54 protein-coding genes and 1 pseudogene (1 of these 55 running past the window's edge) are annotated in these 55,643 nt (G+C 66.6%); 13 read left to right on the top strand and 42 right to left on the bottom strand.

Annotation, left to right across the window (positions count from 1 at the left end):
- On the bottom strand, positions 1-271 hold the 5' portion of the coding sequence (locus FFS09_RS19725; protein ID WP_171020105.1) for a CidA/LrgA family protein. Its footprint begins 92 nt before the window's first position; the window shows 271 of its 363 coding nt (coding positions 1-271); its start codon is at positions 269-271; its stop codon lies beyond the left edge, outside the window.
- 153 nt (positions 272-424) lie between these two features.
- Here FFS09_RS19725 and FFS09_RS19720 point away from each other — a divergent pair, with 153 nt between their 5' ends.
- The 4 genes from FFS09_RS19720 to FFS09_RS19705 are packed head-to-tail and all read left to right on the top strand — an operon-like array spanning position 425 to position 3,480.
- Positions 425-1,114, top strand: coding sequence for an acyl-CoA dehydrogenase family protein (locus FFS09_RS19720; protein WP_137920610.1), 690 nt, complete (start codon positions 425-427; stop codon positions 1,112-1,114).
- The gene (locus tag FFS09_RS19715; protein ID WP_137920609.1) at positions 1,111-1,854 is read left to right on the top strand and encodes a c-type cytochrome; all 744 of its coding nucleotides are present in this window, start codon (positions 1,111-1,113) and stop codon (positions 1,852-1,854) included. Before FFS09_RS19720 ends, FFS09_RS19715 begins: the two co-directional genes overlap by 4 nt.
- Positions 1,851-3,158 carry a cytochrome c gene (locus tag FFS09_RS19710; protein WP_137920608.1) on the top strand — a complete coding sequence of 436 codons (1,308 nt, stop codon included), beginning with the start codon at positions 1,851-1,853 and terminating at the stop codon, positions 3,156-3,158. Before FFS09_RS19715 ends, FFS09_RS19710 begins: the two co-directional genes overlap by 4 nt.
- A complete protein-coding gene (locus FFS09_RS19705; protein WP_252374438.1) occupies positions 3,148-3,480 on the top strand; it encodes a thioredoxin family protein in 333 nt (110 codons plus the stop codon). The genes FFS09_RS19710 and FFS09_RS19705 overlap by 11 nt, the downstream gene beginning before the upstream one ends.
- Here FFS09_RS19705 and FFS09_RS19700 read toward each other — a convergent pair.
- Positions 3,477-4,169 carry an ABC transporter ATP-binding protein gene (locus FFS09_RS19700; RefSeq protein ID WP_137920606.1) on the bottom strand — a complete coding sequence of 231 codons (693 nt, stop codon included), beginning with the start codon at positions 4,167-4,169 and terminating at the stop codon, positions 3,477-3,479. The genes FFS09_RS19705 and FFS09_RS19700 overlap by 4 nt on opposite strands.
- Positions 4,170-4,186: 17 nt before the next feature.
- Here FFS09_RS19700 and FFS09_RS19695 point away from each other — a divergent pair, with 17 nt between their 5' ends.
- Together FFS09_RS19695 and mnmH are read left to right on the top strand one after the other, a co-directional pair.
- Positions 4,187-4,846: an arylesterase gene (locus tag FFS09_RS19695; protein WP_137920605.1), complete on the top strand. Its 660-nt coding sequence runs from the start codon at positions 4,187-4,189 to the stop codon at positions 4,844-4,846.
- A gap of 7 nt (positions 4,847-4,853) precedes the next feature.
- Positions 4,854-5,930 carry a tRNA 2-selenouridine(34) synthase MnmH gene (gene mnmH / locus FFS09_RS19690; protein WP_137920604.1) on the top strand — a complete coding sequence of 359 codons (1,077 nt, stop codon included), beginning with the start codon at positions 4,854-4,856 and terminating at the stop codon, positions 5,928-5,930.
- Between the two features lie 29 nt (positions 5,931-5,959).
- On the opposite strand, the gene FFS09_RS19685 is transcribed toward mnmH, so the two are convergent.
- From FFS09_RS19685 to FFS09_RS19640, 10 genes are all read right to left on the bottom strand, one after another.
- Positions 5,960-6,154 carry a hypothetical protein gene (locus tag FFS09_RS19685; RefSeq protein WP_137920603.1) on the bottom strand — a complete coding sequence of 65 codons (195 nt, stop codon included), beginning with the start codon at positions 6,152-6,154 and terminating at the stop codon, positions 5,960-5,962.
- A 35-nt stretch (positions 6,155-6,189) separates the two neighbouring features.
- Complete coding sequence (locus tag FFS09_RS19680) at positions 6,190-7,389, bottom strand: PLP-dependent transferase (RefSeq protein ID WP_137920602.1); 1,200 nt, start codon at positions 7,387-7,389, stop codon at positions 6,190-6,192.
- Between the two features lie 5 nt (positions 7,390-7,394).
- Positions 7,395-7,919: a phosphoribosyltransferase gene (locus tag FFS09_RS19675; protein WP_137920601.1), complete on the bottom strand. Its 525-nt coding sequence runs from the start codon at positions 7,917-7,919 to the stop codon at positions 7,395-7,397.
- 72 nt (positions 7,920-7,991) lie between these two features.
- Positions 7,992-9,380 (bottom strand): adenylosuccinate synthase, encoded by a 1,389-nt coding sequence (locus FFS09_RS19670; protein ID WP_137920600.1) that lies wholly within the window; start codon positions 9,378-9,380, stop codon positions 7,992-7,994.
- A gap of 14 nt (positions 9,381-9,394) precedes the next feature.
- Positions 9,395-10,570: an ATP phosphoribosyltransferase regulatory subunit gene (locus FFS09_RS19665; protein ID WP_137920599.1), complete on the bottom strand. Its 1,176-nt coding sequence runs from the start codon at positions 10,568-10,570 to the stop codon at positions 9,395-9,397.
- Positions 10,571-10,677: 107 nt separating this feature from the next.
- The gene (locus FFS09_RS19660; protein WP_137920598.1) at positions 10,678-11,259 is read right to left on the bottom strand and encodes a malonic semialdehyde reductase; all 582 of its coding nucleotides are present in this window, start codon (positions 11,257-11,259) and stop codon (positions 10,678-10,680) included.
- A gap of 27 nt (positions 11,260-11,286) precedes the next feature.
- Complete coding sequence (locus tag FFS09_RS19655; protein WP_171020104.1) at positions 11,287-12,303, bottom strand: Bug family tripartite tricarboxylate transporter substrate binding protein; 1,017 nt, start codon at positions 12,301-12,303, stop codon at positions 11,287-11,289.
- Positions 12,304-12,368: 65 nt separating this feature from the next.
- Positions 12,369-13,004 (bottom strand): nuclear transport factor 2 family protein, encoded by a 636-nt coding sequence (locus FFS09_RS19650; RefSeq protein WP_137920596.1) that lies wholly within the window; start codon positions 13,002-13,004, stop codon positions 12,369-12,371.
- A 29-nt stretch (positions 13,005-13,033) separates the two neighbouring features.
- The gene (locus FFS09_RS19645; protein ID WP_137920595.1) at positions 13,034-13,336 is read right to left on the bottom strand and encodes a Dabb family protein; all 303 of its coding nucleotides are present in this window, start codon (positions 13,334-13,336) and stop codon (positions 13,034-13,036) included.
- Positions 13,333-14,184 (bottom strand): intradiol ring-cleavage dioxygenase, encoded by an 852-nt coding sequence (locus FFS09_RS19640; RefSeq protein WP_137920594.1) that lies wholly within the window; start codon positions 14,182-14,184, stop codon positions 13,333-13,335. The genes FFS09_RS19645 and FFS09_RS19640 overlap by 4 nt, the downstream gene beginning before the upstream one ends.
- Before the next feature lie 114 nt (positions 14,185-14,298).
- On the opposite strand from FFS09_RS19640, the gene FFS09_RS19635 reads away from it, so the two are divergent.
- Together FFS09_RS19635 and FFS09_RS19630 are read left to right on the top strand one after the other, a co-directional pair.
- Complete coding sequence (locus tag FFS09_RS19635; protein WP_137920593.1) at positions 14,299-15,228, top strand: LysR family transcriptional regulator; 930 nt, start codon at positions 14,299-14,301, stop codon at positions 15,226-15,228.
- Between the two features lie 19 nt (positions 15,229-15,247).
- On the top strand, positions 15,248-15,727 hold the full coding sequence (locus FFS09_RS19630) for a GNAT family N-acetyltransferase (RefSeq protein WP_137920592.1): 480 nt from the start codon (positions 15,248-15,250) through the stop codon (positions 15,725-15,727).
- 34 nt (positions 15,728-15,761) lie between these two features.
- Here the strand turns inward: FFS09_RS19630 and FFS09_RS19625 are convergent, their stop codons facing one another.
- The 18 genes from FFS09_RS19625 to FFS09_RS19540 form a co-directional block, all read right to left on the bottom strand.
- Positions 15,762-16,820, bottom strand: a complete 1,059-nt coding sequence (locus FFS09_RS19625) for a maleylacetate reductase (protein ID WP_137920591.1) — start codon at positions 16,818-16,820, stop codon at positions 15,762-15,764.
- 132 nt (positions 16,821-16,952) lie between these two features.
- Entirely contained in the window at positions 16,953-17,141 is a 189-nt protein-coding gene (locus FFS09_RS19620) for a DUF2065 domain-containing protein (RefSeq protein ID WP_137920590.1), read from the bottom strand.
- 36 nt (positions 17,142-17,177) lie between these two features.
- On the bottom strand, positions 17,178-18,071 hold the full coding sequence (gene hflC / locus FFS09_RS19615) for a protease modulator HflC (RefSeq protein WP_137920589.1): 894 nt from the start codon (positions 18,069-18,071) through the stop codon (positions 17,178-17,180).
- Positions 18,072-18,097: 26 nt separating this feature from the next.
- Complete coding sequence (gene hflK / locus FFS09_RS19610; RefSeq protein WP_137920588.1) at positions 18,098-19,483, bottom strand: FtsH protease activity modulator HflK; 1,386 nt, start codon at positions 19,481-19,483, stop codon at positions 18,098-18,100.
- A gap of 46 nt (positions 19,484-19,529) precedes the next feature.
- Positions 19,530-20,714 carry a GTPase HflX gene (hflX, locus tag FFS09_RS19605; RefSeq protein WP_252374436.1) on the bottom strand — a complete coding sequence of 395 codons (1,185 nt, stop codon included), beginning with the start codon at positions 20,712-20,714 and terminating at the stop codon, positions 19,530-19,532.
- 79 nt (positions 20,715-20,793) lie between these two features.
- Positions 20,794-21,063, bottom strand: a complete 270-nt coding sequence (gene hfq / locus FFS09_RS19600; RefSeq protein WP_137920587.1) for an RNA chaperone Hfq — start codon at positions 21,061-21,063, stop codon at positions 20,794-20,796.
- A gap of 66 nt (positions 21,064-21,129) precedes the next feature.
- Positions 21,130-22,464, bottom strand: coding sequence for a ribosome biogenesis GTPase Der (der, locus tag FFS09_RS19595; protein ID WP_137920586.1), 1,335 nt, complete (start codon positions 22,462-22,464; stop codon positions 21,130-21,132).
- A 49-nt stretch (positions 22,465-22,513) separates the two neighbouring features.
- Positions 22,514-23,626, bottom strand: a complete 1,113-nt coding sequence (gene bamB, locus FFS09_RS19590) for an outer membrane protein assembly factor BamB (protein WP_252374435.1) — start codon at positions 23,624-23,626, stop codon at positions 22,514-22,516.
- A 31-nt stretch (positions 23,627-23,657) separates the two neighbouring features.
- The gene (locus tag FFS09_RS19585; protein ID WP_137920584.1) at positions 23,658-24,323 is read right to left on the bottom strand and encodes a YfgM family protein; all 666 of its coding nucleotides are present in this window, start codon (positions 24,321-24,323) and stop codon (positions 23,658-23,660) included.
- 106 nt (positions 24,324-24,429) lie between these two features.
- Positions 24,430-25,734, bottom strand: coding sequence for a histidine--tRNA ligase (hisS, locus tag FFS09_RS19580; protein WP_137920583.1), 1,305 nt, complete (start codon positions 25,732-25,734; stop codon positions 24,430-24,432).
- Positions 25,735-25,763: 29 nt separating this feature from the next.
- Positions 25,764-27,053, bottom strand: a complete 1,290-nt coding sequence (ispG, locus tag FFS09_RS19575; protein WP_137920582.1) for a flavodoxin-dependent (E)-4-hydroxy-3-methylbut-2-enyl-diphosphate synthase — start codon at positions 27,051-27,053, stop codon at positions 25,764-25,766.
- Between the two features lie 2 nt (positions 27,054-27,055).
- The gene (locus tag FFS09_RS19570; RefSeq protein WP_137920581.1) at positions 27,056-27,958 is read right to left on the bottom strand and encodes a helix-turn-helix domain-containing protein; all 903 of its coding nucleotides are present in this window, start codon (positions 27,956-27,958) and stop codon (positions 27,056-27,058) included.
- Positions 27,951-28,784 carry a type IV pilus biogenesis/stability protein PilW gene (gene pilW, locus FFS09_RS19565; protein ID WP_137920580.1) on the bottom strand — a complete coding sequence of 278 codons (834 nt, stop codon included), beginning with the start codon at positions 28,782-28,784 and terminating at the stop codon, positions 27,951-27,953. The genes FFS09_RS19570 and pilW overlap by 8 nt, the downstream gene beginning before the upstream one ends.
- Complete coding sequence (gene rlmN / locus FFS09_RS19560) at positions 28,781-29,926, bottom strand: dual-specificity RNA methyltransferase RlmN (protein ID WP_137920579.1); 1,146 nt, start codon at positions 29,924-29,926, stop codon at positions 28,781-28,783. Before rlmN ends, pilW begins: the two co-directional genes overlap by 4 nt.
- Positions 29,927-29,933: 7 nt before the next feature.
- Positions 29,934-30,359 carry a nucleoside-diphosphate kinase gene (gene ndk, locus FFS09_RS19555; RefSeq protein ID WP_066266130.1) on the bottom strand — a complete coding sequence of 142 codons (426 nt, stop codon included), beginning with the start codon at positions 30,357-30,359 and terminating at the stop codon, positions 29,934-29,936.
- A gap of 116 nt (positions 30,360-30,475) precedes the next feature.
- On the bottom strand, positions 30,476-31,837 hold the full coding sequence (locus tag FFS09_RS19550; RefSeq protein ID WP_137920578.1) for a pseudouridine synthase: 1,362 nt from the start codon (positions 31,835-31,837) through the stop codon (positions 30,476-30,478).
- Positions 31,803-32,588 carry an SMC-Scp complex subunit ScpB gene (gene scpB, locus FFS09_RS19545; RefSeq protein ID WP_137920577.1) on the bottom strand — a complete coding sequence of 262 codons (786 nt, stop codon included), beginning with the start codon at positions 32,586-32,588 and terminating at the stop codon, positions 31,803-31,805. The genes FFS09_RS19550 and scpB overlap by 35 nt, the downstream gene beginning before the upstream one ends.
- A gap of 198 nt (positions 32,589-32,786) precedes the next feature.
- Positions 32,787-33,893: an RluA family pseudouridine synthase gene (locus FFS09_RS19540; protein ID WP_502703746.1), complete on the bottom strand. Its 1,107-nt coding sequence runs from the start codon at positions 33,891-33,893 to the stop codon at positions 32,787-32,789.
- On the opposite strand from FFS09_RS19540, the gene FFS09_RS19535 reads away from it, so the two are divergent.
- Positions 33,878-34,678: an outer membrane protein assembly factor BamD gene (locus tag FFS09_RS19535; RefSeq protein WP_137920575.1), complete on the top strand. Its 801-nt coding sequence runs from the start codon at positions 33,878-33,880 to the stop codon at positions 34,676-34,678. The two genes, FFS09_RS19540 and FFS09_RS19535, sit on opposite strands and share 16 nt — an antisense overlap.
- Here FFS09_RS19535 and FFS09_RS19530 read toward each other — a convergent pair.
- Positions 34,644-36,689 carry an ATP-dependent DNA helicase gene (locus FFS09_RS19530; RefSeq protein ID WP_137920574.1) on the bottom strand — a complete coding sequence of 682 codons (2,046 nt, stop codon included), beginning with the start codon at positions 36,687-36,689 and terminating at the stop codon, positions 34,644-34,646. The two genes, FFS09_RS19535 and FFS09_RS19530, sit on opposite strands and share 35 nt — an antisense overlap.
- Positions 36,690-36,873: 184 nt before the next feature.
- On the opposite strand from FFS09_RS19530, the gene FFS09_RS19525 reads away from it, so the two are divergent.
- Positions 36,874-37,632, top strand: coding sequence for a PP2C family protein-serine/threonine phosphatase (locus tag FFS09_RS19525; protein WP_137920573.1), 759 nt, complete (start codon positions 36,874-36,876; stop codon positions 37,630-37,632).
- A gap of 8 nt (positions 37,633-37,640) precedes the next feature.
- Here the strand turns inward: FFS09_RS19525 and zapE are convergent, their stop codons facing one another.
- The 7 genes and pseudogenes from zapE to FFS09_RS19490 all read right to left on the bottom strand — a co-directional run bounded on the left by zapE (position 37,641) and on the right by FFS09_RS19490 (position 47,772).
- A complete protein-coding gene (gene zapE / locus FFS09_RS19520) occupies positions 37,641-38,738 on the bottom strand; it encodes a cell division protein ZapE (RefSeq protein ID WP_137920572.1) in 1,098 nt (365 codons plus the stop codon).
- 13 nt (positions 38,739-38,751) lie between these two features.
- The gene (lpdA, locus tag FFS09_RS19515) at positions 38,752-40,179 is read right to left on the bottom strand and encodes a dihydrolipoyl dehydrogenase (RefSeq protein ID WP_137920571.1); all 1,428 of its coding nucleotides are present in this window, start codon (positions 40,177-40,179) and stop codon (positions 38,752-38,754) included.
- A gap of 65 nt (positions 40,180-40,244) precedes the next feature.
- Positions 40,245-41,504 carry a 2-oxoglutarate dehydrogenase complex dihydrolipoyllysine-residue succinyltransferase gene (gene odhB / locus FFS09_RS19510; RefSeq protein ID WP_137920570.1) on the bottom strand — a complete coding sequence of 420 codons (1,260 nt, stop codon included), beginning with the start codon at positions 41,502-41,504 and terminating at the stop codon, positions 40,245-40,247.
- A gap of 88 nt (positions 41,505-41,592) precedes the next feature.
- Positions 41,593-44,484, bottom strand: coding sequence for a 2-oxoglutarate dehydrogenase E1 component (locus tag FFS09_RS19505; RefSeq protein ID WP_137920569.1), 2,892 nt, complete (start codon positions 44,482-44,484; stop codon positions 41,593-41,595).
- Positions 44,485-44,660: 176 nt separating this feature from the next.
- Positions 44,661-45,035, bottom strand: a complete 375-nt coding sequence (locus tag FFS09_RS19500; protein ID WP_137920568.1) for an ArsR/SmtB family transcription factor — start codon at positions 45,033-45,035, stop codon at positions 44,661-44,663.
- A 107-nt stretch (positions 45,036-45,142) separates the two neighbouring features.
- Positions 45,143-47,050, bottom strand: a pseudogene (locus tag FFS09_RS19495) (propionate--CoA ligase); the annotation flags it as partial.
- A 116-nt stretch (positions 47,051-47,166) separates the two neighbouring features.
- Entirely contained in the window at positions 47,167-47,772 is a 606-nt protein-coding gene (locus FFS09_RS19490; protein ID WP_137920566.1) for an isochorismatase family protein, read from the bottom strand.
- Between the two features lie 180 nt (positions 47,773-47,952).
- Between FFS09_RS19490 and FFS09_RS19485 the strand changes: the two genes are divergently transcribed.
- Together FFS09_RS19485 and FFS09_RS19480 are read left to right on the top strand one after the other, a co-directional pair.
- Positions 47,953-48,510 (top strand): C40 family peptidase, encoded by a 558-nt coding sequence (locus tag FFS09_RS19485; protein WP_137920565.1) that lies wholly within the window; start codon positions 47,953-47,955, stop codon positions 48,508-48,510.
- Positions 48,511-48,616: 106 nt separating this feature from the next.
- Positions 48,617-49,429 (top strand): methyltransferase, TIGR04325 family, encoded by an 813-nt coding sequence (locus FFS09_RS19480; RefSeq protein ID WP_252374434.1) that lies wholly within the window; start codon positions 48,617-48,619, stop codon positions 49,427-49,429.
- A 16-nt stretch (positions 49,430-49,445) separates the two neighbouring features.
- On the opposite strand, the gene FFS09_RS19475 is transcribed toward FFS09_RS19480, so the two are convergent.
- Together FFS09_RS19475 and FFS09_RS19470 are read right to left on the bottom strand one after the other, a co-directional pair.
- Positions 49,446-50,417 (bottom strand): Bug family tripartite tricarboxylate transporter substrate binding protein, encoded by a 972-nt coding sequence (locus FFS09_RS19475; protein ID WP_137920564.1) that lies wholly within the window; start codon positions 50,415-50,417, stop codon positions 49,446-49,448.
- Positions 50,414-51,340: a LysR family transcriptional regulator gene (locus tag FFS09_RS19470; protein ID WP_137920563.1), complete on the bottom strand. Its 927-nt coding sequence runs from the start codon at positions 51,338-51,340 to the stop codon at positions 50,414-50,416. Before FFS09_RS19470 ends, FFS09_RS19475 begins: the two co-directional genes overlap by 4 nt.
- A 97-nt stretch (positions 51,341-51,437) precedes the next feature.
- Here FFS09_RS19470 and FFS09_RS19465 point away from each other — a divergent pair, with 97 nt between their 5' ends.
- Entirely contained in the window at positions 51,438-52,799 is a 1,362-nt protein-coding gene (locus tag FFS09_RS19465; RefSeq protein WP_137920562.1) for a hypothetical protein, read from the top strand.
- A 50-nt stretch (positions 52,800-52,849) separates the two neighbouring features.
- Here the strand turns inward: FFS09_RS19465 and lpdA (FFS09_RS19460) are convergent, their stop codons facing one another.
- Both lpdA (FFS09_RS19460) and FFS09_RS19455 read right to left on the bottom strand, forming a co-directional pair.
- A complete protein-coding gene (gene lpdA, locus FFS09_RS19460; RefSeq protein ID WP_137920561.1) occupies positions 52,850-54,679 on the bottom strand; it encodes a dihydrolipoyl dehydrogenase in 1,830 nt (609 codons plus the stop codon).
- Positions 54,680-54,688: 9 nt separating this feature from the next.
- On the bottom strand, positions 54,689-55,643 hold a 955-nt coding region (locus FFS09_RS19455; protein WP_171020103.1), incomplete at its 5' end, for a 2-oxo acid dehydrogenase subunit E2.

The following is a 55,643-nucleotide window of genomic DNA, read 5'->3' as shown; positions in this document are numbered from 1 at the left end:
CCACAAGGTGCTGCGACAGCAGCCCACCGTAGAGCCCGACCGCCGCGACCGAGGGAATGAGGAACAGCATGAGGTGCCGCAGCAAGGGCGACGCCACCGCCTCCAGGCTCTGCGGCACGCCACCCCGCAGCGCGAGCGCGCCGAGCAGGAGCAGCAGGCCCACCAGGGAACCTGGCAAGGGCCAGCCCAGCAACGCCACGAGCGCGTCGCCCATCCACTGCAAGCCCGCCAAAGCCAGCGCCGCGACCATGTATTTGAACCACTTGAACATCGCGCCAGTATCCCCGCAGGCGGCCGATCTGCCACGGATCAGATCCACACCATTGCGGGCGGACCAGAGCAGATCAGTCAGGCCATCTGATCCGGTCATTTTTCAATAAAACTGTATCTTGCGCATCAGATTAAAGCAGGCCACGATCACGGCATGCTCCAAAGTCCCCCGATCACACCGACCGAAGCCGGCCTGCTCGCGCTGCGCGAGGTGGTCGACAGCGGCCTGCTGCGTTGCGGCGTGCCAGCCCATCTGGGTGGTTCGACCCAAGGGCTCGACGCGCTGGCCCACGGCGCGGCCGAACTCGCGCGGCAGCACCCCGCGGCGGCGCGGCTGCTGTGGGCGCAGCGCCTGGCCATCGAAGCGCTGCTGCAGTCGCCCAATGTCGCCCTGCGCGAACACTGGCTGGCCGACTTCCTCTCGGGCGAGCGCGCGGCCACGGTGTCGCCCTCGTTCGACGCACTGCGGGCGCGCGACACCGGCCGAGGCTGGTTGCTGCAGGGCGAACTCATCCTGACGCCCAACCTGCAGTGGGCGGGTTTCTCGGTGGTCGCGCCGGTCCGGTTCGATGACGCGAGGCCACAATGGGTGATGCTGCGCAACGAAGAAGATGGCCTGGGCCCCGTGCCGGACACGGGGGTCGGCACGCCCGCGGCCTCGCTCACCGCCACGCTCAAGCTGGAGCTGGTGTATTTCCGTGAAGACGAATGGCTGTGCGGCCCGGACCTGCCCGAACGCGTGGCCCCCGTGGCCGCGGCACTGACCGCCTGCTGGCCACACGCCACCGACTGGAACCGAACCGACCCACGACCGCTCACCACCACAACACCCCGAATCCCATGAGCTTCCTCTCCCGCTTGTCCCCGCGCCGACGTTGGCCGCAAGCCCTGTTGTTCGCGGCCGGCTGCCTGCTGCTGCCGGCCTCCGCGCAGACCGTCCACTTCGAAGACAGCATGGCCCAGCGCATGCTCGCCTGCACCGCCTGCCATGGCACCCAGGGGCGCGCCGCGCCCGACGGCTACTACCCGCGCCTGGCGGGCAAGCCCGCGGGCTATCTCTACAACCAGTTGCTGCACTTTCGCGATGGCCGGCGCGTCTACCCGCTGATGACGCACCTGATCGCCCCGCTGAACGAAACCTACCTGATGGAAATCGCCGAGCACTTCGCCGCGATGGAAGTGCCCTACCCCGCCCCGGCGCGCGTGAATGCGACGCCGCAAGACCTGCAGCGCGGCGAACAACTGGCCCTGCGTGGGGACGCCTCGCGCAACCTGCCAGCTTGCGTGGCTTGCCACGGCACCGCGCTCACCGGCGTGAAGCCCGCCACGCCCGGCCTGCTCGGCCTGCCGCGCGACTACCTCAACGCCCAGCTCGGCGCATGGCGCGCCGGCCTGCGCAAAGCCCACGCGCCCGACTGCATGGCCGACATCGCCAAGCGCCTGGCTCCGAGCGACATTTCCGCCGTGAGCGCCTGGCTCGCCACACAGCGCGTGCCCGCCGACGCGCACGCCGTGGCCCCGTCGAGCACGCCCTTGCCGCTGCAATGCGGCAGTGCGCCAGCCCCGGCAGGAGGTCGGCCATGAGCGCCCGCCGCAAACTCGCGCAAGGCGTTGGCCTGCTGGTGCTGGCTGGCGCGGGCGTGCTGGCGTGGCTGGCCTGGCCGGCGAAACCGATCGCGATCGACCCCGCGCCCACCGCCGTGCAACTGAACGACCCCCACACCATCGAGCGCGGGCGCTATCTCTCGGTGCTGGGCAACTGCCAGGCCTGCCACACCACGCGGGGCGGCGAGCCGTTCGCGGGCGGCGTGGGCATCGTCACCCCCTTTGGAACGGTATACGGCAGCAACCTCACGCCCAGTGCAGGTGGCTTGGGCGCCTGGAGCGCCGACGACTTCTGGCGCGCGCTGCACCACGGCCAGGGGCGCGACGGCCGCTGGCTCAACCCGGCCTTCCCGTACAACAACACCACGCACCTCTCGCGCGAAGACAGCGACGCGCTCTACGCCTTCTTCCGCAGCCTGCCGCCGAGCGACACGCCGGTGCCCGCGCACGACATGCGCTGGCCCTACAGCACGCAGTTCGCGCTCAAGGCGTGGCGCACGCTGTACTTCACGGCCGAGGCCTACAGCCCACCACCGGCGAACGGGTCGTCGTCGCCCGAACTGTTGCGCGGTGCGTACCTCGTCAATGGCCCCGGCCACTGCAGCGCCTGCCACGTGCCGCGCGACGCGCTGGGCGGCCAGAGCGACCTGCTCGGCCTGTCCGGCGGACTCATTCCCATGCAGCGCTGGTACGCGCCTTCGCTGCTGGACCCGAGCGAAGCCGGCGTGCAGGACTGGTCCGTCGACGAGATCGTGGCCCTGTTCAAGGATGGCCGCACGCGCGATGCGCTGGTGAGCGGCCCCATGGCCGAGGTGGTACAACACAGCACCCAACACTGGACCCCCGAAGACCTGCGCGCCATGGCGAGCTACCTGAAACAACTGCCCGTTCACACCACATCGCGCCGCACAGAGCCCGCCGCCGCGGACTCGCGCACGCTGAGTGCCGGCGCGAAGCAGTACGAGCAGAACTGCGCGCAGTGCCACGGTTTGAGCGGCGAAGGCGTCAAGAGCAACGGCGCGGTGGCCTACCCGGCGCTGGCGGGCAACCGCACGGTGACGATGGCCTCGCCCGCGAACCTCGCGCAGATCGTTCTCAACGGCGGCTTCTCGCCCACCACGGCCGGCCACCCACGCCCGTACGGCATGCCGCCGTTCGTGCTGCAACTCAGCGACAACGAACTGGCCGAGGTGCTGAGCTACGTGCGCACCCAGTGGGGCAACCAGGCATCCCCGGTGAGCGCGCTGGATGTGCAGCAGATGCGAGGGCCGCTTGGCCGCTGAGTTGCACGTCATCAGCCTGTGTGCCGAGTGGTGCGGCACCTGCCGCGACTGGAAACCGGTGATCGACGAGGTGGCGCGGGCGCACCCGCAGGTGCGCTGGCGCTGGCTGGACATCGAGGACGATGCCGATCTGCTGGGCGACCTGGATGTGGAAACCTTGCCCACGCTGCTCGTGGGCCGGGGCGACCAGGTGCTGTTCTTCGGGCCGGTGCTGCCCAAGGCGGAGTTGGTCGCGCGCCTGGTCGAATCGCTCGCCACGCAGCAACACGCCGCGGGTGTCGACGGCGACGTGGCCGCGCTCTGGCAGCGGCTGCGGTCCTAGACCGGCGCGGCTTCGGCGACCGCCGCCACCTGGCCGGCCTCGATGGTGATGCGGCGTTCGCAGCGTTCGGCAATCGCGCGGTCGTGCGTCACCAGCACGAGCGTGGTGCCCTGTTCGCGGTTCAGGTCGAACATCAATTCCATGATCTTGCCGCCGGTGGCGAAGTCCAGGCTGCCGGTGGGCTCGTCGGCCAGCAGCACGGCCGGCTGCACGACGAAGGCGCGCGCCAGCGCCACGCGCTGCTGTTCTCCTCCCGAGAGCACCTTGGGGTAGCTGGAGAGGCGCTCGCCCAGGCCCACGCGCTGCAGCATCTGCGTGGCGGTGGCCCGCGCATCGCGCCGACCGGCCAACTCCAGCGGCAGCATGACGTTCTCCAGCGCGGTCAGGTTGCCCAACAACTGGAAACTCTGGAACACGAAGCCCACCTTCTGCGCGCGCAGCGCGGCGCGCTGGTCCTCGTCCATGGCGAACAAATCGGCACCATCGATGTGAACTGTGCCGCTGCTGGGCGTATCCAAACCCGCAATGATCGACAGCAGCGTGCTCTTGCCCGAGCCGGAAGCGCCCACGATGGCGGCGGTTTCCCCCTTGTTCAGGGTGAAATCGATATCGCGCAGAATCGTCAGGGAACCGGTGGAGTCGGTCACGGACTTGAACACATGCTGGACCGCGATCATCACATCGGACATGGAAAGGACTTCTCAAGTTGAAACGCCGTCACTTTAACGCGCTGGCCACCGCGCTGTGCGCACTGGCCGCCGCAGGGTCTTCAGGCCTCACCCATGCGCAGTCCAACCCCGCCGATCCGCTCGTCCTCGTGGTGGGCGATTCGCTCAGCGCCGAATACGGCTTGAAGCGCGGCACCGGCTGGGTGGCCTTGTTGACAGAGCGTTTGCAAGGGGAAAAAGTTCGCGCCCGCGTGGTCAACGCCAGCATCAGCGGCGACACCACCTCGGGCGGCCGCTCGCGCATCCCGTCCCTTCTCAAACAACACAAGCCCGCGCTGGTGGTGATCGAACTCGGTGGCAACGATGCCCTGCGCGGCCTGCCGCTGAACATGACGCGCGACAACCTCGCCAACATGGCCCGCCTCTCGCGCGAAGCCGGCGCCAAGGTGCTGCTGGTGGGCATGGAGATGCCACCCAACTACGGCGCGAAATACGGCCAGGAATTCCGCGAGATGTACACCACGGTCGCCAAAGCCGAGAAGACCGCACTCGTGCCCTTCTTCCTCAAGGGCGTGGCCGACACCCGGGACCCGACTGCCTTGTTCCAGGCCGACCGCATCCACCCCAACGAATCGGCCCAGGCCACGATGCGCGACAACGTCTGGCCGGAACTGCGCAAGCTGCTCGCGGCTCGATAATCGGCGCATGTCCGTGCACACCTTGAGCGCCACCGAAGCGCTGGCCCGCCTCGCCGAGTTCCACACCATCATCGACGCCCGCAGCGAGGCCGAGCACGCGCTCGACCATGTGCCCGGCGCGCTGAACTGGCCCACGCTGGACAACCAGCAGCGCATCGAGATCGGCACGCTGTACAAGCAGGTCAACCCGTTCGAGGCGCGCAAGCGCGGCGCGGCGATCGCGGCGCGCAACATCGCGGCCCACGTCGAGCGCGAGGTGTTCGACAAACCCAAGGGCTGGCAACCGCTGGTCTATTGCTGGCGCGGTGGCCAGCGCAGCGGCGCGCTCGCCACCATCCTGGGCGCCATCGGTTTTCGGGTGACGCTGATCGAAGGCGGCTACAAGGCCTGGCGTGCCGCGCTGGTCAGCGCCCTGCCCGCGCAGTCACAGCGCCTGTCGTACCGCGTGGTCTGCGGCCCCACCGGCAGCGGCAAGACGCGGCTGCTGCACGCGCTGGCCGCGCAAGGCGCGCAAGTGCTCGACCTCGAAGCGCTGGCGAACCACCGCAGCTCGGTGCTGGGGCAGATTCCCGGCGTACCGCAACCCGGTCAAAAGCGTTTCGAGTCGCTGGTGTGGGACGCGCTGCGCGGCTTCGACCCGGCGCGCGTGGTCTACGTGGAAAGCGAAAGCCGCAAGGTGGGCAACCTGCGCGTGCCCGAGGCGCTGATGGAAAACATGCGCGCGAGCCCCTGCGTCGATCTGCAACTGGACGACGCCGAACGCGTGGCCCTGCTGCTGGAAGACTACGACTTTTTTGTGAAGGACCCGGCGGCCTTCTGCGAGCGCCTGGGCGCGTTGACCGAGCTGCGGGGCAAGGCGGTGGTGTCGGCCTGGATCCACAAGATCGAACAAGGCCGCACGCCCGAGGTGGTGCTGGAATTGCTCACGGGCCACTACGACCCGATGTACGCCCAATCGATCGGGCGCAACTTCACGCAGTTTGCGCAGGCCTTGCCGCTGGCCCTGCGCGACCGCTCGCCCTCGTCACTGGCCAGCGCTGCACAGGCGCTGATCGCCAGCGAGAGCCCGCCCCCACCGGCCTGAGCGAAGCTCGGTGGGGCCGGCGGTGGACGTCAGTCCGCCGCGCTGTCGTTGCCGGCCGGTGTGGCGCCGGGCTCTTGCGGTCCGCCGTCCTGCCCCTCGGCCGGCGCATCGCCGTCGTCGGTGTGCTGGCGCCCGGCCGCCTTGGCTTTGAGCTTCTCCTCTTTCTTCTTCTTTTTGGCGAGCTCGCGCTGGCGTTTTTCGTATCCGTAGTTGGGAGTGGCCAAAACAGTCTTTCAAGTCTGTGGGTAAAGGGAAAGGGTCAGTCGTGCAATGCGGTCAAGGCCTGCGCCAGATCGGCGCGCAGGTCGTCCACCGACTCCAGACCCACGGCAAAGCGTACCAGACCCCCGGCGTTTTTCCAGCCATGGCTGGTGCGAAGCGATGCCAGGTCGTAGGTCGCGCACAGGCTGATCGGGCCGGCCCAGCTCCAGCCCAGGCGGAACAGGCGCAGGCGGTTGCAGAAGGCGTCGATGCGCGCTTGCGAAATGGACGCATCGAACACGGCGCTGAACAGGCAGGCGGCGGCGGTGGCGTCCCGTTTCCAGGCTTCGTGGCCGGGCGAACCGGGCAGTGCCGGGTGCAGCACCCGCAGCACGCCGGGTTGCTGCTGCATCCAGATGGCGAGCGCGCGGGTGGCGGCGTCTTGCGCGTGGTAGCGCAGGGCCATGCTGGGCAAGCCGCGCAGCACGAGTTCGGCGTCGTTCGCGCCCACGCCGGTGCCCAGGCGCATGCGGGTCAGCAGGATCTTGCGGTGCAGCGCGAGATCGCGCGTCACCACCGACCCCATGAGCACGTCGGCGCCACCGCTGGGGTACTTGGTGAGGGCCTGCACCGACACGTCCACACCCTGTTCGAAGGCGTTGAAGGCGATGCCCGCGCCCCAGGTGTTGTCGAGCGCGGTGACGATGGCATGCTCGCCGCTGCGCTGGGCATTGGCCTCGCGCACGCGCGCCACCAGCGCGGGAATGTCGGGGTATTCGAGCGTGATCGAGCCCGCGGCTTCGAGCCAGACCAGGCGCGTGGCCGGGCCGATCTGGCGCGCCAGGTCGTCCGGGTCCTGGGCGTCGTAGAAGCGGTGGGTGATGCCCCAGGCCGCCAGCTCGACCTGCGCGAACACCGTGCCCGGCCCGTAGGCGTTGTCGGGCAGCAGCACTTCATCGCCCTGGCGCAGCAGGGCCATGTCGACCAGCGTGATCACCGCCAGGCCGCTGGGGGCGAGCATGCATTGCTCACCGCCTTCGATGGTGGCGATGCGTTCTTCGAGCGTGAAGGTGGTGGGTGTGCCGTGCAGGCCGTAGGTGTAGCCGCTCTTGTTTTTCCAGTCGTAGGTGCGCAGCGCCTCGACGTTGGGGAACAGCACGGTCGACGCCTTGTGCACACCCGGTGCGACCGCCTCGAAGCCCTCCGGGGGCTTGTAGGGGTGGTGGATCAGCCGGGTGGTCAGGTCGTCGTCTTTCATTCAGCTCAGAGCTTCCACTTTTCCAGCAGTTGCGCCGGGCGCATGCTGTCGTAGCCTTCGAAGGGCTGGTGAATCCATGGGTTGGTGGGCAGGAACTCCACCGAGTAGTCGGCCGCGAAGGTCGACAGTTGTTTGGTCCAGATCACGGCGCTGCGCATCTCGGTGATGGGCGCGTAGTTGTTCTTGAGCAGGTTGATCACCGCCTTGAGCGTGTGGCCCGAGTCGGCCAGATCGTCGACCAGCAGCACCTTGCCTGCGATTTCGCCCTTGGGCGTGGTGATGTAGCGCGCGATGTCCAGATTGCCTTGCTCGGTGCCGGCAGCGGCACGGTAGGAGCTGGTGGACATGATGGCCAGCGGCTTGTCGAAGATGCGCGAGAGGATGTCCCCCGGGCGCATGCCGCCGCGCGCCAGGCACAGGATGGTGTCGAACTCCCAGCCCGACTGGTAGACCTTGAGCGCCAGCTTCTCGATCAGGTTGTGGTACTCGTCGTAAGAGACGTAAAGGTGTTTGCCGTCTTCGGTCAGCATGCGGACTCCGGGTGGGGGTTCAATCTATCGATGGGGATTTTGCACAAACGGCTGCACTACGCCCTGGGGGTTTCACCCATGGTAGGGCTGTTGCAGCAGGATGGTGTGGTCCCGGTCCGGGCTGGTGGAGACGATGTGGATCGGCACCCCGGTGGTCTCTGCGATGCGGGTCAGGTACGCCTGGGCGTTCTTCGGCAGGTCTTCGTAGCGGGTCACGCCCACGGACGTCTCGCTCCAGCCTGGCAGGGTTTCGTAGATGGGCTTGCAGCGCGCGATGTCTTCGGCGCTCATGGGCAGGATGTCGATGACTTCGCCATCGAGCTCATAGCCGGTGCACAACAACAGCTCCTTGAGGCCGTCGAGCACGTCGAGTTTGGTGATGCACAGGCCCGAGAGGCCGTTGACCTGGGCCGAGCGCTTGAGCAGCGCGGCGTCGAACCAGCCGCAACGGCGGCTGCGACCGGTGGTCACGCCCTTCTCCGCGCCGACTGTGGCCATGTGCCAACCGGGCGTGCCTTCCTTTTCCCAGTCCAGCTCGGTGGGGAACGGCCCGCCGCCCACCCGGGTGCAGTAGGCCTTGGTGATGCCGAGCACGTAGTGCAGCAGTTGCGGGCCCACGCCCGCACCGGCGGCGGCGTTGCCGGCCACGCAGTTGCTGGAGGTGACGAAGGGATAGGTGCCGTGGTCGATGTCGAGCAGCGTGCCCTGCGCGCCTTCGAACAGCAGGTTGGCGCCGGCCTTGTGCGCTTCGTTGAGTTCGCGCGAGACGTCGGCGACCATGGGCTTGAGCAGCTCGGCCTGTTGCATGGCTTCGGCGTACACCGGCTCGAACTGGATCGCGCCGTCCTTCATGTACGGGGCCAGCTTGTCGTCCCAGGGGAAATCGGCCGAGTGCAGGTAGGTCGTCAGCACGTGGTTGTGCAGGTCCAGCAATTCGCGCAGCTTGGCGGCAAAGCGCTCGGGGTACTTCAGATCCTGCACGCGCAGCGCGCGGCGCGCGATCTTGTCTTCGTAGGCCGGGCCGATGCCGCGGCCGGTGGTGCCGATCTTTTCGCTGCCGGCCTTCACCTTGGCGGCTTCGCGCGCGATGTCGATCGCGGCGTGGAACGGCAGGATCAGCGGGCAGCCTTCGCTCACGCGCAGGCGCGAGCGCACTTCCACGCCGGCCTTCTCCAGCCCGGCAATTTCCTCGAACAGCTTGCCCACCGACAGCACCACGCCGTTGCCGATGTAGCACTTCACGCCGGCGCGCATGATGCCGCTGGGGATGAGGTGCAGCGCGGTCTTCACGCCGTTGATGACGAGCGTGTGGCCCGCGTTGTGGCCGCCCTGGAAGCGCACCACGCCGGTGGCGGTTTCCGTCAGCCAGTCCACCAGCTTGCCCTTGCCTTCGTCACCCCACTGGGTGCCGACCACTACCACGTTGCGCCCCGGTGTCACGGTGCTCTTGCTGTTCGTCATTTGCTGGTATCCGTTTAAAAAGATTGCACTGTCCAGGCGCCGCGACGGGCCGCGTCGGGCACCAGTTCGCGGTCGCAATGGAATTCGTCGACCTGGTGTTCGTGGCCCGGCAGCACGCAGACCACGGTGTGGCCCTGCGCGCGCAGGCCGGCAATGGCTTCGCGCAAGCCCGCGTCCATGCCCCAGGGCGCGCGAATGGCCGCGACCAGGGGACGCGGCGGCACGGTGGCCACCAGTTCCTTGAGGTCGAGGCTGAAGCCCACGGCGGGCCGGTTGCGGCCAAACACCGCGCCCACCTCGTCGTAGCGACCGCCGCGCGCGAGTTCCATCGAGGGTGCGGCGCTGCCCTCGGGGGCGTGCGCGAAGAGCGCGAACCGCATGCCGGTGTAGTAGGCGTAGCCGCGCAGATCGGCCAGGTCGATCGACACGTCCACGCCTTGCACATGCGCGGCGAGCCACCGCAGACCGTCGAGCGCGGCATGCAGCGCGGGCGACGGCTGCAGCGTGCGTTGGGCTTCGTCCAGGACCGCCGCGCCGCCAAAAAGGCGCGGCAAGGCGCACAGGTCGCGCCGCACGGCTTCGGGCAGATCGCGCGCCAGGACCTCCAGCTCGGCCACGTCCTTCGCGTTGAGCGCGGCGTGGATGCGGGCCTCCTGGGCGGCGGTGAGCGTGACGGGTGCGAGCACGGCGTCGATCACGCGCACGTCGGCCATGTCGAGTTGCAGGCCATTGACGCCCGCACCGCGCAGGCAGGCCTGCGCCAATTCGATGATTTCGAGATCGGCTTCCTGCCCGGCATGGCCGTAGATTTCGGCGCCGAACTGCAGGGGTTCGCGGCTGGCCAGGGGGCGGTCGACGCGGGTGTGCACCACCGGCCCGCAGTAACTCAGGCGCGCCACGCCCTGCCGGTTGAGCAAATGCGCGTCGATGCGCGCCACCTGCGGCGTGCTGTCCGCGCGCAGGCCGAGCGTGCGCCCGGAGAGCTGGTCGACGAGTTTGAAGGTCTGAAGGCCGAGGGCTTCACCGGTGCCGGTGAGCAGCGATTCGAGGTGCTCCAGCAGCGGTGGCATGACCAGCTCGTAGCCATAGCCCCGAGCCGTGTCCAACAACACCCTGCGAAGTTCTTCGATGTGCCGGGCCTCGGAAGGCAGAACATCGGCAATGTGATCCGGGAGGACCCAGGCAGACATGGCAATTTTCAGGCGCTGTTAAAAACGCGATTCTACCGGTCCGCGCAACGGGCCCTTTTCGCGCGCGGCCCGCCCCGCTCCCGGGCGGACCGCCGCGGACAGGCCGCTCAGAGCACCTGGCAGGCCTGCTCGAAATCCAGGCGGCGGTTGCGGTCGAAGACCTTGTTGTCGCTGTAGCCCAGGTTGATGAGGAAGTTGGCGCGCCAGCGGCCGTCGGGGAAGAACTCGGCGTTGACCTTGGCCAGGTCCACGCCGCTCATGGGTCCGCAGTCGAGTCCGAGGGCGCGCGCCGCGATGATGAAGTAGGCACCGCCCAGCGTGCTGTTGCGTGTGGCGGTGGCTTCCGACAGCGCCGGGTTGCCCTCGAAGTTCTCCTTCGCGCCTTCGCGGTGCCACACCTGCGGCATGAATTCGTGGAAGCGGTTGTCGGCGCACACGATCACCGTCACTGGCGCCGTGCGCGTCTTGTCCAGGTTGCCCGGCGAGAGCGCGGGCAGCAGCCGCGCCCTGGCCTCGGGCGTTTTCAGGAACACGTAGCGCGCGGGCTGGGTGTTCATCGATGTCGGGCCCATGCGCGCCACCTCGTACACCTGCCGCAGCAACGCGTCGGGCACGGGTTTGTCGAGGAAGGTGTTGGCGGTGCGTGCCTTGAGGAAGATCTGGTCGAGGGCTTGCGAATCGAGGGTCATGGGCGGAAACAGGTTGAAGAAAAAAGGTCAGTCCAGGCTGATGTTGGCCGCCCGGATGAGGCCGGTCCAGCGCTGCACATCACGTGCCAGCATGGTCTTGGTGTCGGCCACGCTGATGTTCATGGGCGACCCACCCGCCTTGCGGAAGGTTTCCTGCAGTTCGGGTGTAGCGATGATTTTCGCCAATTCGGCGCGCAGGCGCTTGAGCACGTCGGGCGGCGTCTTGCTCGGCGCGAAATAACCGAACCACGACTCCAATTCGAGCTTGACCGTGCCGGACTCGTTGATCGTCTGCACGTTGGGCTGCATGGGGTTGCGCGCGGCGCTGGAGACCACGATGGCCTTGAGCTTGCCGGTATCGACGTGCGCGCGCGTGGTGGGCGTGAGATCGAAGAACAGGTCCACCCGGTCGCCCAGCAGGTCGGCGTAGGCCGGCTGTGCGCCCCGATAAGGCACGTGCACGATGTCCACGCCGGCCAGGCTCCACAGCGCGGCCGCCAGCACGTGCTGGCCGGAACCGTTGCCCGCCGAGGCGTAGGTGAGCTTGCCGGGGTGGGCCTTGGCGTGGGCCACCAGCTCGGCCAGGTTGTTGAACGGCAGGCCGTTGCGCGCCAGCAGCGTGTAGCTGTAGCTCACGGCCAGGCCCACGGGCTCGAAGTCCTTCAAGCTGTCGTACGAGAGGCTCTTGTACAGGCCCATGTTCAGGACCATGTTCGACACCGAGCCGGTGAGCAGCGTGTAGCCATCGGGCGTGGCCTTGGCGGCCGCGTCGGTGCCCACCACCGTGCCCGAGCCGGTGCGGTTCTCCACCACCACGGCCTGGCCCAGCGGCTGGGCCAGTCGGTCGGCCAGCGCGCGGCCCACGAAATCGAAACCGCCACCGGGTGGCTGCGGCACGATCACGCGCAGGGGCCGGCTCGGGAAATCGGCCTGCGCCCAGGCCACCGGGGCCATGGAGGCGAGCGCGGCGGCCGGCACGGCGACGAGCAGTTGGCGGCGAAACGGCGAAGCCGGTCCCCCGCATGTCGGATCGAATGCGTTCATGTCTTGTCTCCTTGTTGTGGTGTCTGGCGCGGTGGTGACAGCGGCCCGCGCCCGCCGCATGAAACTCAGACCGGGTTCACGTCGCGCTCCAATGCGCCACCGGCGAGCCAGCGCGCACCGCGCCGGTAGAGCTCGTCGACCTCCGCCCCCTTGAGCATGGGCATGTCCATCTTCACCGTGTAGCCGATGCGGGTCTGGATGTAGGCGAGGTGGCGATAGCCCTCGGGCATCTTGGCCAGGGCCTGCTGGTCCAGCGCGAGCACCGCCGTGGAGTCGACCGGGTCGATGCGGTCTTTTTCGTAGATGGGCTGGCGGTGCAGCAACTTCCATTCGCCTGCTTCGCGCACCACGAAGTCGTAGAAGCGGCCGGTGCAGACCACGTCGCACAGCACCGGGCCGTTCTCGCCCTCGACCATGCCGCGCTGCGAGATGGTCATCTTGGTCTGCGCGATGGCGCGGTCGCCCGCGACTTCCACCGCCGAGCCGCCCAGAAAGTGCAGGATGCTCACGCCCTTGGCCCAGCCTTCCTGTGTGACGCGGATGAACTCGGCGAACGGGCCCTGGAACCAGGTGGCCATCATCACGCCCTGCGGGTGCCACACGGTGGCAAAGCGCGCCCAGTCACCGGCGTCGCGCCACACGGCCCAGCGCTCCACCATCTGGCGGATCTGCAGTTCGTCTTTCAGTTGTTGTTCGATCATTCGTCGTCTCCTCGGGTGGTAGCGGTCATTCAAAGGGTTTCGAAATCGACCTGGTGGCGCGCGGTGCGCACGCCCTCCAGTTCATGGCGCACGCGGGTGTGCGCGGGGTGGTCGGCGTAGTCGGCCAGGGCCTGGCGCGACTCGAACTCGGCGTAGAGCACGGCATCGCAGGCGTAATTCACGCCGCTCTCGTCCAGGCCGATCTCCAGCCGCAGCAGCCCGGGGATCTGCTCGCGCAGTCCTTCGAACGCGCGCTTGAGCCGTTGTGCGTTGTGCGCCTTGGCCAATGCGGTCTCGCCCTGCACGTTCCACATGACGATGTGCTTGATCATGCGGCGCGCGCGGTGGTGGGCTTGGCCCGGTTGAGCACGAAGTGAAAGTCCAGCGTGCAGGTGCCATCGGGCTGCCGCACCCAGTCGGCCACCAGCGACTGGCGCACGCCGAACACGGCGTCGGAGTCGAGGTACTCGCCGCCCTCGCGGAACACGTGCGTCACCAGCGTTTCGTAACCGGGCGCCTGGATCATGAAATGCAGGTGCGCGGGGCGCCATGGGTGGCGGCCGGTGGCGCGCAGCATATCGCCCACGGGGCCATCGTCGGGAATCGGGTACGGCTCGGCCACCACGCTGCGGAAATGAAAACGGCCATCGGCGCCGCTGCGCAGAACGCCACGGCCCTGGGCTTGCGGCAGGTCGCTGCGCTGCACGTCGTACAGGCCTTCGGCATCGGCTTGCCACACGTCGATCACCGCATCGGCCACCGGTTCACCATCGAGCCCGCGCACGCTGCCGCGCACCAGGCAAGGTGTGCCCGCCGCGCCGTTGGCCACGTCCGCGCCGTGCTCGTAGTGCGGTGCGCCTTCCACGTGGAAGGGACCGAACACCGTGGCCTCGGTGCAGCCCGCGGGCTTGTCGTTGTTCATCGCCACGGTGAGCATGGACAGGCCCAGCGTGTCCGACAGCAGGATGAACTCCTGGCGCTGCTCGGTGCACATGTGGCCGGTGGCGGTGAGGAAGTCGATGCCGGCTTTCCATTCGGCCTCGGTCAGCTTCACCTCGCGCGCGAAGGCGTGCAGGTGCTGCACCAGGCTGGTCATGATCTGCTTCAGGCGCGGGTCCGGCGTGTTCGCCATGCGCGCGAGCACTGCCTGGGTGATGTTGTACTGGTCGAGGTTTTTCAAGTGGGGTCTCCGGGAGTGCCGGCACAATGTACGGCGACGAGCGACCGAGAAAAAGACCTGAGGCAAAAATGACTTTTTCGCCAGGCGCAATAGAGAAGAGGAGACGATAGACCGATGGACCGCTGGACCGAGATCGAACTGTTCGTGCACGTGGCCGAGACGGGCAGCCTGAGCCGCGCGGCCGAACTGCTCAATTTGTCCAACGCGAGCGCGAGCCGCCACCTGGCCGCGCTGGAGACACGCCTGGGCGTGCGGCTGGTGGAGCGCAACACGCGCCGCCTGTACCTCACGGAAACGGGCCAGGAGTTCTTCCAGCGCTCGCGCGCCATCCTGAGCGACCTGCGCGACGCCGAGTCCACCGTGAACGCGGCCGCGCTCAACCCCACCGGGGTGCTGCGCATCACGGCGTCGCTCTCGTTCTCCATGCACCACATCGCGCCGCTGCTGCGCGAATACACCGACCGCTACCCCAACGTGTCGGTGCACGTGGAAGCGGCCAACCGCTACCTGGACATCATCGACAACAACATCGACGTCGCCATCCGCAACCGCGAAGTCGAGCCCGACAGCAACATCACCATCCGCCGCCTCGCGGGCACGCGGCGCATCCTGGTGGCCTCGCCGGCCTACCTGTCGCGCCATGGCGTGCCGCGCGAGATCGACGACCTGCACCGGCACAAGCTGCTGATCTACACCCACGCCAACAACCCCAACGAGCTGCGCTTCACGCGCGAAGGCGAACAGCAGGCCATCCACGTGAAAGGCCTGCTGGAAAGCAACGACGGCCAGATCCTGCGCGCCGCCGCGCTCGACGGCATGGGCATCCTGATCCAGCCCAGCTACATCGTCTACGACGACATCGTCGCCGGCCGCCTGGTGCCCATGCTCGACGACTGGGACCTGCCCCGCCTCACCGTCAACCTCGCCTACCCCAGCCGCAAACACCTCAGCGCCAAGGTGCGCACCTTCATCGACTTCATGGCCGCGCACTTCGAGAAGATGGACTACGAGCGCAAGTGGACGGGGCGGTTCCCGGTGTATTGATCGCAGCGCAGGCTCTCGCATGAACATCCGCCCTTTTCAGACCGGCGACGAAGCCGCTCTTTACCGCGTGCACCACGAGGCCATCCACCGCATCGCCTCGCGCGACTACACGCCCGAACAGATCCACGCCTGGGCGCCCCTGCGGCACGATCCCGGGCCATGGGCCATCAAGATGCGCCACCTTCGGCCCTTCGTGGCCGAGGTCGATGGCGTGATCGCGGGCTACGCCGATGTGCAACCCGGCGGCTACATCGATCACTTCTTCGTGTCCGCCGACTTCCCGCGCCAGGGCGTGGGCCGTCTGCTCATGGAGCGGATTCATGAAGAGGCAGCGTACCTGGGCATCACCGAACTCACGGCGGACGTCAGCAAGACCGCACAACCCTTCTTCGCCCGCTTCGGGTTCGACATCGTGGAATTGCGCTTTCCCGTGCGCTCGGGTGTGACCATACCGAACGCGTTGATGCGCAAGCTCCTTCTGTCGCGGGTTGCGGTCTGAGCACCTCGCTATTGCAACGGGTGACTCGCCGCATTCAGCTCGGCCTCACACCCTCGAACGCATCCTGCAACAACCGCCGAATCGCCGCCCGCTCCAGCGGCCTCGGGTTCGGGTACTGGTGGCTCATCGCGATGTCGCAGGCCTTGTCCAGGTCTTGCGCCTTCATGCCGATGTCCCTCAGCGCCACCGGCGCGCCATGGGCCTTCGCAAGGTCGTGCACCGCCTGCGCCGCGCTCGCGCCGCCGAGGGCCCGGCGGATTCGCGCCATGGCCTGCGGTGCTGACGCCGCGTTGTAGGCCAGTGCGTGCGGCAGCACGATGGTGTGCGTCTCGGCGTGCAGCAGGTTGAAGCTGCCACCCAGCGTGTGGCAGAGCTTGTGGTGCAAGCCCATGCCCACCGCGCCCAGCACGGTGCCGCAGAGCCAGGCGCCGTAGAGCGCGTCCGACCTCGCCTCGGCATCCGTCGGCTGCGCGTGGATGCGCGGCAGCGCGCGACCCAGCGCGGCGATGCCCTCTTCGGCCATCAGGTCGGTGATGGGGTTGCTGTCCGCCGCGTACAGGCCCTCGGCCGCGTGCGCGATCGCGTTGATGCCGCTGGTCACGCTCAAAGCCACGGGCAAGCCCAGGGACAGCTCGGGGTCATAGAGCACCGTGCGCGGCAGCACGCGCGGGTCCTTCCCGGTTTTCTTCAGGCCGGCTTCGGTGATGCCGTAGATGGGTGTCATCTCCGAGCCCGCGTAGGTGGTGGGAATGGCCACGATGGGCAGACCCGAGTCGAGCGCGATGGCCTTGCCCAGGCCGGTGGTGGAGCCGCCGCCGATGGCGACCGCGCAGTCGGCGCCCAACTGGCGTGCCACCTCGCGGGCTTCCCGCGCGGTCTCGATCGGCACGTGCATCACGGCGCGGTCGAAGATGCCGGCGGCACGCTCGCCCAGCAGGCCCGCCACTCGTTCGGCCAGGGCGCGCTGCCCAGGCGTGCTGAGCACCAGCGCGCGCGCAGCGCCCAGCGCGTCCATCTCGCGCGGCAGTTGGGCCAGCGAGCCGGCACCAAAGACCACGCGCGCCGGCAGGTTCTGGTAGACAAAGGATTTCATGGCTCTCACCCCGTTCGTGATGCGTCGTGCATCGGGATGATGGCAGCGTCTGCGGCCATGAGCGCGTGCTGGAAGGCGCTGAAAATCAGTTTTCCGTCAGCGGGAAAGCGGCGCAACGCACGCGGAGCCGGATCAGGCCAACAACCACCAGAGCAGCAACCCGCTGCCCACGCTGATCAGCCCAAAGAAGCGCAACTGCCCGTCACGCAGCCGCATCATGTCGGTGAAAACGCGGCGCCACAGGGTCGGCGCCAGCAAAGGCAGCAGGCCTTCGAAGACCAGCACCAAGGCCAGCGCGAGCCACAACGGATCGGACGACATGGATGGGAAGAAGCTCGCGCCTTCAGCGCAGCGGCCTCATCGTGCCGGCGCGAGGTTGCTGCTGCGCATGCCCTTGAAAAAGTCGGACGACGGATCGACCACCAGCACGTCGGACTTGCTGGCAAAGCTGGCCTTGTACGCGTCCAGGCTGCGGTAGAACTGCGCGAAGGCCGGGTCGCGCCCGAAGGCATCGCCGAACAGGCCTGCGGCCTTGGCATCGCCCGCACCCTTGATCAGCTGCGCATCGCGGTAGGCCTGCGAGACGATCACCTCGCGCTGGCGGTCGGCGTCGGCGCGGATCTTTTCGCCTTCGGCAAAACCGGTGGAGCGAAGCTCGTTGGCCACGCGCTTGCGCTCGGCTTCCATGCGCTGGTAGACCGATGCGGTGATGCTCTCGGCGTAGTCGACGCGCGTGATTCGCACATCCACCACGTCCATGCCCCAGGGCTTGTCCGCACCGCGCACGGCGGCCAGCACCTCGCGCTTGACGTCGGCCATGAGTTCTTCACGGCGCGTGGACAGCAGTTCGTTCACAGTGCGCTTGTTGACTTCCTGCTGGAAGGAGTTGCGCACCACGCGGTTGAGTTGCAAAGCGCCCGCACGTTCGTTGACACCCACGTTGCGGATGTATTCCTGCGGCTCGCTGATGCGCCAGCGCACGTACCAGTCGATCACCACGCGCTGCTTTTCGGCGGTGAGCGTGGGTTCGGTGTCGGTGCTCTCCAGCGTCAGCAGGCGCTTGTCGATGTAGGACACGTTCTGGAATGGCGGCGGCATCTTGAAGTTCAGGCCGGGTTCGGTGACGACCCGCTTGATCTGCCCCAACTGGAAGACCACGCCGAACTGGCGCTGGTCCACCACGAACAGCGTGGAGCTGGCGATGGCCAGGACCACGATGAGAGATGTGATGATGAAACCGAGTTTGTTCATGTTGCTTCTCTGATCGCTGGCGCCGTTCAGCGGCTTTCACGCTCGCGCGAACGCGCGGCGTTGTCCGGGATGCGGCTGGACGGCGCGGGGACGGTGCTGGGGCTCGGTGTGGGAGCGCTGGACGAGGAAGCCGCCGGCGCGGTCTGCCCTGTCACCTGCATGAGCTTGTCCAGCGGCAGGTACAGCAGGTTGGAGCCCGACCTGGAGTCCACCAGGATCTTGGTCACGTTGCTGTAGATCTCCTGCATGGCATCGGTGTACATGCGCTCGCGGGTGACCTGGGGTGCCTTCTGGTACTCGGCCAACACCGAGCGGAAGCGCTGCGAATCACCTTCGGCCTGCGCCACGATGCGGGCGCGGTAGCCTTCGGCTTCTTCGGTCAGGCGCGAGGCCGCACCGCGTGCGCGCGGCACCACGTCGTTGGCATAGGCCTGGGCTTCGTTCTTGGCGCGCTCGCGCTCCTGGCCGGCCTTGAGCACGTCGTCGAACGCCGATTGCACCTGTTCGGGCGGGCGCACACCGCCCTGCTGCATGTTGATGCCCACCACCTCGATACCGACCTTGTAGCGGTCGAGGATGGCTTGCATCAGGGTGCGCACGCGTGGCGCGATCTGGTCGCGCTCTTCGGCGAGCGCCGCATCCATCTTCATCTTGCCGACCACTTCGCGCACCGCCGTTTCGGCGACCTTCACGACCGCGGCATCGGGGTCGCGGCTTTCGAACAGGAAGGCGCGCGCGTCGTTCAGGCGGTACTGCACCGCGAACTTGATTTCGACGATGTTCTCGTCTTCGGTCAGCATGGCCGATTCGCGCAAGCCGGTGGCCGGCACGACGTTGTCGCGGCCCACGTCCACCGAGCGGATCTGCGTGACGAAGACGGTCTCGTGGCGCTGGATGGGGTACGGCAAACGCCAGTTGAAACCGGCGCCCACCGAGCTGTGGTACTTGCCGAACTGGGTGATGACCGCCTGCTGGCCTTCCTGCACGATGAAGAAGCCGGTGCCCAACCAGATCAACACCGCCACGGCGCCGATGAGGCCCGCGCCGATGCCCGTGGTCTTGGGATTCGGGTTGAAACCGGGCATGCCGCCACCGCCGTTGCCGTTGGAGCCATTGCCACCGCCTCGGCCCTTGTTGCCGAGCAGGCCGCCGAGCTTTCGGTTGAGATCGCGCCAGAGTTCGTCCAGATCGGGTGGGCCGTCGTTCGGGCCCTGCCCGCGCGGTGGGGGACGCTGTGCATTGCGCTCGTCGTCGCGACCGGGCTCCTGCCCGTCCTTCGACCCCTCTTCGCCACGGCCCCAGCGCGGATCGTTCAGATTGAACATGCCCCACAGTCGGCGCCAGCCAGCGCGGCGAACAGGGCGAGACGCTGATTCAGCGCCGCGGGCAGGGTTGTGCAGATTCACGTCCATGTCGTAGCAACTCGTTGTCGATTCAAAACCATCACATTGTGCCCAATCAAGACACCGGTTCGCCGTTTTCCGGCAGCGGCTCCGAGCCTTGCGGGTCAACCCCCATCTTCTGCGCCAGCACGCGCGCGGACAGCATCGCTCGCAACTCGGGCAAACCGGCGCCCGTCTGCGCGCTCACGAAGATACGAGGCACGGACTGGCCTTCCAGTTCCATCGCATCGGTCAACAAACGCGGCACGTTGGCGGGGTCCATGGCGTCGAGCTTGTTGAAGAGCAGGATCTGCGGCACGTGATCCGCCCCGATGTCGCGCAACACACCGAGCACCGAGGCGATCTGCTCGGGGTGCGAAGGGTTGGACGCATCGACCACGTGGAGCAGCAAATCGGCATCGGCCGCTTCCTGCAGCGTGGCGGCGAAGGCGTCGACCAGGCCGTGCGGCAGGTCGCGGATAAACCCTACGGTGTCCGACAGGGATACCGAGCGCCCTGCCTCACCGAGGTAGAGCTGGCGCGTGGTGGTGTCCAGGGTGGCGAACAGTTGATCGGCCGCGTAGGCGCGGGCCTTCACCAGCGCATTGAACAGCGAGGACTTGCCCGCGTTGGTGTAGCCCACCAGCGAAATCGAGAAGGTGTCGCGGCGCTCGCGCTGGCGGCGCTGGGTGGAGCGCTGCTTCTTGACCTTCTCCAGCCGCTCCTTGGTGCGCTTGATGGCGTCGCCGATCATGCGGCGGTCCAGTTCGATCTGGGTTTCACCAGGCCCGCCGCGCATGCCGATGCCACCGCTCTGGCGCTCCAGGTGCGACCAGCGCCGCACCAGGCGCGTGGAGAGGTACTGCAGACGCGCCAGCTCGACCTGCAACTTGCCCTCGTGGCTGCGCGCGCGCTGCGCGAAGATTTCCAGGATGAGCAGCGTGCGGTCGTTCACCGGCACGCCCAGGTGGCGCTCCAGGTTGCGCTGTTGCGCGGGGCTCAGCGATTGATCGAACAGCACCTCGGTGGCGCCGGTCGATTGGCTGAGCATCTTGATTTCATCGGCCTTGCCGGAGCCGACGAACAAGGCCGGATCGGGCGCGCGCCGCTTGCAGCTGACGCGCTCGGCCACGGTGTAGCCGGCGGTCTGCGCCAACAAGCCCAGCTCTTCGAGGCCGGCATCGAAATGAGGCTCACCGAAATCCACGCCCACCAGAATGACCGAGGGCGCGGAGGACAGAGCAGTGGCAGGAGAATTCAAATCGTTTCAACAGCGACGCGCGCGGCGTTGCTGCCCCGGCAGCACGGCTGCACGGGCCGAATGGGATTCAGATGCGGGCTCAGGAGCCAGCCGGCTCGTCCGTGCCGACGGCCGAGAATTGCACCGGGCGGCCCGGCACGATGGTGGAAATCGCGTGCTTGTAGACCATTTGCGTGACGGTGTTGCGCAGCAACACGACGTACTGGTCGAAAGACTCGATCTGACCCTGAAGCTTGATGCCGTTGACCAGATAGATCGAAACCGGCACATGCTCCCTGCGAAGCTGGTTCAGGAAGGGGTCTTGCAAGAGTTGGCCTTTGTTATTGCTCACGATATGCTCCGTGTTCAAAAGATTGTTAATGAGGAATGGACCATACCACAGCGTCGGTACGCACCCGCCGCTGAAGCCGAATTCCTACTCCTTAAAGGGATTGGCCGAGGTCTTGAACTCGATGCGCAGCGGCGTTCCCACCAGGTCGAAGGCCTTGCGAAAACGCCCTTCGAGGAAACGCGTGTAGGCGTCGGGCACCTTTTCGAGCGAATTGCCGTGGATCACGATCACGGGCGGGTTCATGCCACCCTGGTGGGCATAGCGCATCTTGGGCCGGAACATGCCCGTGCGGATGGGCGCCTGAAACGCCACCGCCTCCATCAGCAAACGCGTGAGCACCGGCGTGGACATCTTGCGCATGGCCGAGGCGTGCGCCTGCGTGATGGACTTCCAGACCGGCCCCAGGCCCTGGCGCTTCTGCGCCGAGATGAGGTGCAGCGAGGCGAATTTCAGAAACGCCAGGCGGGTTTCGATCTGGCGCTCGATCTGCTGGCGCTGGTAGGCGTCCACCGCGTCCCATTTGTTGATGGCGATCACCACGGCGCGGCCACTCTCCAGGATGTAGCCGGCAATGTGCGCGTCCTGGTCGGTCACGCCCTGCGTGGCGTCGAGCAACAGCAGGACGACGTGGGCATTCTCGATCGCTTGCAGGGTCTTCACCACCGAGAATTTCTCGATGGCCTCGAACACCTTGCCTTTTTTGCGGATGCCCGCCGTGTCGATCAACTCGAACTTCTGGCCCGAGCGCTCGAACGGCACGGCAATGGCATCGCGCGTGGTGCCGGGCAGGTCGAAGGCCACCAGGCGTTCTTCGCCCAGCCAGGCGTTGATCAGGGTGGACTTGCCGACGTTGGGTCGCCCTGCGACGGCCAGGCGGATCACGCCCGTCTCGAGTTCGGACTCCTCCTGGTCTTCCGGTGGCAGGCCGGGAATGCGCTCCATGGCGGTGTCGAGCATGGTGCGAATGCCCTGTCCATGCGCGCCGGACACGGGCATAACCTCACCCAAGCCGAGTTCAAAGAACTCCACCAGCTGCACGCCTTCGGTCATGCCCTCGGCCTTGTTGGCCACGAGCAGGGTGGGTTTCCCCAGACGGCGCAGGTAACCCGCGATTTCGTGATCCTGGGCATTGATGCCGGCGCGCGCATCGACGACAAAAATGACCACATCGGACTCGGCCACGGCCTGGCGGGTCTGCTTGGCCATCTCCTTGTAGATGCCCTCGCTCGCCTTGGGCTCGAAGCCACCGGTATCAATGACGATGTACTCGCGCTTGCCTTGGCGGCCGTTGCCGTAGTGGCGGTCGCGGGTGAGGCCGGCAAAGTCGGCCACGATGGCGTCGCGTGAACTCGTCAGGCGGTTGAACAGGGTGGATTTGCCCACATTGGGGCGGCCCACCAGGGCGATGACGGGTTTCACGGACAAGCTTTCGTTCAGAGGGTCACGAACACGGCGTCCGTGACATGCATTACTGGGGGCGCCAGGCGAACACGCCGCCGTTGCGCGTTTGCACCACCAGCGCATCGCCGGCGAGCGCCGGGGCGGCGAGGATGGCCGAGCCATCGGTGGTCAGGCGGGTCATTTCGCTGCCGTCTTCGCGCGAGATGAGGTGGACGATGCCACTGCCATCGCCCACGGCCACCACACGGCCCAGCGCCAGCGGCGCACTCAGGCTGCGGTACTTCAGGCGGTCAATGCTCCAGGCGGGCTCGCCATTGGCGCGCTGCCAGGCCAGGAAGCGGCCATCGGTTTCGCTGCCGAACACCAGCCGGTCGTCGCCATGCACACCGGTGGTGCCCTGCGCCGCGCGGGTCCAGACCGGGGTGCCGCGGCTGGCGTCCACGCAGCCGACAGCGGCCGAGTAGGCGCGCGCGCAGACGTTGTTGCCGATGCGGCTGACCGGGCCGACGACGTCCACGAGACGCTCCACCTCGTTGGTGCCACGCGACGTGGCCACCGGGGTTTCCCAGCGCACCGCACCGTTGTCGGGGTTCAGGCCCGTGAGCCGGCCTGCGAGGCCAGCCACCAGGGTGTCGCCAACGGCCAGCAGCGCGCCGGTCTGGCTCAGCACCAGCGGCTCGGCGGGGCGGCTCTGGGTCCACAACCGTGCGCCGGTCTTGCCGTCAAAGGCCAGGACCGCGCGGTCGGCCGACAGCACGAACACGCGCCCACCGGCCACCAGGGGCGCGGTGAAGGAGCGTGCCGGCATGCGCACACGCCAGCGTTCGCTGCCGTCGGCGATGGCCACCAACTGGTTGTTGCCCGTGATCACGGCCGCGGTTTGACCGTCGGAACCCACGCCCGCCGCGATCGGCGTGCCCAGATTCAGGCGCCAGACGTCCTTGCCCGTGGCCGCGTCCAGCGCAGCCACGACGCCGGCGTTGCCCGCCACGAAGACACGCCCGCCCGCCACATGGGGCACCAGCGACACGCCACTCTGCCCCACCTGGGCAGACCACGCGAGTTGCGTGCCCATGAGCGCGGCTGCCGGCGCCAGTGGCGTGGGCTGCGGCTTCTTGGGGCTCGACGAACAGGCAGCCACCACCAGAGCGGTGGCCAGCAGGGAAAGAGCGCGACTCATGGAATGGCGGTAGGTGCTATGGGACATGGATTCAAGGCACGGTAGGGGTCAGGCTGGAGACATCCACGCCGAGCGCGGCGAGCTTGACTTCGACGAGACGCCGGTATTCAGCGCGCTCGCCCAGAGCCTTCCAGGCATTGGTGTACTGGGTCTTGGCTTCGTCGGCTTTGCCTTGGGCCATGAACACGTCGCCGCGGCGATCGGCCACCAGGGGCTCGAACGATTTGGGCACGGGGGCTTCCAGCGTCTTGAGAGCCTGGTCAAAGGCCTTGGATTCGATGTCCAGCGCGGCCAGGCGCAAGCGCGCCAGGGCCTTGTAGGAATCTTCACCGGATTTGTCGGCGGCCCAGGTCAGCGCGGCGCGGGCCTTGTCCACCTGGCCGGCATCGAACAGCGTCTTGCTGGCCAGCAGCGCGGCCTGGCTGGCGTAGGTGGTGCCACCGAAGTTGGACTGCATGTCGGCGAGTGCGCGCTCCATGCGCTGGGCGTCGTTCGCGAGGGCGGCGCGGTCCACTTCGTCGTAGAGCGCAGCGGCCTTGACGCCTTGCGAGCGTTGCCAATAGTTCCAGCCGTTCCAGGCCGCGAACGAGCCGAAAACGACGATGAGCACCCAGCTGATGAGGTTGCCGTACTGCGCCCAGAAGTGTTTGATCTGGTCGAGCTGTTCCTGCTCTTCGAGGTCGAGGTGTTTGGCCATGTGGATGTTCTGCTTGGAGTCCGTGCGCAGTGCGCGCAACGGGGCATTGTAGGCGGGTGGCCCGGGCGCCCTGCCCTGGGGTCACCCGGTGCGAATCTGCGGATATTCAGGCTGCGCGCAGCCGTGCCGCCCAGTCGGCCACGGCTGCCAGCGGCAGCAGGCTCTGAGCGGCTTCGGTAGGCGTGTCGGTGCGGGGGCCGCGCAGCGGTTTGAGCGCCACCGATCCCTGCTGCATTTCCTGCTCGCCGAAGATCAACGCAAAGCGTGCGCCACTGGCATCGGCCTTCTTGAACTGCGACTTCATGCTGCCCATGCCATCGGCGCCACCCGCGTGCATCTGCACGTTCACGCCCCGTTGGCGCAACGCGCGCAGCACGGGCATGACCTGCGGCACATGCGCCGCATCGGGCACCACGGCATAGGCGTCGGGCGCGGGTTGCTCGGGCAGCAGGCCTTGCTCTTTCAGCAACTCGAGAATGCGCTCCATGCCCAGGGCCCAACCCACGGCCGGTGCGGCCTTGCCGCCGATCTGCTCGAACAGACCGTCGTAACGCCCACCCGCGCACACCGTGCCTTGCGAGCCGAGTTGCGTGGTGACGAATTCGAAGACCGAGAGGTTGTAGTAGTCCATGCCGCGCACCAGGCGCGGGTTGATGCGGTAGGCGATGCCGTGCGCGTCGAGCAGGCCGCGCAAGCGGTTGAAGTGGTCGAGGGACTCGGCGCCCAGGTGGTCCATCAGGCGCGGCGCGGCGTTCACCAGGTCCTGCATGGCAGGGTTCTTGGTGTCCAGGATGCGCAGCGGGTTGCTGTGCAGGCGGCGCTTTGCTTCCTCGTCGAGCTGGTCGATGTGGGCTTCGAGGTAGGCGATCAGCGCCTGCCGGTGCGCCAGGCGTTCGGGCGGCTGGCCCAGGCTGTTGATTTCGAGTTCGATACCCTTGAGACCCAGCTCGGCCCACAGGTCGCACGCCAGCACGATGAGCTCGGCATCCACGTCCGGCCCGGCAAAGCCCAGGGCTTCAGCGCCGAACTGGTGGAACTGCCGGTAGCGGCCGCGCTGCGGCCGCTCGTGGCGGAACATCGGGCCCATGTAGTAGAGGCGCTTGCCGCCGTCGTACAGCAGCGAGTGTTCGAGCGCGGCGCGCACCACGCCGGCGGTGTTCTCGGGCCGCAAGGTGAGTTGTTCACCGTTGAGCCGGTCTTCGAAGGAGTACATCTCCTTCTCGACGATGTCGGTCACCTCGCCCAGGCCGCGCACGAACAGCGCGGTGGGCTCGACGATGGGCGTGCGCAGGTTGCGGTAGCCGTAGCGGCGCATCAGCGTGCGCAGTTTTTCTTCAAGCCACTCCCAGTGCGCGGACGCGGGAGGGGCGATGTCGTTCATGCCTTTGACGGCGCTCAGTTTTTCTGCCATGGCGATCTCACTCTCGGCTGCACACAGGCTCAAGCCGTGGTGCCGAACTTTTTCTCGATGTAGTTTTCAACGATCTGCTGGAACTCTTGCGCGATGCCGGCACCCCGCAGCGTCATGGCCTTCTGCCCGTCGATGAAGATCGGCGCGGCCGGCGCTTCGCCGGTGCCCGGCAGGCTGATGCCGATGTCGGCGTGCTTGCTTTCGCCGGGGCCGTTAACGATGCAGCCCATCACCGCCACCTTGAGGTTTTCCACACCAGGGTAGCGCGCGCGCCAGACCGGCATGGAGCTGCGCAGGTAGTCGTCGATCTGCTTGGCCAGTTCCTGGAAGGTGGTGCTGGTGGTGCGGCCACAACCCGGACAGGCGGTGACCGACGGCACGAAGGCGCGCAGGCCCAGGGCCTGCAGGATTTCCGACGCGATCACCACTTCCTGCGTGCGCGCCTCGCCGGGTTGCGGCGTGAGGGACACGCGGATGGTGTCGCCAATGCCTTGCTGCAACAGCACCGACAGCGCCACGGCGGACGCCACCGCGCCCTTGGTGCCCATGCCGGCTTCGGTCAGCCCCAGGTGCAGCGCGTAGTTGCAGCGCTGCGCCAACGCCTGGTACACGGCGATCAGGTCCTGCACGCTGCTGACCTTGCACGACAGCATGACGTTGTTGCCGTTGAGCCCGATCTCTTCGGCCTTGCGCGCGGACTCGAGCGCTGAGGTGATCAGCGCTTCGTACATCACCTGTTTCGCATCCCACGGCTGGCTGCGGGCGGCGTTCTGATCCATCAGGCGCGCGAGCAGGTCCTGGTCCAGGCTGCCCCAGTTGACGCCGATGCGAATGGCCTTGTCGTGGCGCGCGGCGATCTCCACCATCTGCGCGAACTGGCGGTCGCCCTTGTCGCCGCGGCCCACGTTGCCGGGGTTGATGCGGTACTTGGAGAGCGCCTCGGCACAGGCCGGGTGGTCGGTCAGCAGGCGGTGGCCGTTGTAGTGGAAGTCGCCGATCAAGGGCACGTTCACGCCCATGCGGTCGAGCTGCTCGCGCACGTAAGGCACGGCCTTGGCGGCTTCGTCGTTGTTCACCGTGATGCGCACGAGCTCCGAGCCCGCCAAGGCCAGTTCCTTGACCTGGATCGCGGTGGCGATGGCGTCAGCGGTGTCGGTGTTGGTCATGGACTGCACCCGCACCGGTGCGTCGCCGCCTACGGTCACGCGATGGCTGCCCCAGACCACCACGCCCTGCCTCGAACGCCGGGCCTGCGGCTTCGACACGGGAATCGGCTCGCAAGAAGTGGCGGAGCCAGCCGGCTGTGCATTCACGTCCATGTTCATTTCACCTCGAAGCGGGCCACGTTGCTGCGCGACAGGCCCGTCACGTCGAACGGTTTGCCACGCACGGCGACCTGCGCCGCGTCGGCCCGTCCGATCACGACCTTGTAGGGTGGCGCGGTGGAGAAGTCCACCGTGTCGCCCGCCTTCAGCACGCGCTGCATCACCATGCTGCCCGCGCCATTGACCACTTCGATCCAGGTCTCGCCGGTGGCGGAGATGGTCAGCAGGCCGGTGGCCGTCGGCGCCGCGGCCTCCGTGGCGGGTGATACGGGCGCCGCTGTCGGGGCCGCAGGCACGGTGGTTGCCACGCCAGCAGCGGCGCCTGCAGGCGCATTGCCGTCGGCCATGGCGGGCGCGGCCGGCGCTTCGGGCTCCTGGGCCGGCACCGGCTCAGCAGGCTCCGCGGGTTCCGCAGGGGTCACCGTCTCGGCCACGCTCTCTTGTACGGACGCCGTCGTGTCTTCGACGCGCGGCAAAAACAGGATCACCAGCGCCCCCAACAACAGCACGATCGCCGCCAGCAGCGCAGGCCGCGACAGCCAGCTCACCGGGTTGATGGGCCCAGGGTCCTGGGCCGACTGGAAGGTCGCGTTGATCTTCTGGCGCGATCCACCCAGTTCGCGCACCACGCGGTTCGGAATCTGTTCGAGGACGGGCGCGGGATCGACCTTGAGGTGGCGGCACGCGCTGGACGCCAAGGCGCGCGCGAACGTGAGATCGGGCAGCTCTTCGTAGCGCCCGGCTTCGAGCGCCTCGAGCTTGCGCACCGGCACCTTCAGCGCCGCCGCCAACGCGGCAATGTGCAAACCGGCCGACTCACGCGCCGTGCGCAGCAGCACCGGGCGCGAAATGCCCTCGCCTGTCACCTGACCTCCATCGCTGGCAAACGCCTCATTCATCAAATGCTCTCCGTTGGTACGACGCCCACTCGCGCGAATCGGGATAACGCCGACCCAGTTGCTGCGCCAGCTGCGCCATCGCTTCCAGGTTGTTCATGCGTTGTTCCACCTTGATGCCCAACCACAAGGTTTCGGCGTTGGCCAGTTCGCTGTTGTTCAGACGTCGGATGATGAACTGGGCCTTGGCGTATTCGCCACGCCTGAGTTGCAGAGCCGCCAGGTTGTAAGCCGTGATCGGGTTGCCTGGATCCAGCTCGTACGAGCGCGCCAGGCTGCCCTCGGCCTCGGCGAACTGGGCCGCGCGCACCTGGCACACGCCCTTGGCCATCAAGGTCTTCGCCTGGCCGCCAAAGACGGGACTGGCCAAGGCCTGCTGGAACAGCTCCACGGCCTGCGCGTAGCGGCCTTGCTGGCAGACGAACAGCCCATAGTGGTGCAACACATCGGGGTCGCGCGGGCTGAGCTGCTGGGCGCGTTTGAAGCTGTCTTCGGCCAGGCGGAATTCGTTGAGCTGGGAATAGACCAGACCTCGCAGCGTGTAGGCCGGCGCATAGGTCGGATCGGCATTCAATGCCAGCTTGATCTCGTCAAGCGCCACCGTGGTTTGTCCCTGCGCGAAATAGTTCGAGGCCAGCTCCACGCGCAGGCGGGCGCGCTTGCGCACTTCAGGCTCATCGGACTCGGTGATGGGCTCGGTGCCGCTGGCCACGGCGGCTGCCACCGAGGCCGGCCCACCCGACGGGTGCGCGCAACCCGCCACCAGGACCAGCATGGCGCCCAGTCCCAGAAGAAAACGCAGAAAACCGATGCGGGTCGCGTGAGTCATGCCTGCTTGTCCTTGTGAACGAAACGGATCGGGCGCTCAGTCGACTGACGCCGCTGCGCCAACCGTTGTGCAGCGTTGGTGCGGTCCAGCACATCACCCGCGAGCTGACCGCAGGCGGCATCGATGTCGTCACCGCGCGTCTTGCGCACCGTGGTCACCAGGCCGCCTTCGTTGAGCATCTGGCCGAAGCGTTGCACCACGGCACGCGGCGAACAGGTCAGCCCGGAATCGGGGAAAGGATTGAACGGGATCAGGTTGATCTTGCAGGACACGCCACGTTCGCCATGCTGCTTGACCAGCGCCAGCAATTCGCGCGCATGTTCGGGTTGGTCGTTCACGCCGTCGAGCATGCAGTACTCGAAAGTGATGAAGTCGCGCGGCGCGGCCGGCAGGTAACGCAGACAGGCGTCCAACAACTCGGCCAACGGGTACTTGCGGTTCAGGGGCACCAGATCGTCGCGCAACGGATCGTTGGGCGCGTGCAGCGATACCGCGAGCGCCACCGGACAGTCTTGTGCGAGGCGGTCGATCATCGGCACCACGCCCGACGTGGAGACCGTGACACGCCGGCGCGAAAGTCCGTAGCCGTGATCGTCGAGCATGACGCGCAGCGCGGGCACCAGCGCGTTGTAGTTCTGCAAAGGCTCGCCCATGCCCATCATGACCACGTTGGTGATCACGCGCTCGCTGCGCTTGAGGTGGCGTCGCAGGAAATGTTCGGCATGCCAGAGCTGCGCCAGGATCTCACCCGTGGTGAGGTTGCGCGAAAAACCCTGATGACCCGTGGAGCAGAAGCGGCAGCCGACGGCGCAGCCCGCTTGGGAAGAAATGCACAGCGTGCCGCGGTCCTCTTCGGGAATGAACACGGTTTCCACCGCATTGCCATCGCCCACGTCGAAGAGCCACTTGATGGTGCCGTCGGCCGAGTCCTGGCGCGAGAGCACGGGAAGGTCGGTGACGGCGCATACGCCGGGGAGCTTGTCGCGCAGGCTGCGCGCGAGGTCGGTCATCTGTGCGAAGTCCGACGCCCCCTTCTGGTGAATCCAGCGGAACAGTTGGACGGCGCGAAAGCGCTTCTCGCCCAATTGCTCACAAAAGGCGGCCAAACCCTCGAGGTCGAAATCGAGCAGATTGGCCGTCATACCATGATCAACGCGAATAGACGTTGAGACCGGCGAAGAAGAATGCCACTTCGGCAGCGGCCGTTTCGGGTGCGTCCGAACCGTGCACGGCGTTGGCGTCGATGCTGTCGGCGAAGTCGGCGCGGATGGTGCCGGCGTCGGCCTTCTTGGGGTCGGTGGCGCCCATCAGGTCGCGGTTCTTGGCGATGGCGCCTTCGCCTTCGAGCGCCTGGATCATCACAGGGCCGGAGATCATGAAGTCGACCAGGTCCTTGAAGAAAGGACGTGCCTTGTGCACAGCGTAGAAGGCTTCGGCTTCACCGCGCGACAGGTGGGCCATGCGAGCGGCCACGACCTTCAGGCCAGCGGCTTCAAAGCGGGCGTAAATCTGGCCGATGACGTTCTTGGCGACGGCGTCGGGCTTGATGATCGAGAGGGTGCGTTCGATGGCCATAAAAATCCTGAAGTTTCTGGGTCAATCTGCCGAGGCCTGCATGGCCCCACAAAGCCCACGATTCTACATTGCCCAGGTGTCAGTGCTGCGCCGCATCAAAGGGCGACAGATGCCTGTCAGCGGCCACCCGAACGACCACCACCTCCACCGCCGCCCCGGCGGCGCGAACCACCCGTTGGACCACCCCGGCCCGCTTCCTGTTCCCGGCGGCGTTGCAGCGCATCCTGGCCGATGTAGCCAAAGGATGTCTTCATCGGATCGGGTTGTTGAGACCCTGGTGTGCCCGGACCTTTGCCAGGGGCGCCCTTGCCGCGGGGTTTGGGTCCGGGGGTTGCGCCGCCCATGCCATAGCCGCTGTTGGCCCCGCGGTTGAAATACCCCGGGCCTTCGGGTCGGCTGCCGGGCGGTTTGCCTTGCGTGCGGCCGCCCTTGGCGCCCTGCTTGCCGCGCTGGGCGGGGTGTCGACCGCCGGGGCGCGGCCCACGAGCCCCTTCGTCCTCCCCCACCAGGCCGGCAGCGGCGGTCAAGCGAGCAATGTCGCGCTCGTCCAGCTCCAGCCACACGCCGCGCTTGAGACCGCGCGGCAGCATCACCGCGCCGTAGCGGATGCGGATCAGGCGGCTGACCGCGTGGCCCACCGCTTCGAACATGCGACGCACCTCGCGGTTGCGGCCTTCACCGATGGTCACGCGGTACCAGCAATTGGCGCCCTCGCCGCCACCGTCTTCGATGGAGGCGAACTGGGCCATGCCGTCGTCAAGCCGCACGCCGTCGAGCAGGCGCTGCTTCTCTTCGTTGGACAAGGCACCGAGCACGCGCACCGCGTATTCGCGCTGCAGACCGAAGCGCGGGTGCATCAGGCGGTTGGCCAGCTCACCCGAGTTGGTCAGCAACAGCAGACCTTCGGTGTTCAGGTCGAGCCGACCGACCGACTGCCATTTGCCCTGCATCAGCTTGGGCAAACGGCGAAACACGGTGGGACGGTTCTGCGGATCGTCGTGCGACACCACCTCGCCCGCGGGCTTGTGGTACGCCAGCACGCGGGGCGGCGGCGGCGTCATGCGCACACGCACCGGCTTGCCGTTGACCTTGATGACGTCGCCGAACTGGATGCGCTGGCCAATGTGGGCGGGCTCGCCGTTGACGGAAATGCGCCCTTCCAGAATCAACTGCTCCATCTCCAGGCGCGAACCCATGCCGGCCTGCGCCAGCACCTTGTGCAGCTTGGGCGACTCGGCCTGCGGCGCCAGCACCCGCTTGGCGGGCAGCGGCAGGTCCTGCTCCTGGACTGCGTCGAAGGCGCCGCTGACCACGTCGTCAAACGCCAGGGCTTCTGGATCGCTGGCCTGCGCAGGCTGGGGCGTCGCGTCCGGCGAAACCGCCGTTGCGCCGGGCGCGGCTGTGGTGCCCTCGGGTGTGGGGGCCGCCGCGTCAGACGCGGGCTCAGTGGTCGATGGGGGGGTGTGCGCCGGGTTCATGGTCTTCCTGGGTGGACGGGGCCAACGGCTCGGTGCCGGTGTCGCTGGTGGCGACCTCGGAGGGAGCCTCGTCGGCGAGGGCTGGCGTCTCGGCCTCGGTGGTGGGGTCGGGTTCCTCGGCGTCTGCAGCGTCCGAGGACGCTGCTTCTGGCGGGATGTCGGGGGTTTCTGGGGGGTCGGCGATCAGGTTGGACGACAGGGACTCGAAGTCCAGCCGGTCCAGCGCCGACTCCTGGACCTCGTTGCCTTCGAGCGGTGGCAACTGGTCGAGCGACGACAGGCCCAGATCGTCGAGGAACTGGCGGGTGGTGGCGAACAGCGCGGGCCGGCCCACCGTCTCGCGGTGACCGATCACCTCGACCCAGCCGCGGTCTTCCAGTTGCTTGATGATCAGCGAGTTGATGGTCACGCCACGGATGTCTTCCATGTCGCCGCGCGTGACGGGCTGGCGGTAGGCAATGATGGCCAGGGTTTCCATCGTGGCGCGGCTGTAGCGCGGTGGCTTTTCGGGATGCAGGCGGTCCAGGTAGGGGCGCAGTTCGGGGCGGCTTTGAAAACGCCAGCCGCTGGCCACTTGCACCAGCTCCACACCGCGCCCGGTCCATTCCAGTTGCAGGTCACCCAGCAAGGTCTTGAGCGTGTCCGCCGAAACCTCGGCTTCAAACAGCGCACCCAAATCCCGCACGGACAGCGGCTGGGGTGCGCAGATCAGCGCCGTCTCGAGGACTCGCTTGGCATCCGTGGTGTTCATGGCGTCAGTCTGTCAAAAACCGGTCGTGACCGTACCGGCACAGGGGGTGGGCAAGGGCCCGTCGCGCGAACCGGCGAAGACGGGGACGGCCGTCGGCTCGGAACACCTCAACGCAATCCGTCGCGGGTCCGGCAAAAACAGGAGAGTGGGATCAACGCCCCGGCACTGCCTGGCAGCGCTCGGTAGCGGCGCGGCTTTTCATTCGAAAAAGCCACTGTCCACACGCGCTTCATTGTAGCGGAGCCCGCTTTCGGCCATCGCGTTCTGCATGTCCTGCGGCGGCGGCGAGCGAAACACCAGCTCGTCACCGGTGATGGGGTGGCTCAGTTGCAATCGCGCGGCGTGCAAGGCCTGGCGGGTCATGCCCCACAGCGGTCGGCCGCCGTACACCGTGTCCCCCACCAACGGATGGCTGAGCCAGGCCATGTGCACGCGGATCTGGTGGGTGCGCCCGGTGTGCAGCTTGCACGCCACCAGGCAGGCTTGCTGAGAGCCATCGAGCAGCCGCAGGCTGGTCTGGGCGGGTTTGCCTGTGGTGCCATCGGCGTTGCGCACCACGGCCATGCGCAGACGGTTGTGCACATCGCGCCCGATCGGCTGGTCCACGCCCTGCTCGACGAGCCCCTTCCAGGCGCCATGGGCCAGCGCGAGGTACTGCCGGTTGACCTCGCGCGCGGCAATGGCGCGCACCAGGGCATCGACCGCTGCGCGCGACTTGCCCACCAGCATCAGCCCCGAGGTGTCCTTGTCCAGGCGGTGCACGATGCCGGCACGCGGCAGACCCGCGGCACCGGCGTGATGGGCCAGCAGGCCGTTGAGCAGGGTGCCGGTCCAGTTGCCCGCCGCCGGGTGCACCACCAGGCCGGCGGGCTTGTTGATCACGAGGAGGTGCGCGTCCTCGAACACGATGTCCAGCGCCATCGCCTGAGGCACGAAGGCCTGGGCCTGCTGCGTGGGTCGCAACTCGACCACCAGGCGGTCCCCGACCGCGATATGGGCCGAGGCTTTGCGCAGCGGCGCACCGCGCAGCATGACCGCGCCGTCGGTGATGAGTTGTTTCAGGTACGAACGCGAGAACTCGGGAATCAGTTGCGCCAGCGCCTGGTCGGTGCGCCAGCCATGCATCTGCGGCGGCACCTCGCAGTGACGCATTTCGACGTCTTGCAACATCTCGTCACCCGGCGCAGCGCCATCGGATTCCCCGCCCTGCGCGTGGGCGGCCTCGCCACCCCCCGTCGATATAATTTGCGATGCCAATCCTATTGATCCCTTGTAAAGGTACGCCTGTGATGTTGACGTTGAGATTATCGGCTGTGCCCGTGTGCGTGCTGGCATCCGTGCTCGCGCTGAGCGCGTGCAGCACCACCAAGGTGGACGAGACCGCAGGCTGGAGCCCCAACCGCATCTACACCGAAGCGACCGAGGAGCGTGCTGCCGGCAACTACGAAAAATCGGTGACGCTGCTCGAAAAACTGGAAGGGCGCGCGGCCGGCACACCGCTGGCGCAGCAAGCCCAACTCGATAAGGCCTTCACCCACTACAAAGGTGGCGAGCAGGCGCAGGCCCTGGCGGCCATCGAGCGTTTTCAGAAGCTGCACCCCGCCAGCCCGGCAATGGATTACGCCCTGTACCTGAAGGGCCTGGTGAATTTCAACGACAACCTGGGCATCTTCGGTTCGCTGGCGCGCCAGGACCTGTCGGAGCGCGACCAGAAAGCCGCCAAAGAATCGTTCGAAGCGTTCCGCGAACTCGCCAACCGCTTCCCCGACTCGCGCTACACCCCCGACGCCCGCAACCGCATGACGTACATCGTCAACTCGCTGGCGCAGTACGAGGTGCATGTGGCGCGCTACTACCACAGCCGGGGTGCCTATGTGGCGGCCATCAACCGCGCGCAGACGGCTCTGGCCGACTATGCCGACGCGCCCGCCTCCGAAGAAGCGCTGTTCATCATGGTGCGCTCCTACGATGCGCTGGGGTTGCCGCAGCTGCGCGACGACGCGCGCCGTGTGATGCAGACCAACTACCCGCAGAGCGAGTACCTGGGCAAGGGCGTCAGGTCGTCTGACCCTTGGTGGAAGATCTGGTAATCACCAGCGCATCGAGCGCCGCGTCCATGTCGGCCTCGTCCAGCAGCCTGCGCATGTCCGGCAAGGCCGCCAGCAAGCGGTTGCCGTAGGAACGGGTCAGCAGGCGCCGATCCCCGATCACCAGCACGCCGCGGTCGGTCTCTGACCGTATCAACCGCCCCGCGCCCTGCTTCAGGGCCATGGCGGTTTCCGGCACCCACACGTCGTTGAACGCGTTCAGGCCCCGCGCTTCGACACGCTGGCCTCGCGCCTGCATGAGGGGATCGTCGGGCGGCGGAAATGGCAGCTTGTCGATGACCAGCAGTTGCAGTGCGTCGCCGACGAGATCCACACCCTCCCAGAACGCGGCCGAAGCAACCATCACGCGAGCGCCCGCCGCCTCGCTGCGGAACCGCTCCAGCAGTGCGCGCTTGGAAGCGCGCCCTTGCTCCAGCACCTGCAAGGGCTCACAACGGCGCTGCTCCACGCGTGTGCGCAGGTGTTGCGCCATCTGTGCGGCTGCGCGCAGGGTGGTGGTCAACACGAGCGTGCGCCCGCCCAGGCGCGAGGCCCAGCGCGCCACCGACTCGGCCAGCGCTGCGGTGTGGACTTCATCGCCCGGCTCGGGCAGGTGGTCTGGCACGTAGAGGGCCGCCTGCGCCGCATGATCGAACGGGCTCGGCACGCGCAGCGTGTGCAGGTGCGGCATGCCGTCCACGCCCAGGCCACGGGTGAACCAGCTCAGCGCATCGTCGCTGCCCAGCGTGGCGGAAGAGAACACCCAACTGCGCGGGCGCTGGGGCGAGGCGTCGTTGAGCAAATGCTGGAACAAGGCCGAGGCGTCCGCGGGTGCGCGCACCATGCGCCAGTGGCCACCGGCACCCCACTCCGCCCAGCGCACGGTGTCGGGCCCAGCGCCCATGTCCGCTCCCGACGCCAACACACGCCACAGCACCCACGTATCCTGCGCGCGCACCGCCAGGCGCTGCAATTCAGACGAGGCATCTGCCGTGGCCTTCAGCGCGGCAAGGCATTGCCGCAACGCCTGTTCGAGCGCAACGGCCGCCTGCGTCCAGGCGACCGCATCCACCCCTTCCGGTACCGCGCCGGGCCACCGGTGGCGCGCGCCCGCCGCGCTGGGCCGGGGCAGCGACCCGATGGTCTTCGTGGCTTGCTCGAGCGCCAAGGCCAGGTGCGCCCAGGGCCGTTGCCCACGCGCCCACTGCGGCCCGTGCAGGGCGATGTCGCGCGCGAGCTCGCGCAACGGCCCGGCGCCCACCGCGTGGCCCAGAAAGGGAATGCCGGTGTCGTTCAACTGGTGCGCCTCGTCAAACACCACGACCTCGGCCGAGGGCAACAGCGTGGCCACATCGGACTCCTGCAGCAACTGGTCGGCGAAGAACAGGTGGTGGTTGATCACCACCCATTCGGCCGACAGGGCTTCGCTGCGCGCGCGGTTGACGTGGCATTGCGCGTGGCGCGGACAGCTCGAGCCCAGGCAGTTCTCGCGCGTGGAGGTGATCAGTGGACGCAGCGGCGAGCGCTCGTCCAGCGCCGCGAGTTCGGCCAGGTCGCCATGGCGCGATGCCGATGCCCAGCGCAGCACCTGCGCCAGCCCCGCCGCGATCGCCGGGTCGCGCAGGGCGCTGGAGGCAGGCCCGTGCAACGCCTGCTCCACGCGCTGCAGGCAGACATAGCTCGATCGTCCCTTGAGAACGACCGCGCGCACGGGCAGCCCCAGGGCGCGCACCACGGCGGGGATGTCGCGCGTGAACAGCTGGTCCTGCAGGGCCTGGGTGGCGGTGGACAACAGCGCCCGTCGTCCGCTCAGAAGCACCGGCACCAGGTAGGCAAACGTCTTTCCCACACCCGTACCGGCCTCGACCGCCAAACTGCCGCCCGCTTCGATGGCGCGCGCGACGGCCGCTGCCATCGCCTGCTGCCCGGGCCGCTCGCGCAAGCCGTCACGCACGCGCCCCAGGGGCCCGCCAGCCGCAAACGCGGCCAGCACGGTGTGTTCCAGTTCGCTCAAACCTGTCCCGTCAATGGTTGAAATACGAGGCGCGCAGCCCTTGCGCCAGCAGGCGCGTGCATGCGCTGTGGCGCTGCGCGCACGGGTTCACGCTTTCGCACGCCGCATGGCCGTGCGCCGCGGAGAAATGGATACCATTGCACGCACCCGACGACCGATACAGAACAGAACGCGCACACCCTCCATGCCCAAAGGCTACCGCATCCACGCGTCCTCCGGTATTCACCGCGGTGACCGCGACTACCAGCAAGATCAGGTGGCCCTGTTGAACCACCCGCGCCAGGCCAGTTGCATGTTGGCGGTGCTGGCCGATGGCATGGGCGGGCGCAGTGGCGGGCGCAAGGCCTCCGATCAGGTGATGCTCACGGCGCGGCAACTGTTCGAACGCTACGACCCGGAGACGGACGACGCCACCGCCCTGCTGCGCCAGATCGTGGAGGAATCGCACCTGGTGATCAAGCTCACCGCGGTGTCGGCCGAGCAGGAGCCTCACAGCACCATCGCCGCGTTCCTCATCAACCCTGGCGGCGACAGCCACTGGGTGCACGCGGGCGACTCGCGCATCTACCACTTCCGCAACGGCAAGATGGTCTTCCGCACCATGGACCACTCGTACGTGCAGACGCTCGTGAGCCAGGGTGAAATCACCGAGGAAGAAGCGCTGGACCACCCGCACGCCAACATCCTCATGGGCTGCCTGGGCACGGAGAACGACCCGCCGGTGGACCTCCATGTGGTGCCGCAGCTGGGCGCGGGCGATGCGCTCATGTCGTGCAGCGACGGCATCTGGCACTACTTCACCCCGGAAGAACTCTCCAGCACCATTGCCATGCTCTCGCCGCGCGAGGCCTGCGAATTCCTGATCCAGAAGGCGCGCACGCGCGCCAAGGGCGCGGGCGACAACCTGTCGCTGGTGATCGTCAAGTTCGACCCGCTCGGCTGAAGCGGGTGTCAAGTCAGCCCGGTGTCCACCACCCGGTGTTCGAGCGACAAGAATTCCTGTGACTGCATCTCGGTCAAGCGCGAGACCGTGCGCGGGAACTCGTGCGACATCGGCCCTTCGAGATACAGCTCGTCGGGTGGCACGGCGGCCGACATCACCAGCTTGACCCGGCGGTCGTACAACACGTCCACCAGCCAGGTGAAGCGCCGCGCCTCGGAGGCCTGACGCACCGCCATCTGCGGCACGTTCGACAACATCAGTGTGTGGAACTGGCTCGCGATCTCGAGGTAGTCGTTCTGCGAACGTGGCCCGCCGCACAACGTGCGAAAGTCGAACCAGATCACGCCCCCTGCGCGCTTCACCGCCTGGATGTTCCGCGACTCGATGTGCATGACCGGATCCTGGTCGCCGACATCGGCCAAGGCGCCGAACGCGGCCTGCATCGCGGCATCGGCCTCAAGCCCCAGGGGGCAGTGGTAGAGCTGGATGTGGTTGAGCGTGCGTTGGCGGTAGTCGGTACCGTTGTCCACGCTGAGCACCTCCAGCCGCTGCTTGAGCAGCTCGATGGCGGGCAGGATGCGGTCTCGGTGCAAGCCGTCGGGGTACAGGCCGTCGGGGTGAAAGTTGGAGGTGGTGACGAAGCCCACACCGGCCTTGAACAAGGCATCGAGCAAACGGTGCAGGATCATGGCGTCGGTCACGTCGGCCACGTGAAACTCGTCGAAGCAGATCAGCTTGTAGCGCTTGGCGATGCGTGCGCCGAGTTCGTCCAACGGGTCGGCCGTGCCCTGCAGATCGCGCAACTCGCGGTGCACCTCGCGCATGAACTCGTGAAAATGCAGCCGCGTCTTGCGGCGCAGCGGCACCGCCTCGTAGAAGCACTCCATCAGGAAGCTCTTGCCCCGCCCCACGCCGCCGTACATGTACACGCCGCGCGGGATCTCGGGGTTGACGAAGAGCTTCTTCAGCGAGTTGGAGCGCTTTTGCTTGTACGCTGCCCACTCGGACGCGCAGCGCTCCAGCGCGTCGATGGCGCGTTCCTGGGCGGGGTCGGACGTGTAGCCGCGCTCCTTGAGCGCGGCTTCGTAGATGCGGCGAACGCTCAAGACCGGCGCCAACTCAGAAGTTCAGCGTGCGCTTGTCCACCGCGAGTGCGGCTTCCTTCGTCGCTTCGGACAGCGATGGGTGTGCATGGCAGATGCGCGCGATGTCTTCGGCGCTGGCCTTGAACTCCATCGCCACCACGGCCTCGGCGATCAGCTCGGAGGCCATCGGGCCCACGATGTGCACGCCCAGGATTTCGTCGGTGGTCGCGTCGGCCAGGAACTTCACCATGCCGGTGGTGTCGCCCAGCGCACGCGCACGGCCATTGGCCAGGAACGGGAAGGTGCCGGCCTTGTACTTCGCATCGCGCGCCTTCAGCTGCTGCTCGGTTTCGCCGACCCAGGCAATTTCCGGGCTGGTGTAGATCACCCAGGGAATGGTGTTGAAGTTGACATGCCCGTGCTGGCCGGCAATGCGCTCGGCCACGGCCACACCCTCTTCTTCCGCCTTGTGCGCCAGCATGGGGCCGCGCACCACGTCGCCCACGGCCCACACGCCCTTGAGGCTGGTGCGGCATTCGGCGTCCACCACGATGGCACCGCGCTCGTCGAGCTGCAAGCCCACGGCTTCGGCGTTGAGGCCGATGGTGTTGGGCACGCGGCCGATGGAGACGATCAGCTTGTCGCCATCGATGCTCAGCGCCTCACCCTTGGCGTTGGTGTAGGCCACGCTCACACCCTTCTTGCCGGTCTTGACCTCGCCAACCTTCACACCGAGTTCGATCTTCAAGCCTTGCTTGTCGAACGCCTTCTTGGCTTCCTTGGCGATCTGCTCGTCCACCGCACCCAGGAACGTGGGCAGGCCTTCGAGAATGGTCACGTCGGAACCGAGGCGACGCCACACCGAGCCCATTTCCAGGCCGATCACGCCGGAGCCGATCAGCACCAACTTCTTGGGCACGGCGCCGATGCGCAGCGCGCCGTCGTTGGACAACACGGTTTCTTCGTCGAACGGCACACCCGGCAACGCGCGCGCGTTGGAGCCGGTGGCCAGGATGACCTGCTGGCCCGTGATGGTCTCTTCCTTCGCACCCGCGACCTGGATTTCGTAACCGGCTTCAACGGCCTTCACGAACGAGCCGCGGCCGTGGAAGAACGTGACCTTGTTCTTCTTGAACAGGTACAGGATGCCGTCGTTGTTCTGCTTCACCACCGTGTCTTTGCGACCGACCATCTTGGTGATGTCGATCTTCACGTTGGTGGCGCTGATGCCGTGGTCGGCGAAGTGGTGGTTGGCGTGATCGAAGTGTTCCGACGACTGCAGCAGCGCCTTGCTGGGGATGCAGCCGACGTTGGTGCAGGTGCCACCCGGCGCCGGGCCGCCTGTCGCGTTTTTCCACTCGTCGATACAGGCCACCTTGAAGCCGAGTTGCGCCGCACGGATGGCGGCGATGTAGCCGCCGGGGCCGCCGCCGATCACGACGACATCAAAAGCTTGGGACATGTTGTTTTCCTGAATTCAAAGGGCCAACGCCCCTGGACGGGGGCGTTGGCAAGAGAGGTTGTCGATCAGATGTCGAACAGGATGCGGGCCGGGTCTTCCAGCGCTTCCTTCATCGCCACCAGGCCCAGCACGGCTTCGCGGCCGTCGATGATGCGGTGGTCGTACGACATGGCGAGGTAGTTCATCGGACGGATCACGATCTGACCGTTCTCCACCACCGCGCGGTCCTTGGTCGCGTGCACGCCCAGGATGGCCGACTGCGGCGGGTTGATGATGGGGGTCGACAGCATGGAGCCGAAGGTGCCACCGTTGGAGATGGAGAACGTGCCACCGGTGAGGTCGTCCAGGCCCAGCTTGCCGTCCTTCGCCTTCTGGCCGAACTCGGCGATCTTCTTCTCGATGTCGGCGAAGCTCAGCTGGTCGGCGTTGCGCAGGATCGGCACCACCAGACCACGCGGCGAGCCCACGGCGATACCGATGTCGAAGTAGCCGTGGTAGACGATGTCGTTGCCGTCCACCGAAGCGTTGATGATCGGGTACTTCTTGAGCGCATGCACCGCGGCCTTCACGAAGAAGCTCATGAAGCCCAGCTTGACGCCGTGTTCCTTCTCGAACTTCTCCTGGAACTTCTTGCGCATCTCCATCACGGGCGCCATGTTCACTTCGTTGAACGTGGTCAGGATGGCGTTGGTCGACTGCGATTGCAGCAGACGCTCGGCCACACGCGCGCGCAGGCGGGTCATGGCCACGCGCTCTTCGGGGCGGTCACCCAGATCGGGCGCGACCACGGGCACTTGCGGCAGCACCCTGGAAGGCGCGCCGGTCGGGATCGCCACGGGCGCGGCAACAGCAGCCTTGGGCGCAGCCACGGCAGAAAGCACGTCGCCCTTGGTCACGCGGCCGTCCTTGCCGGTGCCTGGCACGGAGCCGGTAGCCAGGTTGTTGTCGGCCATCAGCTTGGCGGCGGCGGGCATCGCCACGCCGGCCTTCGACTGGGACGTTGCAGCGGCGGCGGGTGCTGCGGCCGGTGCAGCGGCGGCAGCCGGCGCGGGCGCGGCGGCAGGAGCCGCGGTGCCGGCCACCGCAGCGGTGTCGATGCGTGCGATCACCTGTTCGGCAGCGACGGTGGCGCCATCGCCCTGGACCAGTTCGGCCAGCACGCCAGCGGCGGGTGCGGGCACTTCGAGCACGACCTTGTCGGTCTCGATTTCGATCAGGATTTCATCAATGGCGACTGCCTCGCCGGCTTTTTTCTTCCACGTCATCAAGGTGGCTTCGGCCACCGATTCGGACAGCTGTGGAACTTTGACTTCTACGATTGCCATGTGTGTTCTACCTGGAGTTTTGTGGGGTGCGCCGGACGGGCCGGTCACAGGACGTCAACGTCGTGTGACCGGCTCAGGTCCGTTCAGTTCACTTGGTGAGGATGAAGCCCTTGAGCTTGGCGAAGGCGGCTTCGATGAGCGACTTCTGTTGCTCCTGGTGCAAGTGGGCATAACCCACTGCCGGCGATGCCGAAGCGGCACGCCCGGCGTAGCCCAGCTTCTGGCCATCGAGCATGTTCTCGTGGATGTAGTGCTGCACGAAGAACCAGGCGCCCTGGTTCTGCGGCTCGTCCTGGCACCACACGATGTCCGTCGCATTGGGGTACTTGCGCAGCTCGGCGCCGAAGACCTTGTGCGGGAACGGATACAGCTGTTCCACGCGCAGGATGACCACGTCGTCCGAACCACGCTCTTCGCGCTTCTTCACGAGGTCGTAGTACACCTTGCCCGAGCAGCAGATGATGCGCTTGACCTTCTCGGCCTTCTTCGCGACATCGGCGTTCTGCTCCGGAATCACGGTCTGGAAACCGCCCTTGGTGAACTCGGACAGCGGCGAGGTCGCGTCCTTGTTGCGCAGCAGCGACTTGGGCGTGAAGATGATCAGCGGCTTGCGCAGCCCACGGATCATCTGGCGACGCAACACGTGGAAGATCTGGCTGGCCGTGGTCGGCTGCACGATCTGCATGTTGGTGTCGGCCGCCATCTGCATGAAGCGCTCCAGGCGCGCCGAGCTGTGCTCGGGGCCCTGGCCTTCGTAGCCGTGCGGCAGCATCATCGTGATGCCGTTGACGCGGCCCCACTTCACTTCGCCCGAGGCGATGAACTGGTCGATCACCACCTGCGCGCCGTTGACGAAGTCGCCGAACTGCGCTTCCCAGATCACCAGCGTGTTCGGGTCGTTCGAGGCGTAGCCGTACTCGAAGCCGAGCACGGCTTCTTCGGACAGGATGGAGTCGATCACCACGAACGGCGCCTGGTTGTCGGCCACGTTCTGCAGCGGCACGTAGATGCCTTCGTCGTACTTCTCGCGGTTCTGGTCGTGAATGACCGCATGGCGGTGCGTGAAGGTGCCACGGCCGCAGTCTTCACCCGACAGGCGCACCGGGAAACCGCTGGCCACCAGCGACGCGAAGGCCATGTGTTCGCCCATGCCCCAGTCCACCGGAATGTCGCCACGGCCCATGGCCGCGCGGTCGGCGTACACCTTCTTCACCAGTTGGTGGGGGGTGATGCTGTCCGGAATGGTGGTGAGGCGATCGGAGAGGCGCTTCCATTCGGCCATGGGGATGGCGGAATCGGAGGTGTCGGTCCACTTCTTGCCCAGGTACGGGCTCCAGTCGACGGCGAACTTGCTCTTGAAGTTGGTCAGCACCGGGTCGACCGTGTGGCGGCCATCGTCCAGCGCGGCACGGTAGGCCTTGACCATGTCGTCACCCAGCGTGTCGCCCAGGCCTTGGGCGGCGAGCTTGTCGGCGTACAGCTTGCGCGTGCCGGGGTGGGCCGCGATCTTCTTGTACATCAGCGGCTGCGTCAGGCTCGGGGTGTCCTGCTCGTTGTGGCCGAGCTTGCGGAAGCACACGATGTCGACCACCACGTCCTTCTGGAAGGCCATGCGGAATTCGAGCGCCAGCTGCGTGGCGAACACCACCGCTTCCGGGTCGTCGCCGTTGACGTGCAGCACCGGCGATTCGATCATCTTCACGACGTCGGAGCAGTACAACGTGGAGCGGCTGTCGCGCGGGTCGGAGGTGGTGAAGCCGATCTGGTTGTTGATCACCAGGTGCACCGTGCCGCCGGTGGTGTAGCCACGCGTTTCGGCCAGCGCCAGCGTTTCCATGACCACGCCTTGACCGGCAAACGCCGCATCACCATGCACGAGCACGGGCAGCACTTGCTTGCCCAGCGGATCGCCACGGCGGTCCATGCGGGCACGCACCGAGCCTTCGACCACCGGGTTCACGATTTCCAGGTGCGAGGGGTTGAACGCCAGCGAGAGGTGCACCGGGCCGCCGGGGGTGGTGACGTCGGAGCTGAAGCCCTGGTGGTACTTCACGTCGCCCGAGGGCAGGTCTTCCGGCGCGGTGTGGTCGAACTCGGCAAACAGGTCCTTGGGCATCTTGCCCAGGGTGTTGACCAGCACGTTGAGGCGGCCGCGGTGGGCCATGCCGATGACGATTTCCTGAACGCCGACCTGGCCGGCTTCGCGGATCAGTTCGTCCATCGAGGCAATGAAGCTCTCGCCACCTTCGAGCGAGAAACGCTTCTGGCCGACGTACTTGGTGTGCAGGAAACGCTCCAGGCCTTCGGCCGCGGTCAGGCGGTCGAGGATGTGCTTTTTCTTCTCGGCGTTGAACGCGGGCTTGGTGCGCGTGGCTTCCAGGCGCTCCTGCCACCAGCGCTTCTGCGCCTGGTCGGTGATGTACATGTACTCGGCACCGATGGAGCCGCAATACGTCTCGCGCAACGCGTTGAGCAGATCGCGCAGAGACATGGTCTCCTTGCCGAAGAACGTGTTGCTGGTGTTGAACACGGTCTCGAGATCACCATCGGTGAAACCGTAGAACGAGAGTTCGAGTTCAGGGATGTGGGCGCGTTCGGCGCGCTTCAGCGGATCCAGGTCGGCCCAGCGAGCGCCGACGTTGCGGTAAGCGGCAATGAGCTGCTGGACGGCGGTGCGTTTGCGGGCGAGTTCGGAATCGGCACCGGTGGCCACAACGACGCGGGTGCCACCTTGTTTGGCGCGCTCGGCGAAAGCGTTGATGACGGGCAGATGGGGAACGTCGCGGGCGTCGGTGCCATCACCGGCGGGGACGTTTTGCAAGGCGTCGAAATAGCCGCGCCAGTTCTCGGGAACGCTGCCTGGGTTCTCCAGGTAGTTTTCGTACATCTCTTCCACGTACGGCGCGTTGCCGCCGAAGAGGTACGAGTTGCCCTTGTAGGCAACATAGACGTTGCCCCCGTTCGATTGGGAATCGCTCATAAATCCGCTGACCTCCGTTTCCCTGCAGGAAACATAAGCTGGTTAGAAAAACCTTCCGCGGCACGGCTTGACCGTTAGGCGGATGCGACAGTGACTGTGGAAGGACCTGACTGCAACGGGCGATTGTGCCACCGTCAGAACGCCCCCGTGCAACAAGATGCGAATTCGGGCCCGTCTCAGGACGTGGCCCGAGGCGAGAGCCGCTCGGAAGCGGGCACGGAGCTCGGCTCGTCCATCTCGATGGCGATCTGTGTGCAGACCGTGCGGCACAGCGTGACGGCCTTTTCGCTCTGCACGCGGTAGATCACCTGCGTGCCGTCCTTGCGCTTGGCGAGCACACCGGCGCGGTAGAGCAGGTTCAGGTGCTGCGAGAGATTGGGCTGCGTGGTGTCGATTTCCTGCAACAGCTGCGACACCGACTTTTCCTTGTCGCAAAGCGCGCTGAGGATGCGCAGCCGCATGGGGGTGGCGAGCACGCCAAAGAGTTCGGCCGCGAGCTCGAACACGCGGACTTTTTCCACCTGGCCTTCGGACGCGATCATTTGTTCCATGGCTGTCGTTGCTCGTGTGAATATAAGCATGAATCATACTTACATCGAACGTGCTCAACCATGTGTGAGCGGTGAAAACCAAGCCCGCGACGCGGGTTGGTTTTCCCTCAGTTCAACAGATCCTTGATCTGCTGCAGCGCCGCCGGATCGTCCATGGTGGTGAGATCGCCCGGGTCGCGCCCCTCGCACACCGCCTGGATGGCGCGGCGCAGCAATTTGCCGCTGCGTGTCTTGGGCAGCACGGTCACAAACCGCACGCGCGAAGGCCGTGCCACCGCGCCGAGCTGCTCGTCCACCCGTTTCATGATGTCGCCCTCGAGCTTGAGCCGGGCGGCCTCGTCGTCCAGCGCCGACGCGTCCTTGGCCACCACAAAGGCCATGGCCACTTGCCCTTTGAGTTGGTCCGCCACCCCGACCACCGCCACCTCGGCCACGTTGGCGTGGCTGGAGATGCTTTCCTCGATCTCGCGCGTGCCCAGGCGGTGGCCGGCCACGTTGATCACGTCGTCGGTACGGCCCAGGATGTAAAAGTAGCCCTCCTCGTCTCGAATGCCCCAGTCGAACGTGCTGTAGACCAGCTTGTTGGGAATGCTCTTCCAGTAGGTGTTGACGAAGCGTGTGTCGTCCTTCCAGACCGTCTGCATGAAGCCAGGTGGCGTCGGGCCGTCGATGACCACCACGCCCTTTTCGTTCGCCCCGGTCAGCTCCTCGCCGGTCGATTCGTGCAACAGCTTCACGCTGTAGCCAAACATCGGCACGCCCGGGCTGCCGAACTTGCTGGGCTTTTTCTCCACGCCGTTGGCGATGGTCAGGATCGGCCAGCCGCTTTCGGTTTGCCAGTAGTTGTCAATGATGGGCACGCCCAGGCCTTCGCTGATCCAGCGCGCGGTGGGCTCGTCCAGCGGTTCGCCCGCGAGGTACAGCGCCTTGAGGCTGGAGAGGTCGTACTGCTTCAGGTAGGCCGGGTCCTGCTTCTTGAGCACGCGCACCGCCGTGGGCGCGCTGAACATCGCGGTCACCTTGTACTTCTCGACCAGACGCCACCAGATGCCGCCATCGGGCCGGATCGGCAGGCCCTCGTACAGGATGGTCGCCATGCCGGCGATGAGCGGGCCATAGACGATGTAGCTGTGGCCCACGACCCAGCCGATGTCGCTGGTCGAAAAGAAGGTTCCGCCGGGCTCGCCCATGAAGATGTGCTTCATGCTCGCAGCCAGCGCCACCAGGTAGCCGCCCGTGTCGCGCTGAACACCCTTGGGCTTGCCGGTGGTGCCGCTGGTGTAGATGGTGTAGCTGATGGCCGTAGCGTCCAGCCATTCACAGGGCACCTGCGCATCCAGATGCTGTTCGCGCAGCGGCGCGTAGTCGTGGTCGCGCCCGGGCACCACGTCCATGGCGGCCAGCCCCCTGTTGACCAGGACCACCGACGCCGGCTTGTGGGTGGAAAGGCGAATGGCTTCATCCAGCAACGGTTTGTAGGCCACCACCTTGCCGCCGCGCGAACCGGCATCCGCGCTCACGATGACCACCGGTTCGGCGTCGTCGATGCGGTTGGCCAGCGAATGGCTGGCGAAACCGCCAAACACCACCGAATGGATGGCGCCGATGCGCGCGCAGGCGAGCATCGCAAAGGTCGCCTCCGGGATCATCGGCATATAGATCAACACCCGATCACCCTTTTTCACGCCCTGCCCCAGCAGCACCGCCGCCATGCGCTGCACCTCGGCGTGCAGTTCGCGGAAGGTGTAGGTGCGCTCGGTGTCGGTCTCGGTCGAAACGTAGATCAGCGCGCTTTGGTCGGCCCGATCCTTCAGGTGCCGGTCCACCGCGTTGTGGCACAGGTTGGTCAAACCACCCTCAAACCAGTGCACGAACGGCGGCCGGTCGGGGTTGCACACGCGGTCAAAGGGCTTCTTCCACTCCACCAGCGCGGCCTGCTCGGTCCAGAACGCAACGCGGTCTTCAATGGAGCGACGGTAGAACTCGGCGTAGCCTTCGGGTGTGCTCATGGATGTCTCCTGCTCTGCGGCGTTATGGAATCGGAATCACAGAAAATTGAATTCATAATTATTGACAGCTGGCTTTCGACAGGCTGACACGGCGGGGAGCCGACAGCTTCCCCGCCCTCCGCTCACTTGATCAAAGCCTGAACGTCGCGAAACGCCGGGTGATCGGCGCTGCGCAGCCACTCAAAAGCCACCATCTCGGTGGTCACCAGCTCAGCGCCGGCGCCCGCCAGCCGGTCAAATGCCGCGTCGCGGTTGCGCTCGGTGCGCGAGCCACAGGCATCGGTCACCACCCAGACGTCGAACTCCTGCTCGATCAACTCGAGCGCGGTCTGCAACAGGCAGACATGGGCCTCGCAGCCGGCCACCACCACGGTCTGGCGCTCGGCGGCGGGCGCGGCGGCAGGCTTCTGCAGGTGCTTGGGCAGGCTGCGTGCGTTCCCGCCACCCTGTTTGACCGGAGGACGCAACCAGTCGACCAGGCCGTCGGACGCGGCGCTGAAGCTCATCTTGGACAAGGTCTTCTGGCACAGCTCGCGCAGTTCGGCGGGGTTTGGGCCGAGCTTCTCGGGGTTCTGCTCGGTACCGAACGTGGGCACGCGCAGCATCTGTGCCATGCGCGCCAGGCGAACGGCATTGGCCAGCACTTGTGGCCCTTCGAAGATGGCAGGCATCAGGCGGTCCTGGTAGTCCACCAGCACGAGTTGGGAATCGGTTGCGTCCAGCAGCATGGGATATCTTTCACTTCAACGGCTTCGGAAGAAGCCCCGATTCTGGCAGCCCGTGGCGGGCGACAGACGCACCTTCAACGCCGACCAGTGGTCAGCCGTGACGAAACTTGTTGTAAATCAAGGGGTTGGCATCCGATTCTCGCTTGACTTCAAGCAGCAGCGCCGATACCCTCGCCCGCTATGACGCGTTGGGTCCCCCTTCTTTTACTGAGCTGTTCGGCCATGGCACACGCCGCGCCCGGCACCGCAGGCTATGAAGACATGGACACGCTGCTCAACGAGAAAGGCCTGATGGCCCGCCTTGGTCATCAAGTGCAGCAAGCGCGCGATACGGTGAGCGAGCAGGCCTCCAGCCTCGTCATCAACGCCATGGCCTTCATCGACGTGCCCTACCGCTACGGCGGCAACAGCGCAGAAACCGGTTTTGATTGCAGCGGCTTCGTGCGCGCAGTGTATGAACAGTCGCTGGGCAAGATCCTGCCGCGCCGCTCCGACGAGCAAGCCGCTGCCACGCAGACCATCGAGCGCAACGAGCTCAAACCCGGTGACCTGGTGTTCTTCAACACCATGCGCCGCGCCTTCAGCCACGTGGGCATCTACGTCGGCGATGGCAAATTCATCCATTCCCCGCGCAGTGGCGCGCAAGTGCGAATGGAAGACATGCGCATGGCCTATTGGAACAAGCGTTTCAATGGCGCGCGGCGCGTGCCGCTGCAGTCGGCCGACGCCTCCCGCTGAGCCCGGTCGGCCGGCCCATCGGCGCCTGTGTCCGCCCTGCAGGCCGCGCCCCCTAGAATCACCCGGCGATCCCGCGCCCCAACACAGCCGCCAACGAGAGGGAAAAATGACCTGGGTGAACACGATGCATCAGGCGATTGACCGCCTGGACAAGCTGCCGGTCCTGCGCAATGTCAGCCAAAGCGCGCACCGGCAACGGTTTCTCGAGAACACCGATCAGAACCTCTTCATGGGGGTCTACGACACGTTCGAGGCTGCCGCAGCGAGTGCGCCGCCCAGCCTGCATCTCGGCTACGACAACGAGGAGTCCGCCAACATCGCCTATGTCAGTGCGATCAGCCCGCGAGACTACCCCGCCATGTTCTGGCTGTTGCGTTCGTTGGGTGACGGCATGCGGACCTTCTTCGATCTCGGTGGCCACACCGGCGTCAAGTACTACGCCTTCCGTCGCGTCATCGGTTTCCCACCAGACATTCGGTGGACCGTGTGCGACGTACCTGCGGTTGTGATCCGCGGCCGGGAACTGGCCCAAGCACGAGCGCCAGAAGGCTCGCTGCACTTTACCGACCGATACGAAGATCTCGATGGCCAAGAGGTGCTCTTTGCCTCGGGCAGTCTGCAATACCTGCCCCTGACGCTGTCGGACATGCTCAAGAACCTGCGCCGCATGCCGCGCCGCATCGTGGTCAACACCACCCCGATCCACGAGACCCGCTCGTTCTTCACGCTCAACAGCATTGGCACTGCGTTCTGCCCCTATCGCGTGCAGGCCCGCGATGCCTTCGTAGAGTCGGTCAGCTCGCTGGGCTACGTCAAGCGAGACGCCTGGGACAACCTGGGCAAGGGCATGGTGATTCCCGATGCCGAGGGCGTGGATGTCGAGTCCTACTCCGGTTTCTGCTTCGACCTGAAGGATTGACCGGCTACGCTGGGCATCATTCCATTCGAATGTTCATGCCTTTGAGCGCACGGTTGCTGCGCCATTCCTCCGCAATGCGGCGCACGAAGGACGCTCTGTCACCCAGGGCGGGCAGGTTGTCCGAAGCCAGCAGGCGCTCGCGAATGGCCGGCGTCTGAACCGCCTCGTTGATCTCCCGATTCAGCCGATCCAGCACCTCCACCGCCGTGCCACCCGGCGCGAACAGGCCAAAGAGGGATGTGATGTTCGCCTGCGGCAGACCCAGTTCGGCAAACGTGGGCACCTGCGGCAACACCTCCAGGCGGTGCGGCGCGCCCACGGCCAGCGCCTTGAAGCGACCCGCTTCGATGTGGCTCAACTGCGCCGGCGCCACGTTGGTGGACAGCAGCTCGAACTGTCCACCCAGCGCATCGGTGAGCTGCTGACCGCCGCCCTTGTAGGGAATGTGTGTGACCGCCACGCCGCTGCCCAGTTGCACCTGCTCCAACACCAGATGACCCGCGGTGGCCAGGCCGGAGGTGGCCCAGCGCAAGCCGTTCGGGCGGACCCTCGCTTGCGCCAGCAGATCGGAAAAATCGCGGCCGGTGAAGGCCGATGTGCCAACCAGCAGCACCGGCGTGTACATCACGCTGGCCACCGGCTCAATGTCGCGGAATGGGTCGTAACCCACGGCACCCAGGTGCGGTCGCAGCGTCAGCGGGCTGACCGCCGAAAACGCCAGCGTATGCCCATCGGCTGGCGCGCGCGCCAGCGCCTGTAAGCCCACGCTGCCCCCGCCGCCGCCACGGTTCTCCACCCGCACCGGTACGCCGAGTTGCTGCGCCAGGCGCTCGGCCAGTGAACGCGCCACACCATCGCTGAGCCCGCCGGGCGGGTACACGACGATGATGCGCAAGGGTTGCGTGGGCCGCCACGCAGGCTGCGCGGTGGCGAGCCATGGGCCCAGCGCAAGCAGGGCCGCGATCGCATGCCGACGAGACAGCGTCATGACGTCCGTCCTCGCCGCGAGTGCTTCTGCGCCTTTCGGGCGGTATCGCGCGCGATCTTCAGAAAATGCGCGGCCGGCCCGGTGGCGTCCGCCGTGCGATAAACCAGCGTGAGCGGCGCGTCCAGCGGCGTGCCGTCGGCCAGCGACAGATAGACCACCGCATGCGGGTGCAGCCCGCGCATGGAGGTCGGCACCACCGCAATGCCGGCACCCGCGGCCACCAGATTGAGGCTCGTCACCATGCGCTCCACCTCGGCGGCGATGCGCGGTCGAAAGCCCTGCGCTTCGCACAAGGCGAGCAGGTTCGCATAAAGCCCCGGTGCACCGGGCTGGCGCACCAGGATGAAACCCTCTTCGCGCAGGTCGGAGAGCACCACCGTGTCACGCGCGGCCAACGGATGGTCTACCGGCAAGGCCACCAGCACCGGTTCGCGCAGCAGCAATTCAAAGGTCAGGCCCTCGGGTTGCGAAACCGGCACGCGGATCAGTCCGCAATGCAGCCGACCAGCCTCCACCGCGGCGGTGATACCCGCCGCGTGGTCTTCGCGGATCGACAGCGCGATGCCGGGCCAGGCCCTGCGACAGGCGCGCAAAGCCTCCGGTGTGAAGGCGTGCGCCGCCGCCGAACTGGTGAAGCCGACGTTGAGCACACCCAGCTCGCCGCGCGCCACGCGGGCCATGCGCTGCTCCATGGCGGCCATGTCGTCGAGCAACTGGCGCGCTTCGACCTCGAACAGGCGCCCGGCATCGGACAGCGCCACGCCTTTGGGATGGCGATGGAACAGCGTCACCCCCAACTCTTTTTCCAGCGATTTGATCTGCAAGCTCAGCGGCGGCTGCTGAATGCCCAGGCGCTCGGCCGCGCGCGTCATGTGGCCGAGTTCGGCCACGGCCATGAAGTAACGCAGGTGCCGGAGTTCCATATGTTCAAGGTATCAAAAGCCGTGTTTCAGTATATTTGACGTGGGGTGAAAGCACACCTATCGTGCCGTGGATCCGCACAAACACAAGGAGACCACCATGCACATTCGCCCCCTCGCCTGGCTGGCGTTCTCGGCCCTGGCGTTCCACGCCGGTTCGGCCACCGCCCAGACACCCACCGCACCCCAGCCCCGCGCCTGCCCGGCCGAAGTGCCCGCCGGCGCCACCTGCCACACCGGCGAGGACGGCCTCGGCGGTTTTTACTGGATCGCCCTACCCGCCAACTGGAAACCCGAGACCGGCGTGCTGGTGATGCACGCGCACGGCGGCCCGTCGGACACCGGCCCCGCCAAGCTGGAGCGCGGCGAGGAAGACTTGAAGCGCTGGGCCATCACCGTCAAGGCCGGCTACGCCTGGGCGGGCGCCACGTACCGCCGGGGCGGCTTTGGCGTGAGCATGGCGGCCGAAGACACCGAGCGTTTGCGCCGCCATTTCGTGAAAAACTTCGGCCAACCGCGCCGCACCATCTTGCACGGGCAAAGCTATGGCGGATCGGTCGCGTCCAAGGGCGCCGAGCTGTATGCCACGGTGGATGGCCCGAATGGCCCGGTCAAAGGCCCCTACGACGGCATGCTGCTCACCAGCGGCATGCTCGGCGGCGGCACCAGCACCTACAACTTCCGCATCGATCTGCGCGTGGTCTACCAGTACGTCTGCAAGAACCACCCCAAGGCGGACGAACCGCAGTACCCGCTGTGGCAGGGCCTGCCCATGGACGCCAAGCTCTCGCGCGCCGAGTTGGCCAACCGCGTGGACGAATGCACCGGCGTGCGCAAGCCCGCGGCCCAACGCACCGAGCAGCAGAAGGCCAACCTGGCCAACATCGTCAACGTCATCCGCATCCCCGAACGCTCGCTGATCGCCCACCTGAACTGGGCGACCTGGTTGTTCCGCGATCTCACGCAACTGCGCCTGGGCAACCGCAATCCGTTCACCACCGCGGGCGTGCAGTACAAGGGATCTTCGGACGATGCGGCGCTGAACGCCGGTGTGCTGCGCTACACGGCCGACCCGGCTGCGGTGGCCGAGTTGGCGAAAGACAGCGACCCCGCCGGGCGCATCAACATGCCGGTGCTGGCGCTGCACGCGGTCAACGACCCTACTGCGTTCGTCGAGCTGGAATCGTCCTACCGCGAGACGCTGGATCGCGCGGGAACCGGCAACCTGCTGGTGCAGAACTTCAGCGACGAATCCGAGCACAGCTTCCTGAGCGATCCGCAGTACCCCGCCCTGTTCACGGCACTGCTGGACTGGATCGACAAGAACGACAAGCCCACGCCGCAGAAAGTGGCCGCCTTGTGCAAGGGCTACGAAGCCGCGTACGGCGACACCTGCAAACTGCTGCCGGACTACCGCAGCCCGCCACTGTCAAGCCGCGTCCCGCCACGCCCTGCGCCATGAAAAAAGCCGCCAGCCCGTGAGGCTGGCGGCTTTTTCTGGGATGTTGCCGTTTACTTGCGCTGCGGAGGCACGTCGGTGCAGGAGCCGTGCGCGATCTCGGCCGCCATGCCGATGCTCTCGCCCAGCGTGGGGTGCGGGTGGATCGTCTTGCCGATATCCACCGCGTCGGCGCCCATCTCGATGGCGAGGGCGATCTCACCGATCATGTCGCCCGCGTGCGTGCCGACCATGCCGCCACCCAGGATCTTTCCGTGGCCATGGGCCTCGGGCGAATCGTCGAACAGCAGCTTGGTGACGCCTTCGTCCCGGCCGTTGGCGATGGCGCGGCCCGATGCGGTCCAGGGGAACAGCCCTTTCTTCACCTTGATGCCTTGCGCCTTGGCCTGGTCTTCGGTCAAGCCGACCCAGGCCACTTCGGGGTCGGTGTAGGCCACGCTCGGGATCACGCGCGCGTTGAACGCCGCGCTGGCCAATTCCTTGTTGCCCTGCAGTTCACCGGCGATCACCTCGGCCGCCACGTGCGCTTCGTGCACCGCCTTGTGCGCCAGCATGGGCTGACCCACGATGTCACCAATGGCGAAGATGTGCGGCACGTTGGTGCGCATCTGGATGTCGACGTTGATGAAGCCACGGTCTGTCACCGACACACCCGCTTTCTCGGCACCGATCTTCTTGCCGTTGGGCGTGCGGCCCACGGCTTGCAGCACGAGGTCGTAGGTCTGTGGTGCGGGTGCCGCGCCGCCTTCTTCGGCCGCGGCGAACGTCACTTCGATCCCTTCGGGTGTGGCCTTGGCTCCCACCGTCTTGGTCTTCAACATGATGTTGTCGAAGCGCTTGGCGTTCACCTTCTGCCAGATCTTCACCAGGTCGCGGTCCGCGCCCTGCATCAGGCCGTCGAGCATTTCCACCACGTCCAGGCGCGCGCCGAGCGTGCTGTACACCGTGCCCATTTCCAGGCCGATGATGCCGCCACCCAGGATCAGCATGCGCTTGGGCACGTCCTTGAGTTCGAGCGCGCCGGTGCTGTCGACCACGCGCGGATCGTCGGGCATGAAGGGCAAACGCACCGCTTGCGAACCGGCGGCGATGATCGCTTTCTTGAAGGCGACCACCTGTTTCTTGCCGGTCTTCTCCTGGCCTTTGGCGCCGCCGGTCTCTTCCACTTCCAGGTGGTTGGCGCCCACGAACGAACCGACACCGCGCACGGTGGTGACCTTGCGCATCTTGGCCATGGCCGCCAGGCCACCGGTGAGCTTGCCGATCACCTTTTCCTTGTGGCCCCGCAGCTTCTCGATGTTGACCACCGGCCGGCCGAACTCGACGCCCAGGTCGGCCATGTGGCTGACCTCGTCCATGACCGCGGCCACGTGCAGCAGCGCCTTGGAGGGAATGCACCCCACGTTCAGGCAGACACCGCCCAGCGTGGCGTAACGCTCGACGATGACGACCTTCAGGCCCAGGTCGGCGGCGCGGAAGGCCGCGCTGTAGCCACCGGGACCACCGCCGAGCACGAGCACATCGCACTCCAGATCGGCGTTGCCACCGAAACTGGCGGCAGTGGGTGCGGCCACCGTCGCTGCCGGCGTTGCGGGCGCGGCTTGTGGCGCGGGCGCGCTCGCTGCAGGCGCAGCGGCTGCGTCTCCTGCGGCCTCCAGCGTCAGCACCACACTGCCCTGCTTGACCTTGTCACCCAGCTTCACCTTGAGCTCCTTGACCACGCCCGCCTGCGACGACGGAATTTCCATCGAGGCCTTGTCGGACTCGACCGTGATCAAGCTCTGCTCTGCCTTGACCGTGTCGCCGGGTTTGACCAGCAACTCGATCACCGCCACTTCGTCGAAGTCACCAATGTCGGGAACTTGAATGTCGATCAGTGCCATCGTCATTCCTTAGAGCAACACGCGACGGAAGTCGCCGAGGATCTGGCCGAGGTACGCGTTGAAGCGCGCAGCCGCCGCGCCATCGATCACGCGGTGGTCCCAGGTCAGCGAGAGCGGCAGCATCAGGCGCGGCTGGAAGGCCTTGCCATCCCACACCGGTTCCATCTGGCTCTTGCACACGCCCAGGATGGCGACTTCGGGCGCGTTGATGATGGGGGTGAAGTAACGCCCGCCGATGCCACCCAGGCTGGAGATGGTGAAGGTCGCACCGCTCATCTCGGCCGGGCTCAGCTTGCCCTCGCGCGCCTTCTTGGCCAGTTCGCCCATTTCCTGGCTGATCTGCAGCACGCCCTTCTTGTCGGCGTCCTTGAGCACCGGCACCATCAGGCCGTTGGGCGTGTCGGCGGCGAAGCCGATGTGCCAGTACTGCTTGTAGACCAGCGCGTCGCCATCGAGCGAGCTGTTGAACTCGGGGAATTTCTGGAGCGCGGCCACGCAAGCCTTGATCAGGAAAGCCAGCATCGTGACCTTGACGCCGCTCTTCTCGTTTTCCTTGTTGGTGGACACACGGAATGCTTCGAGTTCGGTGATGTCGGCGTCGTCGTGGTTGGTGACCGCCGGGATCATGACCGCGTTGCGCAACAGGTTGGCGCCGCTGATCTTCTTGATGCGGCCCATCTCCTTGCGCTCGATCGGGCCGAACTTGGCGAAGTCGACCTTGGGCCAAGGGATCAGGCCCAGGCCCGCGCCGTCGCCACCACCGGCAGGGGCTTTCGCCGACTGCGCCTTGGTCTGCGTGGCACCGGCCATGACAGCCTTGGTGAAGTTCTGGATGTCGTCGAGCACGATGCGGCCTTTGGGGCCGCTGCCCTTGAGCTCTTCCAGCGGCACACCGAGTTCGCGCGCGAACTTGCGCACCGAGGGGGACGCGTGTGGCAGGCCGATGGGGGGCGTGCCCGGGTTG

Origin of the sequence: Hydrogenophaga sp. 2FB (assembly GCF_005503365.1) — a bacterium.
Lineage (GTDB): Bacteria > Pseudomonadota > Gammaproteobacteria > Burkholderiales > Burkholderiaceae_C > Hydrogenophaga.
The sequence above is the reverse complement of the archived record's forward strand: the minus strand, read 5'-3'. Positions and strand labels throughout refer to the sequence as shown.

What these genes read in the sequence shown, in the direction of transcription:
- FFS09_RS19720 (WP_137920610.1), top strand. Translation starts at nt 425, where the DNA reads ATGCTCCAAAGTCCCCCGATCACACCGACCGAAGCCGGCCTGCTCGCG.
- FFS09_RS19715 (WP_137920609.1), top strand. Translation starts at nt 1,111, where the DNA reads ATGAGCTTCCTCTCCCGCTTGTCCCCGCGCCGACGTTGGCCGCAAGCC.
- FFS09_RS19710 (WP_137920608.1), top strand. Translation starts at nt 1,851, where the DNA reads ATGAGCGCCCGCCGCAAACTCGCGCAAGGCGTTGGCCTGCTGGTGCTG.
- FFS09_RS19700 (WP_137920606.1), bottom strand. Translation starts at nt 4,169, where the DNA reads ATGTCCGATGTGATGATCGCGGTCCAGCATGTGTTCAAGTCCGTGACC.
- mnmH (WP_137920604.1), top strand. Translation starts at nt 4,854, where the DNA reads ATGTCCGTGCACACCTTGAGCGCCACCGAAGCGCTGGCCCGCCTCGCC.
- FFS09_RS19680 (WP_137920602.1), bottom strand. Translation starts at nt 7,389, where the DNA reads ATGAAAGACGACGACCTGACCACCCGGCTGATCCACCACCCCTACAAG.
- FFS09_RS19675 (WP_137920601.1), bottom strand. Translation starts at nt 7,919, where the DNA reads ATGCTGACCGAAGACGGCAAACACCTTTACGTCTCTTACGACGAGTAC.
- FFS09_RS19670 (WP_137920600.1), bottom strand. Translation starts at nt 9,380, where the DNA reads ATGACGAACAGCAAGAGCACCGTGACACCGGGGCGCAACGTGGTAGTG.
- FFS09_RS19665 (WP_137920599.1), bottom strand. Translation starts at nt 10,570, where the DNA reads ATGTCTGCCTGGGTCCTCCCGGATCACATTGCCGATGTTCTGCCTTCC.
- FFS09_RS19660 (WP_137920598.1), bottom strand. Translation starts at nt 11,259, where the DNA reads ATGACCCTCGATTCGCAAGCCCTCGACCAGATCTTCCTCAAGGCACGC.
- FFS09_RS19655 (WP_171020104.1), bottom strand. Translation starts at nt 12,303, where the DNA reads ATGAACGCATTCGATCCGACATGCGGGGGACCGGCTTCGCCGTTTCGC.
- FFS09_RS19650 (WP_137920596.1), bottom strand. Translation starts at nt 13,004, where the DNA reads ATGATCGAACAACAACTGAAAGACGAACTGCAGATCCGCCAGATGGTG.
- FFS09_RS19645 (WP_137920595.1), bottom strand. Translation starts at nt 13,336, where the DNA reads ATGATCAAGCACATCGTCATGTGGAACGTGCAGGGCGAGACCGCATTG.
- FFS09_RS19635 (WP_137920593.1), top strand. Translation starts at nt 14,299, where the DNA reads ATGGACCGCTGGACCGAGATCGAACTGTTCGTGCACGTGGCCGAGACG.
- FFS09_RS19630 (WP_137920592.1), top strand. Translation starts at nt 15,248, where the DNA reads ATGAACATCCGCCCTTTTCAGACCGGCGACGAAGCCGCTCTTTACCGC.
- FFS09_RS19625 (WP_137920591.1), bottom strand. Translation starts at nt 16,820, where the DNA reads ATGAAATCCTTTGTCTACCAGAACCTGCCGGCGCGCGTGGTCTTTGGT.
- FFS09_RS19620 (WP_137920590.1), bottom strand. Translation starts at nt 17,141, where the DNA reads ATGTCGTCCGATCCGTTGTGGCTCGCGCTGGCCTTGGTGCTGGTCTTC.
- hflC (WP_137920589.1), bottom strand. Translation starts at nt 18,071, where the DNA reads ATGAACAAACTCGGTTTCATCATCACATCTCTCATCGTGGTCCTGGCC.
- hflK (WP_137920588.1), bottom strand. Translation starts at nt 19,483, where the DNA reads ATGGACGTGAATCTGCACAACCCTGCCCGCGGCGCTGAATCAGCGTCT.
- bamB (WP_252374435.1), bottom strand. Translation starts at nt 23,626, where the DNA reads ATGAGTCGCGCTCTTTCCCTGCTGGCCACCGCTCTGGTGGTGGCTGCC.
- FFS09_RS19585 (WP_137920584.1), bottom strand. Translation starts at nt 24,323, where the DNA reads ATGGCCAAACACCTCGACCTCGAAGAGCAGGAACAGCTCGACCAGATC.
- hisS (WP_137920583.1), bottom strand. Translation starts at nt 25,734, where the DNA reads ATGGCAGAAAAACTGAGCGCCGTCAAAGGCATGAACGACATCGCCCCT.
- ispG (WP_137920582.1), bottom strand. Translation starts at nt 27,053, where the DNA reads ATGGACGTGAATGCACAGCCGGCTGGCTCCGCCACTTCTTGCGAGCCG.
- FFS09_RS19570 (WP_137920581.1), bottom strand. Translation starts at nt 27,958, where the DNA reads ATGAATGAGGCGTTTGCCAGCGATGGAGGTCAGGTGACAGGCGAGGGC.
- pilW (WP_137920580.1), bottom strand. Translation starts at nt 28,784, where the DNA reads ATGACTCACGCGACCCGCATCGGTTTTCTGCGTTTTCTTCTGGGACTG.
- rlmN (WP_137920579.1), bottom strand. Translation starts at nt 29,926, where the DNA reads ATGACGGCCAATCTGCTCGATTTCGACCTCGAGGGTTTGGCCGCCTTT.
- ndk (WP_066266130.1), bottom strand. Translation starts at nt 30,359, where the DNA reads ATGGCCATCGAACGCACCCTCTCGATCATCAAGCCCGACGCCGTCGCC.
- FFS09_RS19550 (WP_137920578.1), bottom strand. Translation starts at nt 31,837, where the DNA reads ATGAACCCGGCGCACACCCCCCCATCGACCACTGAGCCCGCGTCTGAC.
- scpB (WP_137920577.1), bottom strand. Translation starts at nt 32,588, where the DNA reads ATGAACACCACGGATGCCAAGCGAGTCCTCGAGACGGCGCTGATCTGC.
- FFS09_RS19535 (WP_137920575.1), top strand. Translation starts at nt 33,878, where the DNA reads ATGTTGACGTTGAGATTATCGGCTGTGCCCGTGTGCGTGCTGGCATCC.
- FFS09_RS19525 (WP_137920573.1), top strand. Translation starts at nt 36,874, where the DNA reads ATGCCCAAAGGCTACCGCATCCACGCGTCCTCCGGTATTCACCGCGGT.
- lpdA (WP_137920571.1), bottom strand. Translation starts at nt 40,179, where the DNA reads ATGTCCCAAGCTTTTGATGTCGTCGTGATCGGCGGCGGCCCCGGCGGC.
- odhB (WP_137920570.1), bottom strand. Translation starts at nt 41,504, where the DNA reads ATGGCAATCGTAGAAGTCAAAGTTCCACAGCTGTCCGAATCGGTGGCC.
- FFS09_RS19505 (WP_137920569.1), bottom strand. Translation starts at nt 44,484, where the DNA reads ATGAGCGATTCCCAATCGAACGGGGGCAACGTCTATGTTGCCTACAAG.
- FFS09_RS19500 (WP_137920568.1), bottom strand. Translation starts at nt 45,035, where the DNA reads ATGGAACAAATGATCGCGTCCGAAGGCCAGGTGGAAAAAGTCCGCGTG.
- FFS09_RS19490 (WP_137920566.1), bottom strand. Translation starts at nt 47,772, where the DNA reads ATGCTGCTGGACGCAACCGATTCCCAACTCGTGCTGGTGGACTACCAG.
- FFS09_RS19485 (WP_137920565.1), top strand. Translation starts at nt 47,953, where the DNA reads ATGACGCGTTGGGTCCCCCTTCTTTTACTGAGCTGTTCGGCCATGGCA.
- FFS09_RS19480 (WP_252374434.1), top strand. Translation starts at nt 48,617, where the DNA reads ATGACCTGGGTGAACACGATGCATCAGGCGATTGACCGCCTGGACAAG.
- FFS09_RS19475 (WP_137920564.1), bottom strand. Translation starts at nt 50,417, where the DNA reads ATGACGCTGTCTCGTCGGCATGCGATCGCGGCCCTGCTTGCGCTGGGC.
- FFS09_RS19470 (WP_137920563.1), bottom strand. Translation starts at nt 51,340, where the DNA reads ATGGAACTCCGGCACCTGCGTTACTTCATGGCCGTGGCCGAACTCGGC.
- FFS09_RS19465 (WP_137920562.1), top strand. Translation starts at nt 51,438, where the DNA reads ATGCACATTCGCCCCCTCGCCTGGCTGGCGTTCTCGGCCCTGGCGTTC.
- lpdA (WP_137920561.1), bottom strand. Translation starts at nt 54,679, where the DNA reads ATGGCACTGATCGACATTCAAGTTCCCGACATTGGTGACTTCGACGAA.